General features: G+C 71.1%; 62 protein-coding genes (2 of these 62 only partly in view). 33 read left to right on the top strand and 29 right to left on the bottom strand.

From position 1 onward, the window contains the following. On the bottom strand, positions 1-396 hold the 5' end (the start) of the coding sequence (locus FHX82_RS30710) for an APC family permease (protein WP_145938732.1). The gene continues 858 nt to the left of window position 1, outside the view; only the first 396 of its 1254 coding nucleotides appear in the window; it begins with the start codon at positions 394-396; its stop codon lies beyond the left edge, outside the window. On the opposite strand from FHX82_RS30710, the gene FHX82_RS30705 reads away from it, so the two are divergent. Both FHX82_RS30705 and FHX82_RS30700 read left to right on the top strand, forming a co-directional pair. Then, positions 395-877 carry a hypothetical protein gene (locus FHX82_RS30705; protein ID WP_145938731.1) on the top strand — a complete coding sequence of 161 codons (483 nt, stop codon included), beginning with the start codon at positions 395-397 and terminating at the stop codon, positions 875-877. The two genes, FHX82_RS30710 and FHX82_RS30705, sit on opposite strands and share 2 nt — an antisense overlap. Before the next feature lie 17 nt (positions 878-894). Next, the gene (locus FHX82_RS30700; RefSeq protein WP_145938730.1) at positions 895-1341 is read left to right on the top strand and encodes an SRPBCC family protein; all 447 of its coding nucleotides are present in this window, start codon (positions 895-897) and stop codon (positions 1339-1341) included. On the opposite strand, the gene FHX82_RS30695 is transcribed toward FHX82_RS30700, so the two are convergent. Genes FHX82_RS30695 through FHX82_RS30685 form a run of 3 tightly spaced genes read right to left on the bottom strand, consistent with a single transcriptional unit; the run spans position 1342 to position 3441 of the window. After that, complete coding sequence (locus FHX82_RS30695) at positions 1342-1563, bottom strand: PIN domain-containing protein (protein WP_145938729.1); 222 nt, start codon at positions 1561-1563, stop codon at positions 1342-1344. It abuts the gene before it with no gap. Beyond that, positions 1560-1745, bottom strand: coding sequence for a hypothetical protein (locus FHX82_RS30690; protein WP_145938728.1), 186 nt, complete (start codon positions 1743-1745; stop codon positions 1560-1562). Before FHX82_RS30690 ends, FHX82_RS30695 begins: the two co-directional genes overlap by 4 nt. A 28-nt stretch (positions 1746-1773) precedes the next feature. Next, positions 1774-3441 (bottom strand): fumarate hydratase, encoded by a 1668-nt coding sequence (locus FHX82_RS30685; RefSeq protein WP_145938727.1) that lies wholly within the window; start codon positions 3439-3441, stop codon positions 1774-1776. 91 nt (positions 3442-3532) lie between these two features. Here FHX82_RS30685 and FHX82_RS30680 point away from each other — a divergent pair, with 91 nt between their 5' ends. Beyond that, complete coding sequence (locus tag FHX82_RS30680; RefSeq protein ID WP_229880961.1) at positions 3533-3991, top strand: SRPBCC family protein; 459 nt, start codon at positions 3533-3535, stop codon at positions 3989-3991. Between the two features lie 192 nt (positions 3992-4183). On the opposite strand, the gene FHX82_RS30675 is transcribed toward FHX82_RS30680, so the two are convergent. The 3 genes from FHX82_RS30675 to FHX82_RS30665 all read right to left on the bottom strand — a co-directional run bounded on the left by FHX82_RS30675 (position 4184) and on the right by FHX82_RS30665 (position 7355). Then, positions 4184-5227, bottom strand: coding sequence for a sigma-70 family RNA polymerase sigma factor (locus FHX82_RS30675; RefSeq protein WP_145938726.1), 1044 nt, complete (start codon positions 5225-5227; stop codon positions 4184-4186). Between the two features lie 224 nt (positions 5228-5451). Beyond that, positions 5452-5877: a D-aminoacyl-tRNA deacylase gene (gene dtd / locus FHX82_RS30670; RefSeq protein ID WP_145938725.1), complete on the bottom strand. Its 426-nt coding sequence runs from the start codon at positions 5875-5877 to the stop codon at positions 5452-5454. Then, the gene (locus FHX82_RS30665) at positions 5874-7355 is read right to left on the bottom strand and encodes a DUF7782 domain-containing protein (RefSeq protein WP_373308642.1); all 1482 of its coding nucleotides are present in this window, start codon (positions 7353-7355) and stop codon (positions 5874-5876) included. The genes dtd and FHX82_RS30665 overlap by 4 nt, the downstream gene beginning before the upstream one ends. Before the next feature lie 38 nt (positions 7356-7393). On the opposite strand from FHX82_RS30665, the gene FHX82_RS30660 reads away from it, so the two are divergent. Then, the gene (locus FHX82_RS30660) at positions 7394-8605 is read left to right on the top strand and encodes an amidohydrolase (RefSeq protein WP_229880964.1); all 1212 of its coding nucleotides are present in this window, start codon (positions 7394-7396) and stop codon (positions 8603-8605) included. 56 nt (positions 8606-8661) lie between these two features. Next, entirely contained in the window at positions 8662-9012 is a 351-nt protein-coding gene (locus tag FHX82_RS30655) for a DUF3099 domain-containing protein (protein WP_145938722.1), read from the top strand. Here the strand turns inward: FHX82_RS30655 and FHX82_RS30650 are convergent. Both FHX82_RS30650 and FHX82_RS30645 read right to left on the bottom strand, forming a co-directional pair. Then, complete coding sequence (locus FHX82_RS30650; protein ID WP_145938721.1) at positions 8999-9886, bottom strand: carbohydrate kinase family protein; 888 nt, start codon at positions 9884-9886, stop codon at positions 8999-9001. The two genes, FHX82_RS30655 and FHX82_RS30650, sit on opposite strands and share 14 nt — an antisense overlap. Then, entirely contained in the window at positions 9883-10785 is a 903-nt protein-coding gene (locus FHX82_RS30645) for a pseudouridine-5'-phosphate glycosidase (RefSeq protein WP_145938720.1), read from the bottom strand. Before FHX82_RS30645 ends, FHX82_RS30650 begins: the two co-directional genes overlap by 4 nt. A gap of 93 nt (positions 10786-10878) precedes the next feature. Here FHX82_RS30645 and FHX82_RS30640 point away from each other — a divergent pair, with 93 nt between their 5' ends. Next, positions 10879-11127 carry a DUF3039 domain-containing protein gene (locus tag FHX82_RS30640; protein ID WP_145938719.1) on the top strand — a complete coding sequence of 83 codons (249 nt, stop codon included), beginning with the start codon at positions 10879-10881 and terminating at the stop codon, positions 11125-11127. Between the two features lie 9 nt (positions 11128-11136). On the opposite strand, the gene FHX82_RS30635 is transcribed toward FHX82_RS30640, so the two are convergent. Then, entirely contained in the window at positions 11137-12132 is a 996-nt protein-coding gene (locus FHX82_RS30635) for a YihY/virulence factor BrkB family protein (RefSeq protein ID WP_145938718.1), read from the bottom strand. 206 nt (positions 12133-12338) lie between these two features. Between FHX82_RS30635 and FHX82_RS30630 the strand changes: the two genes are divergently transcribed. Further along, positions 12339-14102 (top strand): DEAD/DEAH box helicase, encoded by a 1764-nt coding sequence (locus FHX82_RS30630; protein WP_145938717.1) that lies wholly within the window; start codon positions 12339-12341, stop codon positions 14100-14102. Between the two features lie 168 nt (positions 14103-14270). Here FHX82_RS30630 and FHX82_RS30625 read toward each other — a convergent pair whose 3' ends face one another. Next, positions 14271-14450: a DUF7455 domain-containing protein gene (locus FHX82_RS30625; protein ID WP_091510190.1), complete on the bottom strand. Its 180-nt coding sequence runs from the start codon at positions 14448-14450 to the stop codon at positions 14271-14273. A 408-nt stretch (positions 14451-14858) separates the two neighbouring features. Between FHX82_RS30625 and FHX82_RS30620 the strand changes: the two genes are divergently transcribed. After that, entirely contained in the window at positions 14859-16199 is a 1341-nt protein-coding gene (locus tag FHX82_RS30620; protein WP_145936306.1) for a type I glutamate--ammonia ligase, read from the top strand. Continuing rightward, positions 16200-16961: a DUF6885 family protein gene (locus tag FHX82_RS30615; RefSeq protein WP_145936305.1), complete on the top strand. Its 762-nt coding sequence runs from the start codon at positions 16200-16202 to the stop codon at positions 16959-16961. On the opposite strand, the gene FHX82_RS30610 is transcribed toward FHX82_RS30615, so the two are convergent. From FHX82_RS30610 to ppgK, 3 genes are all read right to left on the bottom strand, one after another. Continuing rightward, positions 16924-18387, bottom strand: a complete 1464-nt coding sequence (locus FHX82_RS30610; RefSeq protein ID WP_145936304.1) for an amino acid permease — start codon at positions 18385-18387, stop codon at positions 16924-16926. The two genes, FHX82_RS30615 and FHX82_RS30610, sit on opposite strands and share 38 nt — an antisense overlap. A gap of 102 nt (positions 18388-18489) precedes the next feature. Further along, positions 18490-19881, bottom strand: a complete 1392-nt coding sequence (locus tag FHX82_RS30605) for an RNA polymerase sigma factor (protein ID WP_145936303.1) — start codon at positions 19879-19881, stop codon at positions 18490-18492. Between the two features lie 188 nt (positions 19882-20069). After that, positions 20070-20831 carry a polyphosphate--glucose phosphotransferase gene (ppgK, locus tag FHX82_RS30600; protein WP_145936302.1) on the bottom strand — a complete coding sequence of 254 codons (762 nt, stop codon included), beginning with the start codon at positions 20829-20831 and terminating at the stop codon, positions 20070-20072. A gap of 72 nt (positions 20832-20903) precedes the next feature. Here ppgK and FHX82_RS30595 point away from each other — a divergent pair, with 72 nt between their 5' ends. Further along, positions 20904-21722: an inositol monophosphatase family protein gene (locus FHX82_RS30595; RefSeq protein WP_229880966.1), complete on the top strand. Its 819-nt coding sequence runs from the start codon at positions 20904-20906 to the stop codon at positions 21720-21722. A 3-nt stretch (positions 21723-21725) separates the two neighbouring features. Here the strand turns inward: FHX82_RS30595 and cei are convergent, their stop codons facing one another. Continuing rightward, on the bottom strand, positions 21726-22403 hold the full coding sequence (gene cei / locus FHX82_RS30590) for an envelope integrity protein Cei (protein WP_145936317.1): 678 nt from the start codon (positions 22401-22403) through the stop codon (positions 21726-21728). Between the two features lie 395 nt (positions 22404-22798). Between cei and FHX82_RS30585 the strand changes: the two genes are divergently transcribed. Beyond that, positions 22799-23107, top strand: a complete 309-nt coding sequence (locus tag FHX82_RS30585) for a DUF4193 domain-containing protein (RefSeq protein ID WP_145936300.1) — start codon at positions 22799-22801, stop codon at positions 23105-23107. Between the two features lie 17 nt (positions 23108-23124). Here FHX82_RS30585 and FHX82_RS30580 read toward each other — a convergent pair whose 3' ends face one another. Continuing rightward, positions 23125-23622 carry a DUF3093 domain-containing protein gene (locus FHX82_RS30580; RefSeq protein WP_373308643.1) on the bottom strand — a complete coding sequence of 166 codons (498 nt, stop codon included), beginning with the start codon at positions 23620-23622 and terminating at the stop codon, positions 23125-23127. Between the two features lie 24 nt (positions 23623-23646). Between FHX82_RS30580 and dut the strand changes: the two genes are divergently transcribed. Next, positions 23647-24129: a dUTP diphosphatase gene (dut, locus tag FHX82_RS30575; protein ID WP_145936299.1), complete on the top strand. Its 483-nt coding sequence runs from the start codon at positions 23647-23649 to the stop codon at positions 24127-24129. Continuing rightward, positions 24129-24791, top strand: coding sequence for a DUF3710 domain-containing protein (locus FHX82_RS30570; RefSeq protein WP_145936298.1), 663 nt, complete (start codon positions 24129-24131; stop codon positions 24789-24791). The genes dut and FHX82_RS30570 overlap by 1 nt, the downstream gene beginning before the upstream one ends. On the opposite strand, the gene FHX82_RS30565 is transcribed toward FHX82_RS30570, so the two are convergent. Continuing rightward, positions 24779-25489: an alpha/beta fold hydrolase gene (locus tag FHX82_RS30565; RefSeq protein WP_145936297.1), complete on the bottom strand. Its 711-nt coding sequence runs from the start codon at positions 25487-25489 to the stop codon at positions 24779-24781. The genes FHX82_RS30570 and FHX82_RS30565 overlap by 13 nt on opposite strands. Before the next feature lie 114 nt (positions 25490-25603). Here FHX82_RS30565 and FHX82_RS30560 point away from each other — a divergent pair, with 114 nt between their 5' ends. After that, on the top strand, positions 25604-25981 hold the full coding sequence (locus FHX82_RS30560; RefSeq protein ID WP_145936296.1) for an OB-fold nucleic acid binding domain-containing protein: 378 nt from the start codon (positions 25604-25606) through the stop codon (positions 25979-25981). A gap of 15 nt (positions 25982-25996) precedes the next feature. Then, a complete protein-coding gene (locus tag FHX82_RS30555; RefSeq protein ID WP_145936295.1) occupies positions 25997-26716 on the top strand; it encodes a DUF3159 domain-containing protein in 720 nt (239 codons plus the stop codon). 42 nt (positions 26717-26758) lie between these two features. Here the strand turns inward: FHX82_RS30555 and FHX82_RS30550 are convergent, their stop codons facing one another. Together FHX82_RS30550 and FHX82_RS30545 are read right to left on the bottom strand one after the other, a co-directional pair. After that, positions 26759-27415, bottom strand: a complete 657-nt coding sequence (locus FHX82_RS30550) for a potassium channel family protein (RefSeq protein WP_145936294.1) — start codon at positions 27413-27415, stop codon at positions 26759-26761. Then, on the bottom strand, positions 27415-28080 hold the full coding sequence (locus tag FHX82_RS30545) for a potassium channel family protein (RefSeq protein ID WP_145936293.1): 666 nt from the start codon (positions 28078-28080) through the stop codon (positions 27415-27417). Before FHX82_RS30545 ends, FHX82_RS30550 begins: the two co-directional genes overlap by 1 nt. 158 nt (positions 28081-28238) lie before the next feature. On the opposite strand from FHX82_RS30545, the gene FHX82_RS30540 reads away from it, so the two are divergent. The 4 genes from FHX82_RS30540 to FHX82_RS30525 all read left to right on the top strand — a co-directional run bounded on the left by FHX82_RS30540 (position 28239) and on the right by FHX82_RS30525 (position 33136). Continuing rightward, on the top strand, positions 28239-30257 hold the full coding sequence (locus tag FHX82_RS30540; RefSeq protein WP_145936292.1) for an APC family permease: 2019 nt from the start codon (positions 28239-28241) through the stop codon (positions 30255-30257). Then, entirely contained in the window at positions 30254-31444 is a 1191-nt protein-coding gene (locus FHX82_RS30535; protein ID WP_145936291.1) for a class I SAM-dependent RNA methyltransferase, read from the top strand. The genes FHX82_RS30540 and FHX82_RS30535 overlap by 4 nt, the downstream gene beginning before the upstream one ends. A 105-nt stretch (positions 31445-31549) precedes the next feature. Continuing rightward, the gene (locus FHX82_RS30530) at positions 31550-32386 is read left to right on the top strand and encodes an alpha/beta fold hydrolase (protein WP_145936290.1); all 837 of its coding nucleotides are present in this window, start codon (positions 31550-31552) and stop codon (positions 32384-32386) included. Positions 32387-32437: 51 nt separating this feature from the next. Then, complete coding sequence (locus FHX82_RS30525) at positions 32438-33136, top strand: type 1 glutamine amidotransferase domain-containing protein (RefSeq protein WP_145936289.1); 699 nt, start codon at positions 32438-32440, stop codon at positions 33134-33136. 65 nt (positions 33137-33201) lie between these two features. Here FHX82_RS30525 and FHX82_RS30520 read toward each other — a convergent pair whose 3' ends face one another. Continuing rightward, entirely contained in the window at positions 33202-33498 is a 297-nt protein-coding gene (locus FHX82_RS30520; protein ID WP_145936288.1) for a muconolactone Delta-isomerase family protein, read from the bottom strand. 77 nt (positions 33499-33575) lie between these two features. On the opposite strand from FHX82_RS30520, the gene FHX82_RS30515 reads away from it, so the two are divergent. Continuing rightward, positions 33576-33902 (top strand): ArsR/SmtB family transcription factor, encoded by a 327-nt coding sequence (locus FHX82_RS30515; RefSeq protein ID WP_145936287.1) that lies wholly within the window; start codon positions 33576-33578, stop codon positions 33900-33902. 10 nt (positions 33903-33912) lie between these two features. Here FHX82_RS30515 and FHX82_RS30510 read toward each other — a convergent pair whose 3' ends face one another. After that, the gene (locus tag FHX82_RS30510) at positions 33913-34506 is read right to left on the bottom strand and encodes a TetR/AcrR family transcriptional regulator (RefSeq protein ID WP_145936286.1); all 594 of its coding nucleotides are present in this window, start codon (positions 34504-34506) and stop codon (positions 33913-33915) included. Positions 34507-34807: 301 nt separating this feature from the next. On the opposite strand from FHX82_RS30510, the gene FHX82_RS30505 reads away from it, so the two are divergent. Beyond that, a complete protein-coding gene (locus FHX82_RS30505; RefSeq protein WP_145936285.1) occupies positions 34808-35965 on the top strand; it encodes a DUF2786 domain-containing protein in 1158 nt (385 codons plus the stop codon). A gap of 148 nt (positions 35966-36113) precedes the next feature. After that, positions 36114-37247, top strand: coding sequence for an FAD-dependent oxidoreductase (locus tag FHX82_RS30500; protein ID WP_145936284.1), 1134 nt, complete (start codon positions 36114-36116; stop codon positions 37245-37247). A 594-nt stretch (positions 37248-37841) separates the two neighbouring features. Here the strand turns inward: FHX82_RS30500 and FHX82_RS30495 are convergent. Further along, on the bottom strand, positions 37842-39308 hold the full coding sequence (locus FHX82_RS30495; protein WP_145936283.1) for an aldehyde dehydrogenase family protein: 1467 nt from the start codon (positions 39306-39308) through the stop codon (positions 37842-37844). A gap of 249 nt (positions 39309-39557) precedes the next feature. On the opposite strand from FHX82_RS30495, the gene dxs reads away from it, so the two are divergent. Next, positions 39558-41456, top strand: a complete 1899-nt coding sequence (gene dxs / locus FHX82_RS30490) for a 1-deoxy-D-xylulose-5-phosphate synthase (protein WP_145936315.1) — start codon at positions 39558-39560, stop codon at positions 41454-41456. A gap of 44 nt (positions 41457-41500) precedes the next feature. Here the strand turns inward: dxs and FHX82_RS30485 are convergent, their stop codons facing one another. Continuing rightward, on the bottom strand, positions 41501-42364 hold the full coding sequence (locus FHX82_RS30485) for an aldo/keto reductase family oxidoreductase (protein ID WP_145936282.1): 864 nt from the start codon (positions 42362-42364) through the stop codon (positions 41501-41503). A gap of 124 nt (positions 42365-42488) precedes the next feature. Between FHX82_RS30485 and FHX82_RS30480 the strand changes: the two genes are divergently transcribed. Further along, positions 42489-42923, top strand: coding sequence for a winged helix-turn-helix transcriptional regulator (locus tag FHX82_RS30480; RefSeq protein ID WP_145936281.1), 435 nt, complete (start codon positions 42489-42491; stop codon positions 42921-42923). Positions 42924-42979: 56 nt separating this feature from the next. Here the strand turns inward: FHX82_RS30480 and FHX82_RS30475 are convergent, their stop codons facing one another. The 6 genes from FHX82_RS30475 to FHX82_RS30450 are packed head-to-tail and all read right to left on the bottom strand — an operon-like array spanning position 42980 to position 46617. After that, positions 42980-43249 (bottom strand): helix-turn-helix domain-containing protein, encoded by a 270-nt coding sequence (locus FHX82_RS30475; RefSeq protein ID WP_145936280.1) that lies wholly within the window; start codon positions 43247-43249, stop codon positions 42980-42982. A gap of 1 nt (position 43250) precedes the next feature. Then, positions 43251-44507, bottom strand: coding sequence for an NAD(P)/FAD-dependent oxidoreductase (locus tag FHX82_RS30470; protein ID WP_145936279.1), 1257 nt, complete (start codon positions 44505-44507; stop codon positions 43251-43253). After that, positions 44500-44727: a ferredoxin gene (locus FHX82_RS30465; protein ID WP_183176926.1), complete on the bottom strand. Its 228-nt coding sequence runs from the start codon at positions 44725-44727 to the stop codon at positions 44500-44502. Before FHX82_RS30465 ends, FHX82_RS30470 begins: the two co-directional genes overlap by 8 nt. Further along, the gene (locus FHX82_RS30460) at positions 44724-45311 is read right to left on the bottom strand and encodes a ferric reductase-like transmembrane domain-containing protein (protein ID WP_183176925.1); all 588 of its coding nucleotides are present in this window, start codon (positions 45309-45311) and stop codon (positions 44724-44726) included. Before FHX82_RS30460 ends, FHX82_RS30465 begins: the two co-directional genes overlap by 4 nt. A 12-nt stretch (positions 45312-45323) precedes the next feature. Beyond that, positions 45324-46097: a DUF4142 domain-containing protein gene (locus tag FHX82_RS30455; protein ID WP_183176924.1), complete on the bottom strand. Its 774-nt coding sequence runs from the start codon at positions 46095-46097 to the stop codon at positions 45324-45326. After that, the gene (locus tag FHX82_RS30450) at positions 46081-46617 is read right to left on the bottom strand and encodes a hypothetical protein (protein WP_145936278.1); all 537 of its coding nucleotides are present in this window, start codon (positions 46615-46617) and stop codon (positions 46081-46083) included. Before FHX82_RS30450 ends, FHX82_RS30455 begins: the two co-directional genes overlap by 17 nt. A gap of 247 nt (positions 46618-46864) precedes the next feature. Between FHX82_RS30450 and FHX82_RS30445 the strand changes: the two genes are divergently transcribed. From FHX82_RS30445 to FHX82_RS30405, 9 genes are all read left to right on the top strand, one after another. Beyond that, positions 46865-47413: a sigma-70 family RNA polymerase sigma factor gene (locus FHX82_RS30445; RefSeq protein ID WP_145936277.1), complete on the top strand. Its 549-nt coding sequence runs from the start codon at positions 46865-46867 to the stop codon at positions 47411-47413. A 6-nt stretch (positions 47414-47419) separates the two neighbouring features. Beyond that, on the top strand, positions 47420-48118 hold the full coding sequence (locus FHX82_RS30440; protein WP_145936276.1) for a zf-HC2 domain-containing protein: 699 nt from the start codon (positions 47420-47422) through the stop codon (positions 48116-48118). Between the two features lie 180 nt (positions 48119-48298). Next, positions 48299-49900 (top strand): DUF1996 domain-containing protein, encoded by a 1602-nt coding sequence (locus FHX82_RS30435; RefSeq protein WP_145936275.1) that lies wholly within the window; start codon positions 48299-48301, stop codon positions 49898-49900. Positions 49901-50009: 109 nt separating this feature from the next. Continuing rightward, on the top strand, positions 50010-50945 hold the full coding sequence (locus tag FHX82_RS30430; protein WP_183176923.1) for an SCO0930 family lipoprotein: 936 nt from the start codon (positions 50010-50012) through the stop codon (positions 50943-50945). Between the two features lie 19 nt (positions 50946-50964). Next, positions 50965-51519: a sigma-70 family RNA polymerase sigma factor gene (locus FHX82_RS30425; RefSeq protein WP_145936273.1), complete on the top strand. Its 555-nt coding sequence runs from the start codon at positions 50965-50967 to the stop codon at positions 51517-51519. Beyond that, positions 51516-52193, top strand: a complete 678-nt coding sequence (locus FHX82_RS30420; protein WP_145936272.1) for a zf-HC2 domain-containing protein — start codon at positions 51516-51518, stop codon at positions 52191-52193. Before FHX82_RS30425 ends, FHX82_RS30420 begins: the two co-directional genes overlap by 4 nt. A 45-nt stretch (positions 52194-52238) precedes the next feature. Continuing rightward, positions 52239-52916: a response regulator transcription factor gene (locus FHX82_RS30415; protein WP_183176922.1), complete on the top strand. Its 678-nt coding sequence runs from the start codon at positions 52239-52241 to the stop codon at positions 52914-52916. Next, positions 52913-54061: a sensor histidine kinase gene (locus tag FHX82_RS30410; RefSeq protein WP_229880969.1), complete on the top strand. Its 1149-nt coding sequence runs from the start codon at positions 52913-52915 to the stop codon at positions 54059-54061. The genes FHX82_RS30415 and FHX82_RS30410 overlap by 4 nt, the downstream gene beginning before the upstream one ends. 26 nt (positions 54062-54087) lie before the next feature. Then, on the top strand, positions 54088-54547 hold the 5' portion of the coding sequence (locus FHX82_RS30405; RefSeq protein ID WP_145936271.1) for an aldo/keto reductase. It continues 356 nt past the right edge of the window; 460 of the gene's 816 nt are visible here — the first part of the coding sequence; its start codon is at positions 54088-54090; its stop codon lies beyond the right edge, outside the window.

Genomic DNA, 54547 nt, shown 5'->3' with positions numbered 1-54547 from the left:
CTGCCACCCCACCGGTGCGACGTACGCGGCGACGGTCAGGGCCATCGCCGCGCAGCTCGCGGTCTTGCCGACCACGAAACCCCAGCCCGCCAGGTAACCCCAGAACTCGCCCAGCCGTTCGCGGCCGTACACGTACGTCCCGCCCGAGGACGGGTACACCGCGGCCAGCCGGGCCGAGGACGTCGCGTTGCAGTAGGCGACCACCGCGGCGATCGCGAGCCCGGCGAGCAGCCCCGTGCTCGCGGCCTGCGCGGCGGGCGTGAACACGGCGAACACACCCGCGCCGATCATCGAACCCAGGCCGAGGACCACCGCGTCACCCGTGCCCAGCCTGCGTGTCAGTTCCACGCGCACATCATGCAACCCCGCGGCGGGCTCGTTCCGTCCTACGGGCATGAGGTGGAACGGATTGCTCGCCGGAATCGGAATCGTCCTGGTCACCGCGACCGCGTGCGGACAGCGCCCGGAGACCGTCTCCCCCGGGGCCGCGCCTGCCCCACCCGCGTCGGTGACCCCGTCGCCCGCGCTGCCGGTGCAGCCGGGCAGCGCGCAGACCCCGCCCGCGGGGAGCGCCGTCGTGCCGCCCGCTCAGGTCGACGCGTCGAAGCTGCCCCAGGACTACTCCCATGAGGTGTACGTCACAGCGGACGGCAAGGCGCTGTACTTCCGCGCGGAGGAGGGCGGCTGCGGCCGGGCCACCGCCGAGGTGCAGCAGGAGAACGCGCAGCAGATCGTGGTCAACCTGCGGGAGACCCAGTCCACGATGCAGGGCAGGATGTGCACGATGGACATCCGCTACCCGCTGGTGTCGGTGCCGCTGAGCGAACCGCTGGGGCAGCGCAAGGTGATCCTCGTCAGTCTCAAACAGAACCGGTGAGTAACTAAGCTGCCCCTATGGGAAAGCGCCAGGTCTCGGGTACGCGCACGATCGCGGCCTCGCCCGAGGAGATCTTCGCCCTGCTGACCGACCCGTCGAAGCACGCGCTGCTCGACGGGTCCGGCACCGTCCGGGGCGCCCAGCCCGGCGGCCCGGAGAAGCTCGAACTCGGCTCGAAGTTCGGCATGGACATGAAGATGGGCGCGTCCTACAAGATCCTCAACACGGTGGTGGAGTACGAGGAGAACCGCCTGATCGCGTGGCGGCACTTCAACGGCCACCGCTGGCGCTGGCAGCTGGAACCGGTCGAGGGCGGCACGAGGGTCACCGAGACGTTCGACTGGTCGACCGCCCGGATCCCGCTCCTGATCAGCGTGAGCTTCTTCCCGAAGAAGAACAAGCAGGGCATCGACGCCACCCTCGACCGGCTGGCGGGCATGTTCGCGGTCAATACCAGCAGGTAGTCACTCGACGCCGGGCATGGCGACCGGCAACCCGGCCTTCCGGCCCGCCTCCGCCATCCGGCTGTCGTAGGTGACCAGCGCGGTCAGCTCGGACCCGAGCTGCTCCGCGCTGGCGACGTGGATGGCGTCGAGCGAGCGCACCAGGCCGGGCACGCGGGCCGCCGCGTCCCGGATGGTGTCGGTCACCTTGATCTCGTTGTGGTCGCGCAGCAGGTAGATCACCGCTCGTGCTCCCGCATCTTCAGCAGGATCGCGAGCGGGTCCACGTCCTCGGGGACGCTGATCCGCGTGTACTGGTCCAGGTCCTTCGTCGTCAGGTTCCGCTCGGCGGCCCGGATGGCTCCCTGTGCCACCAGTTCGTCGAACCGGCTCTGCTTCCGGGGCCCTTCAGGAGGAGCGGTCACCAAACGAGTGTGCGACGTTCAAGAACATTCACCTTCGGAAGCTGATCTGCAGCACCGGCTCCGAGGTCTCGGCGAAGAAGTCGTTGCCCTTGTCGTCGATCACGATGAACGCCGGGAAGTCCTCGACCTCGATCTTCCACACCGCCTCCATGCCCAGCTCCGGGTACTCCAGCACGTCGACCTGCTTGATGCAGTCCTGCGCGAGCCGGGCGGCGGGGCCGCCGATCGAGCCGAGGTAGAAGCCGCCGTACTGCTGGCACGCGGCGGTGACCTGCTTCGACCGGTTGCCCTTCGCCAGCATCACGAGCGAACCGCCCGCGGCCTGGAACTGCGCCACGTACGAGTCCATGCGCCCGGCCGTCGTCGGGCCGAACGAGCCGGACGCGTAACCCTCCGGGGTCTTCGCCGGGCCCGCGTAGTACACCGGGTGGTCCTTCAGGTACTGCGGCATGTCCTCGCCCGCTTCGAGCCGCTCCGCGATCTTCGCGTGGGCGATGTCCCTGGCGACCACCAGCGGCCCCGTCAGCGACAGCCGCGTCTTGACCGGCAGCTGCGCCAGCTGGGCGCGGATCTGGTCCATCGGCCGGTTCAGGTCGACCTGCACGACCTCGTCGGACAGGTCGTCCTCGGTGACCTCCGGCAGGAAGCGCGCCGGGTCGCGTTCGAGCTGCTCGATGAACACGCCGTCCGCCGTGATCTTCGCCTTCGCCTGGCGGTCGGCCGAGCAGGACACCGCCACGCCCACCGGGCAGGACGCGCCGTGCCGGGGCAGCCGGATGACACGCACGTCGTGGCAGAAGTACTTGCCGCCGAACTGGGCGCCGATGCCGAACTGCCGGGTCATCTCCAGCACCTGCTGTTCGAGGTCGCGGTCGCGGAACCCGTGGCCCAGCTCGGAACCCTCGGTCGGCAGGTCGTCGAGGTAGCGGGCCGAGGCGAGCTTCGCGACCTTGAGGTTGAACTCGGCCGACATGCCGCCCACGACGATCGCCAGGTGGTACGGCGGGCATGCCGCGGTGCCGAGGCTGCGCAGCTTCTCGTCCAGGAACTTCGCCAGGCGCTTGGGGTTCAGCACCGCCTTCGTCTCCTGGTAGAGGAAGGTCTTGTTCGCGCTGCCGCCGCCCTTGGCCATGAACAGGAACTCGTAGGAAGGGTCGCCCTGGCCATCTTTGTGGTACAGCTCGATCTGCGCCGGGAGGTTGGTCCCGGTGTTCTTCTCGTCCCAGAACGTGACCGGCGCCATCTGCGAGTACCGCAGGTTCAGCTCCTGGTACGCCTCGAACACGCCGCGCGCGAGCGCCCGCTCGTCGTCGCCGCCGGTGAGCACGCCTTCGCTGCGCTTGCCGATCACGATCGCGGTCCCGGTGTCCTGGCACATCGGCAGCACGCCGCCCGCGGAGATCGCGGCGTTGCGCAGCAGGTCCATCGCGACGAACCGGTCGTTGCCGCTGGCCTCGGGGTCGTCGACGATCGCGCGCAGCTGCGCCAGGTGCGACGAGCGCAGCAGGTGCTGGATGTCGGTGATGGCCGTGCGGGCCAGCTTGGTGAGCGCCTCGGGCGAGACTTCGAGGAACGTGCGCCCGCCCGCTTCGACGACCCGCACCCCGTCCGGCGTCACGAGCCGGTACTCGGTGTGGGTGTCCGGGGCGAGCGGCAGCACGTCGGTGTACTGGAACGGGGTGGTGGTGGCGGTCAACGCACGGCTCCCTTGCGCGGGCGGTTCGGGTGGCCTGGAACGTTACCGCGCGAAACCCGGCGCTGACCGTGTGGTGTGTTTGAATCGGCTGGTGACCGCAGACACACAGAAGGTCGTGGCCGCACGACGCGAAATCGCCGCGAGCGCCGAGCGGATCTTCGAGCTGATCGCCGACCCGGCGCGGCAACCGGGGTGGGACGGCAACGAGAACCTCGCCGAAGCGCCCGCGGGGCAGCGGGTGCGCGGCACGGGCGAGGTGTTCACGATGAGGATCACCCAGGGCGGCACGCGGCACAACCACGTGGTGGAGTTCGAAGAAGGCCGCCGCATCGCGTGGCGCCCGTCGGAACCGGGCCAGGAGCCGCCGGGACACCTGTGGCGCTGGGAGCTCGAACCGGCCGGGGACAGCCGCACCAGGGTGACGCACACCTACGACTGGTCCCGCCTGACCGACCAGAAGCGGCTCGTTCGCGCCCGCGCCACCACCGCCGACAAGCTCCGGGCCTCGCTCGACAAGCTCGCCGAGCTGGCGGAGTCAGTACAGGACTGAAAAAGTCGGAAGGCCGGGCCCACCCCGACGGACCCGACCTTCCGGGGAAAGCGAGCGGGCGCACGAGACGCCCCCCGCGAAGCTCACACCTGGAGAGACGTGCCGGCCCCGGGTGCGTTGCTTCGACCGTCTCGTGATCTAGCTCATATGTCAACGCTGCCGTTTGGGTAAACCGCAGGTTTCACAGGGTGATCAGCTGGCGTAGGCGCGCAGCCGTTCGGCCCGCTCACCCTGGCGCAGTTTCGCCATGACCTCGCGCTCGATCTGCCGCACGCGCTCACGGGAGAGTCCGAAGTGCTTGCCGATCTGGTCGAGCGTGCGCGGCTGGCCGTCGTCGAGGCCGTAGCGCAGCCGGATCACGGCCTGCTCGCGCTCGTCGAGCGTGGCGAGCACGCGGCGCAGGTCGTCCTGCAGCAGGCCCGAGATCACGGCGCTCTCGGCGTCGGTGGCCTCGGAGTCCTCGATGAAGTCGCCCAGCGGGGCGTCCTCCTCGGTGCCCACCGGCATGTCCAGGCTCACCGGGTCGCGCGCGTGGTCGAGCAGGTCGGCGACCTTCTCCGCCGCGATGCCGGACTCCGCCGCCAGCTCCTCGTTGGTCGCCTCGCGCCCCAGCTGCTGGTGCAGGTCACGCTTGATGCGGGCCAGCTTGTTCACCTGCTCGACGAGGTGCACCGGAAGGCGGATGGTGCGGCCCTGGTCGGCCATGCCGCGGGTGATCGCCTGCCGGATCCACCACGTCGCGTAGGTGGAGAACTTGAACCCCTTGGAGTAGTCGAACTTCTCGACCGCGCGGATCAGCCCCAGGTTCCCCTCCTGGATGAGGTCCAGCAGCGGCATCCCCCGGCCGGTGTAGCGCTTGGCCAGCGACACGACCAGCCGGAGGTTGGCCTCCAGCAGGTGGTTCTTGGCCTGGTGCCCGTCCCGGATGAGGGCGCGGAGCTCGGCGCGGCGCTCCGCGGACAGGTTCGGCTCGCTTTCGAGCATGTGCTGGGCGAAGACCCCCGCCTCGATGCGCTTGGCCAGCTCCACCTCGTCGGCGGCCGACAGCAGCGCTGTCTTGCCGATGCCGTTGAGGTACACGCGGACGAGGTCCGCGGCGGGGCCCTGTGCGTCGAGGTCGGCGTCGAGGTTCGGCGGAACGCGTACGCTGGAGTCGAAGGCCGGCTCGGAGGCAGGCTCGGGGACGACCCGCTCGCGGGTTCGCCGAGTCTTCCGTTCGAGGGTCTGTACTGACATGTTTGCCTCCCCGGTCACGGGCTGACACGTTGGTGCGTCACACCGGCTGTGCCTCGTGCGCCGAGCCTGTGGAACCCGGCGCGCGAGTCCGGCTTGTCGGCCGGATAACTGGGTCAACGCCTTCGGTGCCCAAAACGTTCCCGGCTGTTCGGAGAGAAGGACGCGCACGGCCCTCGTGCCGGTTGCTCCACCAAACCTGAGGTTTCCCTGAGAGTTCAGGTGGTCTAGACCTCTACGAGGACCGTGAACGGTCCGTCGTTCACGCTCCGCACGGCCATCTTCGCCCCGAAGACACCGGTACTGACACGAGCGCCGCGCCCGCGGAGTTCACCGACGACTCGCTCGAAAATTCCTCGCGCCGTGTCCGGACGGGCAGCGGCGATCCAGGATGGACGCCGTCCCTTGCGCGTGTCGCCGTAAAGCGTGAATTGGCTCACCACGAGCAGGGGGGCGCCCGTGTCGGCGCAGGACTGCTCGTTTTCGAGGATCCGCAGCTCGTGGAGCTTGCGTGCCATCGTGACGGTTGCGTCCGGACCGTCGTCGCGGTGCACGCCGAGTAGCACCAGCAACCCGGGCTCGTCGATCGCACCGACGACCTCACCGTCGACCGTGACGCTCGCCTCGGTGACCCTGGCCACCACCGCCCTCACGCTGGCTCCACCATCCCGTGCCGCACCAGCTCCCGGATCATCGGCAACGCGGCCTCTTCGAGGTCTTCGACCGAACCGCCGTGGGCGAACGACAGCAGCTCCAGCAGGTCCGACAGCGGCAGCGCGCCCTGACAGCCCGCCAGCAGGGCCGTCGCCAGCTCGTCGACCTCGTGCTGCCAGCCCGGCCCGTCGGTGCGGTGCAGGCGGCGGATGGTGGTCTCCCACCCCTCCTCGCCGGGGCCGGCCACGCTCTCCAGCAGCACCGTCGGCGGCACGCGGAACCGCGTGTCCAGCAGCTCGTCGCCGTGCTCACGCAGCCAGGTCACCCGGTCGAGCCACGCGCCCGCCTCGGGGCCCAGCGGGTCGTCGTAGGCCTGGCGCAGGTCCTCGCACACGACTGTCGGATGGTCGACCTCGGCGCGGCGCAGGGTCACGAACCCGAAGCCAACGCCCTGCACCTTGTGCTCGGCGAACCAGTCCAGCCAGGCGCCCGCCTTCGCGCGGCCCTCGGGCGAACGCGGGTCGATCCCCGCATCGCGGAGCCACGTGCCCACGTACAGTCCCGGGTCGGCCACGTCGCGTTGCACGAACCACGCGTCCGTGCCCCGCGGAAGCCACCGCGTCACTCGATCGGCCCAGTCCTCGCCCTCGACGTGCAACCACGAGGCGAGCAGCTGTCCCACCCCGCCGTCGCTGAGGAACGCCGGCAGCTGCCGCACGACGAGACCGGACGCGTCGTCCCCGGCCAGCCCCGAGTCGCGGTAGGTGTAGTCGACGCGCGGCGGCCCGACGACGAACGGCGGGTTGCACACGATCTGGTCGAACCGGCGCCGCGCCACCGGCGCGAACCACTCGCCGCGCAGCAGCTCCACGTCCAGCTCGTTGAGCCGGAAGGTCGCGTCGGCGAGCGCGAGCGCCCGCTCGGACAGGTCGGTCGCCGTCACCCGTCCGGCGTGCCTCGCCGCGTGCAGCGCCTGCACCCCGCAGCCGGTGCCGAGGTCCAGCAGGGTGCCGACGGGACGGCGGACCGTCGCGCGGATGAGGCTGAGCGACGCGTGCCCGACGCCGAGCACGTGTTCCGGCGGCACCTCGCCGCCCAGCAGCTCCGAGTCCAGGTCCGAGACGACCCACCACTCGCCCTGCTCGTCGCCGTGCGGGCGCACGTCGAGACCGGCTCGCAGCAGCTCGCCGTCGCCGCGGACCAGGCCCACCGCGAGGGCGTCTTCGAGCGGTACGGGCGCGAGAGCGGCCTCGGCCTCCTTCGCGGGCTCCGCGCTGCCGAGGAGGAACAGCCGGATGAGGGTGCCGAGGTCTCCGGCGTCGCGGCTCGCCCGGTACGCCAGCTCCGGCTCGTTGCGGCCGAGGGCGGCGTGCGCGGCGCCGCCGAGGACCGCGAGGACGCCGTCGGCGTCGTACTGGGTCCGCTGGAAGGCTTCGCGGAGGCGGGCACACAGGTCGTCGGAGAACTCGGGAGTCACGAGCGGAGATCTTCCCATGCATGTGCTCTCATGGCGGGATGACTGCCCTGGACGAGTTGCTGCCCGAGCTGCGGAAGCTGTACGTCGACCTGCACCGCCACCCCGAGCTCTCGTTCGAGGAGCACCGCACGGCCGCGGAGCTGGCGCGGCGGCTGGAAACGGCGGGCTACGAGGTGCACCGCGGCCTCGGCGGCACCGGGGTGGCGGGCGTGCTGCGGAACGGCGACGGGCCCGTGGTGATGCTGCGCGCGGACATCGACGCGCTGCCGGTGGAGGAGAAGACCGGGCTGGACTACGCGAGCGAGGTACCGGGCGTGATGCACGCGTGCGGGCACGACATGCACGCGACCTGGCTGACCGGCGCGGCGAACGTGCTCGCGGGCGACCGCGATGCCTGGCGGGGGACGCTCGTCGTGGTGTTCCAGCCGGGGGAGGAGCAGGGTGCCGGCGCGGCGGCGATGCTGCGCGACGGGCTGTTCGACGTGGCAGGGCGGCCGTCGGTGGTGCTGGGGCAGCACGTCGTGCCGGGGCCGGCGGGCTGGGTGCTGACGCGCCCCGGCGTGATCATGGCGGCCACCGACGCGCTAAGGATCGTCCTGCACGGGCGTGGCGGCCACGGTTCGCGCCCCGAGACGACGGTCGACCCGGCGGTCATGGCGGCGGCGGTGGTGCTGCGGCTGCAGACGATCGTGTCGCGGGAGATCTCGGCGACGGACTCCGCGGTGGTGACGGTCGGCCAGCTGCACGTGGGCACGGCGAACAACATCATCGCCGACGACGCGGTGCTGGAGGTCAACATCCGCACGTTCGACGGGCAGGTGCGGGACAGGGTGCTGGCGGCCGTCGAACGGATCGTGCGCGCCGAAGCCGAGGCGGCGGGCGCGCCGAAGCCGCCGGACATCGAGACCATCGCGAGCTTTCCCGTGACGGTCAACGACGACGCGGCGAACGAGCGGCTGACGTCGGTGTTCCGCCGGGTGGTCGGCGCGGAGCACGTGCTGGAGGCGCCACTGGTGACGGGCAGCGAGGACTTCAGCGAGTTCGGCCGGGCCGCGGGCGTGCCGTCGGTGTTCTGGCTGGTGGGCGGCCTGGACCCGGAAACGGTGCTGACGGCGATCACGGCGGGCCGTTTCGAGCAGGACGTGCCGTCGAACCACTCGTCACTGTTCGCACCCGTGCCGGACCCCACCGTGCGCGCCGGCGTGGAGACCCTGGTGGCGGCGGCGCTGGAGTACCTGGCGGACGCCTGATTTTCGTGCCGATCGGACACCTCCCCGGGTGTCGCACGGGCCTGGCGAGTGGGAGCATGGGGGTACAGGAGGTGGTCGTAGTGAACAGTCCGTCCCGCGGCTCGGGGGACGAGGCAGACCCGGTGCTCATCACCGAGGCCGCCCCCTCCTACGAGGAAGAAGTCGCCACCCGCAAGCGCAAGTACATGCTGATGATGGGGATGCGTTTTCCGTGCCTCGTCCTGGCCGGCGTCTTCTACCACACCTGGTGGCTCGCCCTGCTGTTCGTCGTGATCTCGGTCCCGCTGCCGTGGATCGCGGTGCTCATCGCCAACGACCGCCCGCCCCGCAAGGCGGAGGAGGTCAGCCGCTACCAGCGCGAGGCCCGGCAGCTGGAGCACCGCGAACACCGCGTCATCGACGGCTGAAGGCCTCCGGCTGCGCGCCCACCTGCGACACGGCCCGCCCGCCCAGTCGCGTCCCCGCCAGCAGAGCGTCCACTGTGGACTCGCCTTGCAGCCACGCGGAAAGCACGCCCGCGTTGAAAGCGTCGCCCGCGCCGGTGGAGTCCACGCACGCCGAGTCGTCCGCGGACACGCTCACCACTCCGTCCGCGTCCACCCAGCTCGCCCCGGACAGTCCCGACGTGACGGCCACCGCGCCGACCGTGCCCAGCAGCTCCGCCGCCGCGGCCGGTTCCGCCGAGCCCGTCAACGCGATCAGCTCGTCGGTGTTGGGCAGCAGCAGGTCGACGCCACGCACGTCGTCGAGGAACGCCTGGGGATCCGTCAGCAGCGCCGCCGCCTGCGGATCGACCGACGTGGTCAGGCCCGCCTCACGCGCGGCCGCGAGCGAGGCGAGGCCGCCGGGCCGGGACGACGGGTCGAGCAGTACGTAACCGGACAGGTGCAGGTGCGTCGCGTCGCCGAACGCCGCCGGGTCGACGTCCTCGGGGCAGAACCGCGCGTTGGCGCCGCGGTCGGGCAACATGCTCCGCTGCCCTTCCCGGTCGACGAGCACCACGATGCAGCAGGTCGCCACCTCGGGATCGACCGTGAACGCGCAGCGCACGCCTGCCGCCTCCAGTTCGGAGCGGATCAGCCTGCCGCCGGCGTCGTCGCCGACGCGTGCCATGAGCGTCGTGCCGGTGCCCGTCGCGGCGAGCCACAACGCCGTGTTCGCGCCGGAACCGCCGCCCGTCAGCCGGATCTTGGCCCGCGAGTCGCCGCCCCACACGATGTCCCGCTCGTGCCGCGCGATCACGTCCAGGCCGGCGTCGCCGACCACCACCACGACGTTCACGCGAGCTCCACGGCGATTTCCGCGGCCAGGCGGGCGTTCGACAGCACGAGTGCCTCGTTCGCGTCGAGGCTGACGCCCTCGCTCGCGGTGTGGAAGTGCTCCAGCAGCACGGGGGTGACGTCCTTGCCGTGCACTCCCTTGCCCCGCACCAGCTGCAGCCCCTCGGTCAGCAGCCGCTCGTGCAGCCGTTCGTCCATTTCGGACTCGGCCGGGATCGGGTTCGCCAGCAGTACCCCGGATCCCGAGTACCGCCGGTGCGCGGCGACGACCGCCGCGGCCTGCGCCGGGTCGTCGACCCGCCACGGCACGGGGAAGCCGGACGAGCGCAGGTAGAACGCGGGGAAGTCGTCGGTGCGGTAGCCCAGCACCGGCACGGAGTTCGTCTCCAGTACCTCCAGCGTGGCCGCGATGTCGAGCACCGACTTCACGCCCGAGCACACGACGAGCGTCGGCACGCGGGCCAGCACGCCGAGGTCCGCCGAGACGTCCCACGACTCCTGCGCGCCGAGGTGCACGCCGCCGAGACCGCCGGTGGCGAACACGCCGATCCCGGCCTGGTGCGCGAGCGCGGACGTGCTGGCGACGGTGGTCGCGCCGGAGCGGCCCAGCCCGATCGCCGGCCCGAGGTCCCGCAGCGACAGCTTGTCCAGCCCCGCGTCCGGCGCGCACACGCGCTCCAGCTCGGCGGGCGACAGGCCCACGGTCGGCGTGCCGTCCAGCACGGCGATGGTCGCCGGCACGGCGCCCACGGCGCGAACGGTCTCCTCCAGCCGCTTCGCGACGTCGAGGTTGCGGCCGGGCGGCAGGCCGTGGGACAGGATGGTGCTTTCGAGCGCGACGAGCGGCCTGCCGCTGTTGACGGCGTCGGCGACCTCGCCGGACAGGGAAATCTGGGTCACGGGCGTCCATCTTCAGCCACGCCGCCCGCGGCGCCGCCAGCGGGTTGTGGCAGGTCGCTTCGCGGACCGCCGGCGCTGCGGCATCATGGAGGCATGAGCACCACGACTCTGCCCGAGGTCGAGACCCGGCCGGAATCCACCGACAGCACCGACAGCGACGAGCCGAAGGTCTTCCACTACGTGCGCAAGAACAAGATCGCCGAGAGCGCGGTCATGGGCACGCACGTGGTGGCGCTGTGCGGCGAGGTCTTTCCGGTGACGCGTTCGCCGAAGCCCGGCTCCCCGGTGTGCCCGGCGTGCAAGGAGATCTTCGAGGGCCTGCGCCCCGGCCCGGAGGACTGACCCCGCGCCTCACTCCGTCCGCGGCTGCTCCACCGGGGCAGCCGCGGCGGTCGCGCCGTGCTCCTCGCGTTCCGCGTTCCGGCGCTCCAGCTCCAGCCGCCGCCACTTGCGGCGCTGCCGCCGGGTCGGCTTCGCCGGCCACAGCTCCTGGATCGCGCTGTTGAAGTACGCGCCGCTGACCACGGCCATCCCGATGAAGTATGTGAACAGCAGCCACGCGATGGGTGTCGCCAGCGCGCCGTAGGTGTAGCCGGTGTGGGTGATCCAGGTGAGGTAGATCCGCAGCCCGATGCTGGCCAGCAGGAAGATCACCATCGCGAGCGCCGCGCCGGGCAGCCCGCGGTGCCAGGGCAGCCGCCGCGGCAGGGCGAGCTTGTACAGCGTCGCCAGCGCGAGGATCAGGCCCACCGCCAGCACCGGGTAGTAGCCGATGCCGATCCACGTCGACAGCGTCGCGCGCCAGGAGTCGGGGAAGAAGTCGACCAGCACGTCCGGCCCGACGGCGATCACCGGCAGCCCGACCACCAGCAGGACGAGCCCGCACAGGTACAGCAGCAGCGCGAAGATCCGCTGCCACACCTCGTTGCGCACCCCGTACTGGTCGTGCGCGACGGTGATCGCGTCGACGAACGAGGACATCGCCGACGAACCGGCCCACAGCGAGATCACGAACCCGACGGAGACGATCTCGCCCTTGCCGATGGTGAGGATGTCGTCGACGGTCGGCTCGATGATCTGCTGGACCACGTTGCCGGTGAACACCCGCTCACAAAATGTGATGATCTTGTCGTGCACCGTGGTGACGAACCCCTGGCCGAACCAGTCGCCCATGAACCCGAGGCTGCCGAGCAGGCCGAGCAGCAATGGGGGCAGCGACAGGGTCTGCCAGAACGCCGCCTCCGCGGACTCCGAGAAGAGGTTGCCGTCCCAGGCCTTGGTGAAGGTCCGGCCGATCAGCCGCCGGGCGTTCTTGCGCGGCGGCCGGGGTTCGGGAGTCTCACTCATCGCGTGCTCAAGCATGGTCCATCCGGGCGCTTTTGGCGCGCCAACGGTGTGGCGTGTTCCACTCGGCCGTGCCGATGACGGCCCGCCGCGACGGCGACCGGTAGTCTCTTCCGAGCGCCCTCACTCCGCACCGGCGTCGCGGCCGGCCCGTTTCGTGGGGGTTTTCGCATGTGGCATCCGGGATCGGCGAGAGGAGGGGGACATCCTTGTCGGACACGGTCCAGCGTAACGGGGCGACGGAGATCTTCGTCGCGCCCGAGCCCGAGCAGGACGTGACGCCTCGCCCGCTGCGCGCCTGGCAGCGGCGCGCCCTGACCAAGTACCTCACCACCAAACCCCAGGACTTCCTCGCCGTCGCGACCCCGGGCGCGGGCAAGACGGTGTTCGGCCTGCGCATCGCGGCCGAGCTGCTCAGCGACCGCACGATCGAGCGCGTCACCATCGTCACGCCCACCGAGCACCTGAAGCACCAGTGGGCCATCTCGGCGGCCGCCGCGGGCATCGCGATCGACTCCAACTACCGCAACGGCCAGGGCGCCACCTCCGGCGACTACCAGGGCGTCGCGCTCACGTACGCGCAGGTCGCGGCCCATCCGACGCTGCACAGGGTGCGCACGGAGAACTACAAGACGCTGGTCATCCTCGACGAGATCCACCACGGTGGTGACGCGAAGTCGTGGGGCGACGCGATCCGGGAGGCGTTCACCCCGGCCGTGCGGCGCCTGGCGCTGACCGGTACCCCGTTCCGCAGCGACGACTCGCCCATCCCGTTCGTCACCTACGAGCCCGACGCCGAGGGCGCGCTGCGCAGCAAGCCGGACCACTCGTACGGCTACGCGGACGCGCTCGCGGACGGCGTCGTGCGGCCCGTGGTGTTCCTCGCGTACTCGGGTGAGGCGTCGTGGCGCACGAACGCGGGCGAGGAGTTCACGGCCCGGCTGGGCGAGCCGCTGACGGCGGAGCAGACGGCGCGGGCGTGGCGTACGGCGCTGGACCCGGGTGGCGAGTGGATCCCGGCGGTGTTGCAGGCGGCCGACACGCGGTTGCAGCAGCTGCGCAGCGGCGGCATCCCGGACGCGGGTGGCCTGGTGATCGCCACCGACCAGGAGTCGGCGCGGGCGTACGCGCGGATCCTGGCGCGCCTGACGGGGGAGAACCCGGTGGTCGTGCTGTCGGACGACCCGAAGGCGACAAAACGGATCAGCGAGTTCTCCGAGTCCGACGACCGGTGGCTGGTGGCCGTCCGGATGGTGTCCGAGGGCGTCGACGTGCCGCGGCTGGCTGTTGGGGTGTACGCGACGAGTGCTTCGACGCCGCTGTTCTTCGCGCAGGCGATCGGCCGGTTCGTGCGGGCCAGGCGCAAGGGCGAGACGGCGAGCGTGTTCCTGCCCAGCGTGCCGGTGCTGCTGGAGCTGGCGAGCCAGCTGGAGGCGCAGCGCGACCACGTGCTCGGCAAGCCGCACCGGGAGAAGGACGGTTGGGACGACGAGCTGCTCGCCCAGGCCAACCGCACCGAGGACGAGCCGGGCGAGGAGGAGAAGGCGTTCACGTCGCTGGGCGCCTCGGCCGAACTGGACCAGGTGATCTTCGACGGCAACTCGTTCGGCACGGCGGTGTTCTCCGGCAGCGAGGAGGAGCAGGAGTACCTGGGCCTGCCGGGGCTGCTGGAGCCGGACCAGGTGCGGGCGCTGCTGCGCAAGCGGCAGGAGGAGCAGCTGGCCGACGCGAAGCGGCGCAAGCCGGAGAAGGCGGCCGAGGCTCCCCAGGCGGCCCGGCCGCGTTCGGTGCAGGAGCGCATCGCGACGCTGCGCAAGGAGCTGAACACGCTGGTGGGCATGTACCACCACCGCACGAACAAGCCGCACGGCGCGATCCACAACGAGCTGCGCCGCGTCTGCGGCGGCCCCCCGACCGCCATGGCCACGGTGGAACAACTGGAGGAGCGGATCGTCACGCTGCGCTCCTGGTGAAAGCGAACCGCCACCGGAGGCGAGCTCGCCTACGCACGCAACCACGCGCGGGGGTCCGGGGGCTTGCCCCCGGGGCGGGGTCTGGGGGCTCCGCCCCCAGAAGACACGCGGAACAAGAAGAGGCGAGCGCCCTCCGCGAGCGCTCGCCTCCCGGCTTGTGGAGCTCCCTTAGCGCTGGATCTCCGCCGCCATCTCCTTGAGCTTGCCCTCGTATTCACGTGCGTGGTGGCCGCAGAAGAGCAGCTCGCCACCGGAGGAAAGGATCGCTCGTACCTGTGCTGCGGCACCGCACCGGTCACAACGGTCGGCGGCGGTCAATTCGGGGCGGGTGAGCGTCGGCGATGTCATGAGGGTCTCCCTCCGTCCCGGCACCGGTTGCCCGGTGCCATCGATCCAGCACGTCCACTTCGGCCCTGATGCCAGTAGCTCGGTCGCCGCCGGCTCCTCCGTGTTCGTAGCTTCCACTCTTGCAGACGCTGAGCCTGCCGCAAGTGTTCCCGGCTGTGTGGGACTCGCGTCACCGTGATTTACCCCGGATGTAGTAGAACCAATCCCGCCATCCAGGACGCCGAAACCTCCTGGAAACGTCTCTACCAGCACTTTTGCCGTGATCAACAGGTCGCGAAACGATCACGGGAGCCCGCACAATCCCCGTCGAGGGTGGGTTTCGGCTCCCGCCTGTTCGTTCAGGGCGAAACTCTCCGCACCCTCCGCAGACCCATTCGGGTGATCCCCACAGCGTGAGAGACTTAACTCATGACGAAGGCAGCCTCCGCCGCGGCGAAGGACCTGGCAGCCGCCGGAGTCACCGGGGCGCAGCTCGCCTGGGCGGACAACAACGGCATCCCCCGGTCACGGATCGTGCCGATCCGGAACCTCGCCGACGCGGCCGTCCGCGGGGTCGGTGCCACCGCGTTGTTCGCCGTCTTCGACACCCACGACGCGATCACCTACGCCCATCCCGGCCTGTCGACGCCGTCGGGCGACATCCGGCTCGTGCCGGTGCTCGAACGCCTGCGCCGCCTCGCCGGACAGCGTGCGCTGGCGTGGGCGCCGGTGCGGCAGGTCGCCGCCGACGGGTCGCCGTGGCCGTACTGCCAGCGCAGCCTCCTGGAACGCCACGTGGCCGCGGCCGCCAAGGACGGTTACGAGCTGCGCGCGGGCTACGAGCTGGAGTTCGCGGTCGCGCCCGCCGGCAGCCCGGACATCGCGTCCGCGCCGGGCCACCGCGGTCCCGCCTACAGCCCGCACGCCCTCGTGGAGCTGGACCCGTTCATCGGCGCGCTGTTGCGCGACTTCGACGACAACGGGCTGGCGGTCAACCAGCTGCACGCCGAGTACGGCCTTGCCCAGCTTGAACTGTCCCTCGTCGCCACCGACCCGGTCTCCGCCGCGGACGACCAGCTCCTCGCGCGCCAGACCATCCACGCCGCCGCGCATGCCCACGGGTTGCGCGTCAGCTTCGCGCCGATCGTCAGCCCGGCCGCCGCCGGCAACGGCTGGCACCTGCACACCTCCTTGTGGCGCAGGGGACGCAACCTCCTCGCGGGCGTGCCGGACGCCGAAGGCAGCGGCTACCTCGCCGGGCTGCTGCGGGACCTGCCCGCGCTGACCGCCGTCACCGCGCCGAGTGTGCCGTCGACGATGCGGCTGCGTCCCGGCTACTTCGCGAGCGCGTACGCGTTCTGGGGTGTGGAGAACCGTGAGGCGCCACTGCGGTTCGTGCCGGGCACCGAGCTGCTGGGTGCGGGCCACGCGAACGTCGAGCTGAAGCCGTCCGACGCCTCGGCGAACCCGTACCTCGCGTTGTCGGTCGTCCTCGCCGCGGGGCTCGCGGGCGTCCGGGAGAAGCTGACCCTGCCCGAGCCGATCGCCGAAGACCCCGGGACCTGGCCGGAGGAACGCCGTGCCGGAGTGGCGCGCCTGCCGAGCACTCCGGCGGAACAGGACGCGGCGCTGGCGGCCTCGACGCGGGTTTCCGAGGCGCTCGGCGACGAGATCCTGGGCGCGTTCCGGGCCTGCCGCGCCTCGGACGCGGCCTGGGCGGCCGACCGCGGCACCGAGGAGATCGTCGCCGCGCACCTGTGGCGGTACTGAGTGCGCTGGTTTCCCGGAGCGCAGGAGCTGGTGGCGCAGGCTCGCGCCGAAATGCCGCAGAAGAACGACCTGTGTGGCGCCTTCGTGACCCTGGTCGCCCTGCGCGCCCACGGAGTTCCCGTGCGGGACCAGGACGAGGCCGCGGTCGCCGCGGAGGTCCGGCTCTCGCCGGATCGGGAGCCCACCTGGCCGCCGGGGGAGAAGAGCCGGGACGACTACCGGGTTTCCCTGCCCCTGGCCGCCGATCCCGCGGCCGCGGGTACGACGCCGACCGGTGTGGCGAAGGCGGTGGAAGCGCTTTCTCAGGGACGGCTTCGAGCCGTACCGGCGAGCGGGAACTGGGCCGCCGCCGCCGTGGGCGCGTTGCTCGAAAGCCTGCACGGGCTGGACCGCGTCGCCGTGGTGGCCAATGTGGACACTGCCGAGTTCGGTGCACACGACACCCCACGACGTGCCTTCGACGACTACCTCGAAGGCGGCCTGCCGCCGTTCTGGGTTTCCCGTTGGCACGTCGGGCATTTCGTGCTGCTCGGCGGCACCCGGAACGGACCGGGTGGCACCGTGGTGTCCGTTGTGGACACTTACCCGTCACTGGGGGACCAGGGAGTGCACCTGCAGCTACTCGACCGGCTCGTGCCGGCCCTGCGCCGCGAGCGGCTCGCCACGCCCGGCGGCCTCCTGCTGGTCGTGCGTGACGGCGAGCGGGCGGCCGCCGAGGGGCTGGTCAGGAGCGCGGGGTTGACGACGGAGCTGTGGGCGTAGCCAGCCGCGAGTGCCGCCTGCCGTAGCCGAAGTAAATCAGCAGCCCGAGCGCGAGCCACACGGCGAACCGGATCCAGGTCATCACGTCCAGGTTCAGCATGAGGTAGAAGCACGCGACCGCGGCGATGATCGGCAGCACGGGCGAGAACGGCACGGTGAACGGCCGGTTCAGGTCCGGGCGGCGCTTGCGCAGCACCGGCACCGCGACCGCCACGATGATCATCGCCGACAGCGCGCCGATGCTCACCATGTCCGACAGTTCCGTGATCGGCACGAACGCCGCGAGCACGGCGATGAGCACCGCGCCGCCGATCGTCATCAGGTGCGGTGTGCCCCAGCGCGGGTGCGCGGTGCCGAGCGCCTTGGGCAGCAGCCCGTCGCGCCCCATCGCGAAGCCGATCCGCCCGATCGTCACCAGTTCGACCATCATCACCGACGTCAGGCCGGTGACCGCGCCCAGCGAGATGAGCGCGCTGACCCAGTGCTGGCCCACCGAGTCGAACGCGGCCGCGAGCGGGGCGCCGGTGTCGATGTCGGTGAACGGCACCATGCCGGTCAGCACGATCGAGACGCCGATGTAGAGCAGGGCGCACACGCCGAGCGCGCCGAGGATGCCGACGCGGAGGTCCTTGCGCGGGTTGCGGGTCTCCTCGCCGAGGTTCGCCAGCGCCTCGAAACCGGTGTAGGCGAAGAACACGATGGCCGCGGCGCTCACCACGCCGGCGAGGCCGTAGACCGACTGCGACAGGCCGAGCCCGGCTTGCACCACCGGCTGGTGCAGCACACTGCTTTCGCCGGAGGCGGGCTGTGCGGGCGGGATGAACGGGGTGAGGTTGGCGCTTCTGACGAAGAACACACCCACGGCCAGGATCAGCACGCACACCGCGACCTTGACGATGACGAGCACGTTGGTGGCCCACGCGGACTCGCGGATGCCGAGCACCGCGACCACCGTCAGCACAGCGATGATCACTACCGCCCCGACGTTGACGGTGGCGTCCTCGCCGAACCACTGCGACGGCAGGCCCAGCAGGTTCGCCAGGTAGCCCGACCAGCCGCGCGACACGACGGCGGCGCCGAGCGCGAACTCCAGCAGCAGGTCCCAGCCGATGATCCAGGCGAACACCTCGCCCAGCGTCGCGAAGGCGTAGGTGTAAGCGCTTCCCGCGGTCGGCACGCTGGAGGCCAGCTCGGCGTAGCACAGCGCCGCGAGCCCGGCCACGACGGCGCCGATCACGAACGACAGCGTGACGGCGGGCCCCGCGTGGGTCTTGGCCTCCACGCCGGCGAGGGTGAAGATCCCGGTGCCGATGATGATCCCGACACCGAACCCGACGAGGTCGCGGCCGCGCAGGCGCCGCTTGAGCTCACCGGAGTCCTGTCTGGCCAGGATGTCGTCGACGTTCAGGGTGCGCGTGATGCCCATTCCCGAAACGTTAGAAGATCACGGAGGTGATCGCAGGGCACGGCGGAACAGACGAGAGGGCCGCCACAGCGAACCGTGGCGGCCCTCCCGGAAACGTGGCACTCAGTCCAGGTAATCGCGCAGCACCTGGGAGCGCGACGGGTGGCGCAGCTTGGACATCGTCTTCGACTCGATCTGGCGGATCCGCTCGCGGGTCACGCCGTAGACCTGGCCGATCTCGTCCAGCGTGCGCGGCTGGCCGTCGGTGAGGCCGAAGCGCAGCCGCACCACGCCCGCCTCGCGCTCGGACAGCGTCTGCAGCACCGACTGCAGCTGGTCCTGCAGCAGGGTGAACGACACCGCGTCGACCGCGACGACCGCTTCGCTGTCCTCGATGAAGTCGCCCAGCTGCGAGTCGCCCTCGTCGCCGATCGTCTGGTCCAGCGAGATGGGCTCCCGGGCGTACTGCTGGATCTCCAGCACCTTCTCCGGCGAGATGTCCATCTCCTTGGCCAGCTCCTCCGGAGTGGGCTCGCGCCCGAGGTCCTGGAGCAGCTCGCGCTGGATCCGGCCCAGCTTGTTGATCACCTCGACCATGTGCACCGGAATGCGGATGGTGCGGGCCTGGTCGGCCATGGCGCGGGTGATGGCCTGGCGGATCCACCACGTGGCGTACGTGGAGAACTTGTAGCCCTTGGTGTAGTCGAACTTCTCGACCGCGCGGATCAGGCCGAGGTTGCCCTCCTGGATGAGGTCCAGGAACGCCATGCCGCGGCCGGTGTAGCGCTTGGCCAGCGACACGACCAGCCGGAGGTTGGCCTCCAGCAGGTGGTTCTTGGCCCGCTCGCCGTCCCGGATGATCCACTTCAGGTCACGGCGCATCTGGGTGGCGAGCTTCTCGCCCTCCTCCTCGGCGATGCGGACGCGCTCGGCGGCGTAGAGCCCGGCCTCGATGCGCTTGGCGAGCTCCACCTCCTCCTCGGCGTTCAGCAGCGCGACCTTGCCGATCTGCTTGAGGTACGCCCGCACGGAGTCGGCGGAGGCCGTGAGCTCCGCGTCCTTGCGCGCCTGGCGCAGGGCCTCGGACTCCTCCTCGTCCCACACGAAGTCGGGGTCGTTGGACGACTTGGGGCCGCCGCTCTTGGCGGGGCGTTCGACGCGCGCCGTGGGCGCCTCGTCGGCCTCCTCGTCCTCGGAGTCGTCGTCCTCCTCGCTGACGGTGGCGTCGACGACGTCCACCTCGACCTCTTCCAGATCGGCGAGGTCGGCCTCGAGGTCGACGTCCTCCAGGTCCTCGTCGCCGCCGGGACCGTCGGGCTCGCCCGCGTCCTCGCCCTTGGTGGCGGCCTTGCGCGTGCGGGTCTTGGCGGGGCCCTTCTTCGCGGCGGTCTTGCGGGCGGCCGGCTTCTTGGCGTCGGTGCCGCTCTGCTCGGTGGCGGCGGCCTCGGCGCCTGCGTCGGGTTCCGCGCTCGTTGTCTTCGTGCCGCTTCGGGTAGCGGTTTTTGCGGCTGCCACGTACGCCCTTTCGCAGCGGTCAATCACGGCGGGCGGACTGTCAGGGCCCGGCCGCCTCAGATTCGGGGAACGTACCCGCGGCCTGCGGTTTTGTCCTCCGCGACCGTGGGCCGTGTTCCATTGTAACGACGCCGGGCGCGCCCGTTGCGGCCGATCATCGTTCCGTCCGGTTTTTCCGGACCGAACGCCTAGTGCTCGATGCCCTCGACGGCGGCGGCCGCCGCACCCACGATCCCCGCGTTGTTCTGCAGAGATGCCACCACCACCTTGGTGCGGATGTCGAGCAGTGGAACCCACTTCTCGGATTTCTTGCTGACTCCGCCGCCCACGATGAACAAATCCGGCCAGATGAGGTTTTCGAGCACGGTCAGGTAACGGTTCACGCGCTTGGCCCACTGGTGGTAGGTCAGCCCCTCGTTGTCCTTCACCGAGGCCGCCGCCTTCTTCTCCGCGTCGTGCCCGTCGACCTCCAGGTGGCCGAACTCGGTGTTCGGCACGAGCTTGCCGTCCTGGAAGACCGCGCTGCCGATGCCGGTGCCGAAGGTGAGCAGGGTGGTGACGCCGTGACGGGCGGCCGGGTCGCCGAAGCGGATCTCGGCCATCCCGGCCGCGTCGGCGTCGTTGAGCATCGCGATGTCGTCGACCTTGCGGTCCAGCACGTCGGCGAACAGGGCGTCCGCGTCGGTGCCGATCCACTGCGGGTCGATGTTCGCGGCGGTCTGGGAGACGCCCTTCTTGATCACCGCGGGGAGCGTGATGCCCACCGGACCGTCCCAGGCGAAGTGGCGCACCACCTTCGCCACCACCTCGGCCACGGCCTCCGGCGTCGCCGGGCGCGGGGTGTCGATCCGGAGGCGGTCGCCGATGAGCGCGCCCTTTTCCAGGTCGACAAGGGCGCCCTTGATACCGCTGCCGCCGATGTCGATTCCGAAACCGCGGGTCGCCGTCATTGGCGCCGTCCCTTCCTTCTCGATTCAGAAGCCTGTCCGGGGAACTTTAACCGGGTGTGGTCACATGGTGGTGTGGGAGCCTTCGAGTTCGAACCGGAAGACCTCGGGAACACCGCCGTCGGTGTGGCGCGCGAGGCGGCCGACCTGGTGCGCCGTGCCCGTGAAGCCATGTTGACAGGCGAAACCGTGCAGGTCGACACCAAGTCCACTGACACCGATGTCGTGACCGCGGTGGACCGCGCCTCAGAGCGCCTGATCCGGGAACGGCTGGCCGAGCTGCGGCCGGCGGACGCCGTCCTCGGCGAGGAGGAAGGCGGTGGCGCGGGGGACGGGGTGACGTGGGTCGTCGACCCGATCGACGGCACCGTGAACTTCCTCTACGGCCTGCCCGGGTTCGCCGTGTCCGTCGCCGCACAGGTCGGCGGCGTGTCGGTGGCCGGTGCGGTCGTGGAGCCCGTCAGCGGGCGCTGCTGGACGGCCGTTCGCGGCCACGGCGCGTGGCTGGACGGGCGGCGGCTGCACGTGTCGTCCCCGGCGCGGCTGGACCTGACGCTGGTCGGTACCGGCTTCGCCTACGACGTGGCGCGCCGCGCGCGGCAGGCGGAAGTCGTCTCCCGGCTGGTGCCGCGGGTCCGCGACATCCGGCGGGCCGGGGCGGCGTCGCTGGACCTGTGCGCGGTGGCGGCGGGCTGGCTGGACGCGTACGTCGAGCACGGCCTGAGCCCCTGGGACTGGGCCGCGGGCGCGCTCGTGGCGCGGGAGGCGGGTGCGCTGGTCACGCTGCCGGGTGAGGACGAGGAGCTGGGCAAGGAGGTCACGTACGCGGCGTCACCGGCTATCGCCGCCGAGCTGCGAGCCGTGCTGCTGGAGTGCGGGATCGCCGACGCCTGAGGCTCAGCAGGTGACGTCGCGGGCGCTCGCCAGTAGGTCGTGGTCGAGCACCGGGCCGGTGGCGGCCGACTGCTCGTTGCCGCCGTCGGGGTGGTCGGCCGACCAGGCCCGCAGCTGCTGCAGCACCTGCCGGGCCTGCGCCGTCGGCCGCACGTCGCCGAAGTTGCTGCCGATCGACACGTCCACCGAGGCGTCCGCCCGGGTGTCCCTGATCAGCTCGACGCACGGCAGGACGAGGCTCAGCGTGCGGGCGGCGGAGCGGCCGTTGTCGCCGAACCGCAGCTGCCCGTGGCACTTGAGCTCCTGGTTCGGGTACGCCGGGTCGACGTCCGGCGGGGCGATCTGGGTGAAACCGAGCTCGCGCAAGCTCTCCGTGGTGATCGCGCCCTGCCCGCGGGCCTGGCTGGCGTTGAGCACCCGGACCGCGACCTTGTCCGGGGGCAGCGGGGTGGTGTCGTCGAGCGAGCCGTGGCCGAGTGCGGTGTAGGTCACCCCGCCGACCGGCGCCGGTGCCGGTTCGCAGTGCAGCAGGGCGTCGATGTCCGTGCGGCTGGTGACGGCGCGCACCCACACCACCAGCGCCACGAGGCCCATCACCCCGATGAAGATGAGCAGGGGAGCCGGGCGGCGTTTGCGGTAGCCCGGTTTCCTGCGGTTGCCGAACCCCATCCCCGACGCCACCTGCGCCATCCCCTCCCCGAGAAGCCCGTCGATCCGCACCTGTCAGGACTTCGTTCCCGATCAGCGTAAGCGTTACAGTGCACCACCGCCGACACCTCCGTTCGAGTGGGTCGGCCTGTCGCCCCACCTGGGCTCGCGCGCGATGCTCTTCCCCCTGTTGGGTGACGTCAAGAGACCTTCGTCTAACACGTTGCCGGTCCGGGTACCTGGTGAGCTACCCTCTGCGGGCTCCGGCCGTAGTCAAGGGTCCCCCAACACCTGCCGACAGAGAGACCCGCCTCACTACGGCGCCGGGCACAAACAGGGGCGCTGGAACGTTGTCCAGCGGCACGAAGGGCTCACGACGCGCATCGTGGGCCCGAATATCGACAAGCTGATCGCAGGGGTGAGGGACAATGGCGACCGACTACGACGCTCCGCGCCGCAGCGAAGCCGACGAGCTGGCCGAAGACTCGTTGGAGGAGCTGAAGGCCCGGCGCAACGAAAACCAGTCCGGCGTCGTGGACGTGGACGAGGACGCGACCGCGGAGAACTTCGAGCTGCCCGGCGCGGACCTTTCGGGGCTCTCCGGTGAGGACCTGACCGTCAAGGTGGTGCCGAAGCAGGCCGACGAGTTCACCTGCTCGGTGTGCTTCCTGGTGCACCACCGCAGCCGGCTGGCCGAGGAGCACGACGGGCAGCTGATCTGCCGCGACTGCGCCTGATCCGGTGCGCGGCCGGGCTAGTGCGAACGCAGTAGCTCGGCCACGACCTCGGGCTTACGAGTACTGAAAACCCAGTAGGGCGTGGGGTCGTCCGGGTCGGTCAGGTGTACCCGGACGATCGGGCCGACCCAGCCGCGGTGCACGACGAAGGCGGCGGGGTCGAGCTCCGGCCCCAGCGCCTTGCGCTTGTGTTCCCGGTCGATCACGTCGACCTCGCCGACGTACCGCAGCGGCAGGTGCGCCTTGCCGACGCGCAGCTCGTCCCCGGCGATCTCCACCTTCGCGCGGCCCATCGTCAGCAGCCACGCCGCCATCAGCGGCACCAGCACCAGGTAGGGCAGCCACGCCAGTACCCCGGGGTGACCCATGTGGATCTCCGCGGCCAGCAGCACGGCCGCCAGCAGTGGCAGCGGCCAGCCCCACCACGGCACGTAGAGCCGTTCGCCGTACCGCTTCCCGTCCTTCTCGCCGGTCCGGTCCACCCGGGCACCGGCCGCGCCTGCGCTCTCACCCACGCCCTCAGGGTAGTCTCGCCGCCCGTGTCCACCGTGCAGGTCCTGCTCACCCGGCTCGATCCGGATGTCCCGTTGCCCAGCTACGCCCGTCCTGGCGATGCGGGCGCCGATCTCGTGACCACCGAGGACGTCGTGCTGCCGCCCGGCGAACGGGTGGTGGTCGGCACCGGGATCGCGATCGCGCTGCCCGAGGGGTACGCGGGGTTCGTGCATCCCCGGTCGGGGCTGGCCGCGCGTGTCGGGCTGTCCGTCGTCAACGCACCGGGCACGATCGACGCGGGCTACCGGGGCGAGATCCGGGTGTGCCTGGTCAACCACGATCCGCGGGAGCCGGTCAAGCTGTCCCGGGGCGACCGGATCGCGCAGCTCGTGGTGCAGCGGGTGGAGACCGCCGAGTTCGTGGAGGTCGCCGAGCTGGCCGCGTCCGAACGCGGGGCCGGTGGTTACGGATCGACGGGTGGCCATGCCACGCTGGACGGCGGGACTGGGGAAGGAGCGAGGGAGTAGTGGGCATTTTCGGGCGCAAGCGGCGATCTTCGGAGCAGGAGGAGCGGCGGGGCCGGCACGCCGCCGCCGAGCCGGAGGAGCTCGAGGACGACTACGAGGAGCCGCAGCCGATCGTCACGGACGGCCCGTTCGACGTGGCCGACGCCCCCGAGGACGAGGTGCCCCGGATCGACCTGGGCTCGGTGCGCGTGCCGGTGCCCGACGGGGCGCAGGTCCAGGTGGAGATGGACCCGGCGGCGGGCGGGGTGCGGGCGGTGCACGTGGTCACGCCGCAGGGACAGATCACGGTGAGCGCCTACGCGGCCCCGCGTTCGGGCGGGCTGTGGGAGGAGGTCGCCACCGAGCTGGGTGAGCAGCTGCGCAAGGACGGCGCGCGGATCACCTCCGGGCAGGGCGAGTGGGGGCTGGAGCTGTCGGCCGTGCTGGGCGACGTGGCGCTGCGGTTCGTGGGCGTCGACGGGCCGCGCTGGATGCTGCGTGGCGTGATCGCCGGCCCGCAGTCGCTGGCCGCCGAGGCGCCGGGCGTGCTGCGGGACATCGTGCGGGACACGATCGTCGTGCGGGGCGACGCGCCGATGCCGGTGCGGTCCCCGCTGCCCATCACGCTGCCCGACGCGGTGGCGCAGCACATCGCTGAGCAGCAGCAGGCTCAAGAGGCATGAGAGACGCGCCAGGCTTCGACCGCGGCCCTGCCGAGGGACTCGCGGTCGGAGCCCAGCGCGGTCAGCGTGGTTTCGCGCAGCACGGCGCGGGGCAGCGCCGCGGCCCATTCCCGTGCCACTGCCATCGGGTGCACCGGATCGTCGGTGCACGCGGCGATTCCGACCGGGATGTCCAGTCCACGTAGTTCGTCCACTGTGGGCGCGGGGCGGTCCGCGGCGACGCGCAGTCCCGCCGCCAGACCGGTTCCGTGCCGCCGCCACGCCCTCGTCAGCTCCTCCGCGAGCCAGGGCGCCACGCCCGCGACGGACAGCGACAGCGCTTTCTCCAGCCCTTCCCGCTCCACGAGGTCCGCTGAGACCTTCGCGGCCAGCGAGGCGGGGGCGCCGGCGGGCTCGCCGTGCCACGCGGGCAGCGCCAGCAGCAGCCCGGCGCAGCGGTCCGGGTTGCGCACGGCCCATTCCGCGGCGAGGTGCGCGCCGAACGAGATGCCGCCGACGATCAGCGGCGTCTCGGCGGCGAGCGAGTCGAGCAGGGTGAGGAAACCCACGGCGAGCTGATCACCCGAAGGTGGTCGCGGAGTGACCGCTTCGATCCCCGCAGCACGCGCTGGACCTGCGAAAACAGTGGCGACGAAGATCTCGTCGGAACCCGTCCCCGGGAGCAGGACGGCACGGGTTTCCGGGATAGCGGACGTCACGTTGCGATCTTGCGGCAAACCGGCTTCCCTTGCCTGGAACGAAGACGACAACGTTACCGTTTAGCAGGTACGGGCCGTACAAGTCGGGGGCCCCGAGCAACAGGAGCACCGCCTATGTCCGCCAAAGACGGCGGCTATTTCAGCCGGTTGGTCAAGAAGCTGACCACTGACGTCGACGAGCTCGACGCCGACGACCTCTCCGAGAAGTCCGAGGCGGTCGGGGCGCAGCGCGCCTGCGACTGCCGCTCGGGCGACGAGGTCACCGTGCTGGGCAGACTGCGCAGCGTGGAGCTCTGCCCGGAGGACAAGGCCGCCACTCTTCGGGCTGAGTTGTTCGACGGTACGGACGGCGTGACGCTAGTCTGGCTCGGACGGCGCCGGATCCCGGGCATCGAGCCCGGACGGACGATCAAGGTGCGCGGCCGCATGGCCGAGCGCGACGGTCAGAAGGTGCTGTACAACCCGTTCTACGAGCTGCAGACGACCTCCTGAGTTGGTAACCACACTGTGACTGAACCCGCCGGCACCGACGAGCACAAGACCGAGGACAAGCCGGAACCCACCCTGCTGGAACAGATGGGCGGGGTGTCCGGCCTTCTCTACTCGTCGGTGCCGATCGCGGTGTTCGTGCTGGTCAACGCCTTCTTCGGGCTGCAGGCCGGCATCTGGAGCGCGGTCGGCAGCGCGGTGGCGATCACCGTGCTCCGGCTCGTCCGCCGCGAGCCGCTGCAGCCGGCCATCTCCGGCCTGTTCGGCGTCGCGATCGCCGCGTTCATCGCCTACCGCACGGGGTCGGCGAAGGGCTTCTTCCTGTTCGGCATCTGGGCGAGCCTCGTCTACGGTGCCGCGTTCCTGCTGTCCATCGTCGTGCGCTGGCCACTCGTCGGGGTGATCTGGAACGTCGTGAACGGCACCGGCACGGACTGGCGCCGCGACAAGCCCTCCCGGTTCGGCTACGACCTCGCCACGCTCGCGCTCGCGGTGGTGTTCGGCGCGCGGTTCGTGGTGCAGCGCTGGCTGTACGACAGCGACCACACGGGCTGGCTGGCGTTCGCGAAGATCGCGATGGGCTACCCGCTGTACGCGCTGGCGCTGCTGGTGGTCGTCTGGGCGGTGCGCCGCTCCGACAAGCGCGTCAAGGCGCTGCAGGAGGCCCGGGAGACCGAGAAGGCCGACACCGAGGCCGCCCTGCGCCTGAAGTACAGCCAGCGCCCCAACGAGGCTTAGCGACCGGTTCCGGAAGCGGCTCGCGTGCCGGTGCGGCCGGGCTCAGTAGCCCAGCGCCGCCCGGACGTCGCCTTCCACCTCGGCGTTCGCGACGAACAGGAGTTCGTCGCCGGGCTCCAGCGGGTCCTCCGGCTGCGGCACGATCACCCGCTCGCCACGCAGGATCGTCACCAGCGCGGCGTCCCGGGGCAGCGCGATCTCGCTCACCGGGCGGCCCGCCAGCGGCGTCTCCGCCGGCAGCGTCAGCTCCACGAGGTTCGCCTGGCCCTGCCGGAACGTCATCAGCCGCACCATGTCGCCGACGCTGACGGCCTCCTCGACCAGCGCCGCGAGCATCCGCGGCGTCGACACGGCGACGTCGACGCCCCAGGCCTCCGTGAAGAGCCACTCGTTCGCGGGGTTGTTCACGCGCGCCACGACGCGCCGCACCGCGAACTCGGTCTTCGCCAGCAGCGCGACCACCACGTTGACCTTGTCGTCCCCCGTCGCGGCGATCACCACGTCGCACTGGTCCACGCCGGACTCCTCCAGCGTCGAGACCTCGCACGCGTCGCCCAGCACCCAGTCGGCCTGCTCGACGGTCTCCGGCTCGAACTGCTGGGACTGCCGCTCGATCAGCATGACCTGGTGGCCGCCGTCGATGAGCTCGTGGGCGATCGAGCGCCCCACGGCACCCGCCCCGGCGATCGCGACCCGCATCAGCTCTCCTCCTCAGGAGCGCGCCCCGCGACGCTGCTCACGTCGCTCACCGTGCCCGACCGCGCCGCCACGTAGACGAGGTCGTCGGCCTGCAGCACGGTCTTGGAGTCCGGCAGCACCGGGGTGCCGAACCGCATGATGAACGCCACCCGCGCGCCGGTCGACTCCTGCAGCTCGTGCACCGGCCGGCCGACCCAGCCCTCGTGCAGCGGGAGCTGCAGGATCGCCACGTTGCCCGTGGGGTCCCGCCACGCGGACGCCACGCCGTCCGGCAGGAGCGTGCGCAGGAAGCGGTCGGTGGTCCACGGGACCGTCGCGACGGTCGGGATGCCGAGCCGCTCGTAGACCGCGGCGCGCTTGGGGTCGTAGATGCGCGCCACGACGTGCTGCACGCCGAACGTCTCCCGCGCCACCCTGGCCGAGATGATGTTCGAGTTGTCGCCGCTGGAGACCGCGGCGAAAGCGCCCGCCCGCTCGATGCCCGCGTCGATCAGGACCTGGCGGTCGAAGCCCATCCCCGTGATCTGCCTGCCGTGGAAGTCGCTGCCCAGCCGCCGGAACGCGTCCTGGGACTTGTCGATCACCGCGACCTCGTGCCCCAGGCGCTCCAGCGCCGCGGCCAGGGACGCGCCCACCCGGCCGCATCCCATGATCACCACGTGCACCCGCTTGCCTCCTGTGCGTCACCCGGACAGCGGTTACCCGCTGCACGCCAGCGAGAACCTACCTTGTCCGGCCGCGCACCACAGCGCACCCGGTGTGAACCGTGACCCAGTCCTGCCCTCACCGAACATCCTGGGCGGGACGGCCCTACTCTTTCCTTGTGCCGAAGTTCGCGACCGTGGCCAAACGGCTGCTCCTTGGTCGTCCGTTCCGCAGTGACCGGCTATCCCACACACTGCTCCCGAAGCGCATCGCGCTGCCCATTTTCGCCTCGGACGCGCTGTCCAGCGTGGCGTACGCGCCCGAGGAGATCTTCCTGACCCTGAGCGTCGCCGGGCTGTCCGCGTACGCCCTCGCGCCGTGGATCGGCGTGGCCGTCGCGCTGGTCATGCTCGTCGTGGTCGCCTCCTACCGGCAGAACGTGCACGCCTATCCCAGCGGCGGCGGTGACTACGAGGTGGCCACCACGAACCTGGGCGGCAAGTTCGGGCTCACCGTGGCCAGCGCACTGCTCGTCGACTACGTGCTGACGGTCGCAGTGTCCACTTCGTCCGGTGTCGCGAACATCGGCTCGGCGATCCCGTTCATCGCCCAGCACAAGGTGCTGTTCGCGGTGCTGATCGTCGCGGTGCTGACCGCGCTGAACCTCCGCGGTGTGCGGGAATCGGGCAAAGCGTTCGCGATTCCCACATACGGGTTCATCGGGGGCATTCTGGTCATGGTGGTGTGGGGCCTCGTCGAGGCCGCCACCGGCACGCAGATGCACGCGGAGAGCTCCGGGTTCCAGCTGCACGAGGAGTCGTCGCTGGCCGGGTTCGCGTTCGTGTTCCTGATCCTGCGCTCGTTCTCCTCCGGCGCCGCGGCGCTGACCGGGGTCGAGGCGATCAGCAACGGCGTGCCCGCCTTCCGCAAGCCCAAGTCGAAGAACGCGGCCACGACGCTGCTGATGATGGGCCTGCTCGCGGTGGCCATGCTGATCGGCATCATCGCGCTCGCGATCATCACCGGCGTCAAGTTCGCCGACGACCCGGAGCGCCAGCTCATCGGCGCGCCCGCGGGCTACCAGCAGAAGACCATCGTGACGCAGATCGCCGAGGCGGTCTTCCAGAGCTTCCCGCCGGGCTTCTACTACATCTCGTTCGTCACCGGCATCATCCTGCTGCTGGCGGCGAACACCGCGTTCAACGGTTTTCCGGTGCTGGGCTCGATCCTCGCGCAGGACCGCTTCCTGCCTCGGCAGCTGCACACGCGCGGCGACCGGCTGGCGTTCTCCAACGGCATCCTGTTCCTGGCCGCGTTCGCGCTGGTGCTGATCATCGCGTTCGACGCCGAGGTCACCCGGCTGATCCAGCTGTACATCGTGGGTGTGTTCGTGTCGTTCACCGTCAGCCAGGCGGGCATGATCCGGCACTGGAACCGGTTGCTGGCGCGGGAGACGGACCCGAACACGCGGCGGCGGATGCGCCGTTCTCAGACGGTCAACGCGGTGGGCCTGACCTGCACCGGCACGGTGCTGGTGATCGTGCTGATCACCAAGTTCCTGCTCGGCGCGTGGATCGCGATCGCCGCGATGGTGGCGATCTTCCTGCTGATGACCGCGATTCGCAGGCACTACGACAGGGTGGCGGCGGAACTGTCCGAAGTGGACGGCTACCAGCCGAGTGTGCTGCCCTCGCGCAACCACGCGGTGGTACTGGTGTCGAAGCTGCACCTGCCGACGCTGCGGGCGTTGTCGTACGCCAAGGCGTTCCGCCCCGACGTGCTCGAAGCCGTCACGGTGAACGTCGACGACGAGGAGACGCGCCGGCTCACCGCGGAGTGGGAGAAACGCGGGTTCAAGGTGCCGCTGAAGGTGCTCGAGTCGCCGTACCGGGAGATCACCAAGCCCGTCGTCGAGTACGTGAAGCGGGTGCGCGGGGACAACCCGCGCAACGTGGTCACCGTGTTCATCCCCGAGTACGTCGTCGGGCACTGGTGGGAGCAGCTGCTGCACAACCAGAGTGCGTTGCGGCTCAAGGGAAGGCTGCTGTTCCAGCAGGGCGTGATCGTGGCGAGCGTGCCGTGGCAGCTGGCCTCGTCGGAGGCCGCGGTGCGCCGCCTCAAGCGGGCTCGTCCCGCCGCCGGCGACGTGCGCCGCGGGCTGTACACGACGGCCGAACGCCGGGACCGCGTCCAGTGAACTGGGTGGGCCGGACGCTCGAAGCGGAGGTCGGGCCGGTCGCCCACGGCGGGCACTGCGTCGCGCGTGTCGAAGGGCGCGTGGTGTTCGTGCGGCACGCGCTGCCCGGTGAGGTCGTGCTCGCCGAGGTCACCGAGGACAAGGGCGGGTCGTTCTGTCGCGCGGACGCCGTCCGGGTGTTGCAGGCGTCGCCGGAACGGGTGGAACCGCCGTGCCCGCTGGCCGCGCCGGGCCTGTGCGGCGGCTGCGACTGGCAGCACGCGAAGCCGGAGTTCCAGCGGGAGCTGAAGGCGCGGGTGGTCGCCGAGCAGCTGTCGCGACTCGCGGGCATCGACCGGCCGGTCGAGGTGGAAGCGCTTCCCGGCGGCCCGCTGGACTGGCGCAGCCGCGTGCGACTGGTCGCGGGGCGGGACGGCCGCGCGGGCCTGCGGGCGCACCACAGTCACCGGGTCGTGGCGCTCGACGACTGCCCGATCGCGGTGCCCGGTGCGCTCGACGGTGTGCTGTCGCGGCGGTGGCGGCCGGGAACGGAGCTCGAAGTCACCCGCGACGGTGACGGGCAGACGCACGTGCGTGAGCAGAGCGTCGTGCGTGGCAAGCGCCGGGCGCGGCAGCTGAGCGGCGGAGTCGCCGTGCAGCACGCGGCCGGGCGGGACTGGAAGCTCGACGCGCACGGGTTCTGGCAGGTGCATCCCGCGGCGGCGGACACGTTCGCCGCGGTCGTCGCCGACTGGGCGAAGGCGACGGCCGGCGCGCTGGTGTGGGACCTGTACGCCGGTGTCGGGTTGTTCGCGTCGGTGCTGGCGGCGCAGGTCGGCCCGGAGGGCGAGGTCGTGGCTGTCGAGTCGGGGCGGCGGGCCGTCACCGACGGCGAGGCGGCGCTCGCCGACCTGCCGCAGGTGCGGTGGCGGTCCGGCCGGGTGGAGGACGTGCTGCGGGACCTCGGCGGACGGCCGGAGGTCGTCGTGCTGGACCCGCCGCGATCGGGTGCCGGGCGTGCGGTCGTGGAGTCCATTGTGGACCGGGGGCCGGCGAGAGTCCTGTATGTCGCGTGCGATCCCGCCGCCCTGGCGCGGGATCTCGCCACGTTCGTCGCCTCGGGTTACCGGCTCGCGGAGCTACGGGCGTTCGACGCGTTCCCGATGACTCACCACGTGGAGTGCGTGGCGCTGCTGGAAGCCGTCTGAGACAGCGGTCCGCAAGGGCCCTGTTCGAGCAGGCTTGACTCTAGTAGACCAGTCGTATAGAAATGACCCAGCGAGAGCGCACCCGCTCCGGAAGGGAAGAAGACCGTGGGACGCATCAAGGTCGGCACCGAGAACAGCGCGGACATCGAGCTGCACTACGAGGACAAGGGCTCAGGTCAGCCGGTCGTGCTGATCCACGGCTACCCCTTGGACGGCAACTCGTGGGAGGCCCAGACGGTGGCGCTCCTGGACGCCGGGTACCGGGTCATCGCCTACGACCGGCGTGGTTTCGGCAAATCCAGCCAGCCCGCCACGGGTTACGACTACGACACCTTCGCCGCCGACCTGCACACCGTGCTGGAGACCCTCGACCTGAACGAGACGGTTCTGGTCGGTTTCTCGATGGGCACCGGAGAGGTCGCCCGCTACCTCGCCACGTACGGCTCCGCGCGGGTCGCGAAGGCCGTGTTCCTCGCCTCTCTCGAACCGTTCCTGGAGATCACCGAGGACAACCCCGACGGCGCGGCACCCCGCTCCTTCTTCCAGGGTGTCTCCGACGCCGTCAAGAAGGACCGCTACGACTTCTTCACCAAGTTCTACGACGACTTCTTCAACCTCGACGAGAACCTCGGCACCCGCGTGAGTGAGGGTGCGGTCCGCAACGCGTGGAACGTCGCCGCGGGCTCGGGCGCCATCGCCTCGGCCGCCGCTCCGCTCACCTGGCCCACCGACTTCCGCGCCGACATTCCCCGCATCGACGTCCCCGCGCTGATCGTGCACGGCACCGCCGACCGGACCCTGCCCATCGACGCCACCGGACGGCGCTTCGCCAAGGCCCTGCCCGCGGCCCGGTACGTCGAGATCGACGGCGCGCCGCACGGGCTGATCGCGACCCATGCCGCCGAAGTGAACGAAGCCCTGCTGGCCTTCCTCGGGCAGTGACACCCCTTTTTACCCTGTTAAAGACGACTGGTCTACTTTTAGGAGAATAGCATGAAGGTCCTCATCGTTCTGACCTCGCACGACGAGCTCGGGAACACCGGCCGCAAGACCGGCTTCTGGCTGGAGGAACTGGCCGCGCCCTACTACCGCTTCCACGACGCCGGCTGGGAAATCACCCTCGCCTCGCCGAAGGGCGGCCGGCCGCCGCTGGACCCCAAGAGCAACGAGCCGGACTTCCAGACTGAGCAGACCCGCCGCTTCGAGGCGGACGCGGAGGCGACCGCGGCCCTCGCGGCCACCGCGCGCCTGGACACAGTGCGGGCCGAGGACTTCGACACCGTCTTCTACCCCGGCGGCCACGGACCGCTGTGGGACCTGGCCGAGGACGCCGACTCCGCGCGGCTGATCGAGACCACCCTGCGTTCGGGCAAACCCCTCGCGCTGGTCTGCCACGCCCCCGGCGTGCTGCGCCACACCGTCAACGAGGACGGCACCCCACTCGTCCAGGGCAGGAACGTCACCGGGTTCGCCAACTCGGAGGAAGACGGCGTCGCCCTCACCGACATCGTCCCCTTCCTCGTCGAAGACGAGCTCAAGCGACTCGGCGGCAGCTACTCCAAGACCGGCGACTGGCAGCCGTACGTCGTCGAGGACGGTTTGCTGATCACCGGGCAGAACCCGGCCTCCTCGGGCCCGGCGGCCGACGCCCTCATCCGGCTGGCCGCCGAACGGAGTGACGTCCTAGCCTGACGCACGACTGCCCGGGCCGGACCGGCCACCGTGCCGGTCCGGCCCGAACGTCTGCCCGCTTCCGGTCACGTCCAGGCGCCGGGATCCTGCCGCACCATCGCGTGCGTGGCCAGCGCGGTCACGTCTATCTCCGCGTACGGCCGGATCGGCAGGCTCGTCAGCGCGTCCTCCAGTGCGTCCGCGTCCAGAGTGGACCAGATGCCGACGTTGGCGCGCGTGCCGGGCACTCGCCAGATGTTCCGCAGCACACCCTCGGCGTGCAGCTCGCGCCCCCGGGCCTGTTCCCGTGCGATCAGGTCGGCCCTCTCTTCGCTGGGCAGGTCGTAGGCACGGCTGACGTCGATGCGCACCAGAAAGTCCATTGTGGTCTCCTCGGGTTCGGTCAGCCGACCATACATCGATGTTCGTCGAACATCAAAGGAAGCGGTAGGATCGCGGTATGCCCAACCGGCCGCAGCACCCCGACCTCCGGGACGTCCGGCTCGTCCGGGTGCTTTCGGCGCTCGGAGATCCCGCCCGCCTGCTGATCATGAAGATCCTGGCCGACGGCGGGGAGCACCAGCGCGGTGAGTTCGAGGTGGACGTGGGGCCTTCCACGCTGAGCCACCACATGAAGACGCTGCGCGAGGCGGGGCTGACCCACCACCGGATGGAGGGCACCCGCTGCTTCGTGTCGCTGCGGGAGGACACCCGCCGGCGTTTTTCCGCGGTCTTGGACGGTGTCCTGCGGATCATCACCGCCGAGGAGAACGAGGGCACCCTCTGAGTTTCCAGGATCAGAGCCCGAGGAGCTGGCCGGTGGCGGTGGTGGCGGTGTCGAGCGGGGCGAGGCTGCGGTGGATCTTGGCCATGACGCTGGCGCCGAGCCACATGTCGTAGAGCGCCTGCGCGGTGCCGCGGGGCTCGCCGTCGATCGTGATCGACCCGTCCGCCAGGCCCTCGGCGATCGTGCGCTCCAGGCGGTCGACGATCGCGTCGGTGCCCTCCTTCAACGCCAGCCGCATCGATTCCGACAGGTCGGCGACCTCGGCGCCGAGCTTCACGGCAAGGCACTTGCCCTGGCAGTCGTCGAGGCTCTGCGTTTCCCGCCACTGCTGCCAGTAGGCCGCCAGCCGCTCGGCGGCCGACCGGCCGGGCTGCCTGAGGACGCGGTCCATGTCGGCGATGTACTCGTCGAAGTAGGCCTTCAGGAGCGCTTCGCCGAAGGCGTCCTTGGAGGCGAAGTAGTGGTAGAAGGACCCCTTCGGCACCCCCGCCTCCGCGAGCACCTCGTTGATGCCGACCGCGGAGTAGCCCTTGCGCGCCATGATCCGCTGAGCGACATCGAGAATGCTGCGGCGGGTGTCGACGGTGCGGGCGGTGCGGGCCATGAGGAAAGTCTAGCAAGCGAATAGACTGGTCGTCTCAGGACGTTTTCAAAACTGTCGGTGGGTCCGGGCATGATGCCTCCCATGAACATCCTCAGCGTGTTTGCCCGCGTACTCAGGGTGGTCCTCGGCGTGGTCCTGCCCTGGCCGCGGATGCGGTCGTGGCATGGTGGCCTCGGTTCGCGGCGGAGGTGGGTGGCCGGGCGAGGTTCGCCACCGGACTCCATGGGTCGTCGCGGCCGGGTGCGTGCCGGTGCGCGAGCCTCACCCTGTGGTCGTTCGCGTCGGCGGAAGGCGGTAGTGGATGCGTGAGCTGGAGGAGGTCACCACGCTGCTGCTGCACGCGGCGACGGTGCCCCCGGCCCGGAAGTCCGTGGTGCGGCTGCTGACGACCTCCGGCGAGGAGCGTCTCGTCGCCACGGCGGCCGACCTCGTGCTGGTGGAGGTGGTTGCCCGGCTGCTGCGGCGCGGGTGGCAGCCGTACGACGTGCACCGCATCACGCTCCGGCGCGCGGACGCCCGTGCGGCGGCGCTGGCGGGGGAGGCGGTGGCGGAGGAGGTCTCCCGCCGTCCGGCCGCGACGCTCGATCCGCGCTGGCGTGAGCAGCTCGCGCGCGTCGGTGCCGAGCCGTGGTGGCAGGGCGACCGGCCGCGGTTGACGCAGTGGGCCGAGCGGCACGGCCGGACCTTCACGCAGGCGCTGTCGGACGCGGTCGGGGCGCTGGCGGTGCTCGCGACGTTGCCCGCGCTGCCGGAGTTGCCTCTGCCCGCGGGGTCCCGGGAGGGCGTGGACGAGAAGATGCTGGCGCGGGTGCGGGCGTTGCTGGCGAAGGCGGAGTCGACGCCGTACCCGGAGGAGGCCGAGGCGCTGTCGGCGAAGGCGCAGGAGCTGATGAGCCGGTACTCGTTCGAGCAGGCGCTCGTTCAGCCGCGGGCCACCGGCGCGGCGCGGCGGTTCTGGCTGGACGAGCCGTACCTCGCGGCGAAGGCGTCACTGGTGACGGCGGTGGCGACGGCCAACCGGTGTCGCGCGGTGTCGTACGAGAAGCTGGGTTTCCTCGCGGTGGTGGGGCACGAGGTGGACCTGGACATCGTCGAGCTGCTGGCGACGTCGCTGCTGGTCCAGGCCACCGAGGCGATGCTCGCGGCGGGCAGCCGGGTCGGCAGCGGCGGCCGCTCGCGCACCCGCTCGTTCCGGCACGCGTTCCTCCTGTCGTACGCCACGCGCATCGGCGAACGCCTGCGGGAGGCGGACACCACGGCCACGGCGGAGGTGGCCGACTCCCGGCTGCTCCCGGTCCTGGCGCGGCGCGGCGAGGAGGTGGAGGCGCTGTTCGTCTCGCTCTTTCCCACGGTGGCGCGCAGGACGCACACGGTCAGCAACGGAGAGGGCTGGCACGCCGGCCGAGCCGCCGCGGACCAGGCGAAGCTGACCCTGGAACGGAGGCGCCTCTCGGTGTGAGAACTCCATAACGGACTGTCTCTTGTGGACGGTGACTCGCCGGTCCTGACAGGGGCTGACAGTCCGGTGCCAGTGTCGTGTGCGCGTCGTGCCAGTGGGCGGGGTCAACCTGGGCTTGCTGGACGAAACGAACTCCCAAGGAGCATTCATGCGCACTCCCGTCACGATCATCGGCGCCGGGCTCGGTGGTCTCACCCTGGCCCGCGTGTTGTCCCTGCACGGGTTCCCGGTCACGGTCCACGAGGCGGAGCCGTCGCCGGGCGCGCGGTCGCAGGGCGGGATGCTCGACATCCACGACTACAACGGGCAACTGGCCGTCGAGGCGGCGGGGCTGATGGACGAGTTCCGTTCCCTCGTCCTGGAGGGCCGCCAGGCGATGCGGGTCCTGCAGCCGGACGGGACGGTCGTGCTCGACAAGGCCGACGACGGCACGGGCGGCCGCCCCGAGGTGCAGCGCGGTGACCTGCGGCGGATGCTGCTGGACGCGCTGCCCGCCGGCACCGTCCGGTGGGGCCACAAGGTCAGCGGCGTCCGCGCGCTCGGCGAGGGGCGCCACGAGGTGAGCTTCGCCGACGGCGGTACCGTGGTCACGGACCTGCTGGTGGGCGCGGACGGCGCGTGGTCACGGGTCCGGCCGGTGGTCACCGACGCCGTCCCCGAGTACGCCGGGACCGCGTCGATCGAGGTCTACCTGTTCGACGCCGACACCCGGCACCCGGTCCAGGCGAAGGTGGTCGGCGGGGGAACGCTGATGGTTCTCGCGTCGGGCAAGCACATCGGCGCGCACCGGGAAAGCGGCGGCACTTTGCACACCTATGTGGAGCTCACCAAGCCGCTGGAGTGGTACGAGAGCATCGACTTCGCCGATCCCGCCGCGGCGGCCGAGCGGATCGCGGGGGAGTTCGAGGGCTGGGCGCCGGAGCTCACCGCGTTGATCACCGACGGCGACACCGGGCCGGTCCTGCGCCCGCACTACGCGCTGCCGACCCAGCTGCGCTGGGACCGGGTGCCGGGGGTGACGCTGATCGGCGACGCCGCACACCTGTCGCCGCCGGACGGTGAAGGCGCCAACCTGGCCATGCTGGACGGCGCCGACCTCGGCAAGGCCCTCGCCGCGCATCCCGGCGACGTCGAGGCCGCCCTCGCCGAGCACGAGCAGTCGATGTTCACCCGCAAGGAAACCCCCGTCGACGAGGACTTCCTCCTGGAAAGCCTGTTCGGCGACAACGTGCCGGAGGGCGTGCTCGACCTGCTCGCCACCAGGAACGAACGAACCGCCTGAGCCCGGGCGGGGGCGCCGCCCAGCGGTGCCCCCGCTCCGCGTCTCGGCGGCTGTCTCGGATCAGCGGCCCGGTCTGGCGCCACGTGCCGCAACCGGTCCACGGCGACAAGTTCCGATCAGCCCAAGGACCAGGCGCTACGTGGCCCCGGACCGGCGTGGCGACCGCTCGGATCAGCCGCAGACAGACCGCTGCGGGCCGCCCACCGGCCCTCGGGGACTGTCTCGGATCAGTGGCTCCGGACTGGACACCACGTTCCGCCGACCGGTCCTCGGCGGCTGTCTCGGATCAGCCGGGGACCGGCCACTACGTGCCCCCGGCGATCCGTGGCGGCTGCTCGGCTCAGCCGCGATGGACCGGCGCCGCGAGCCGCCGATCGGTCCTCGGCGGCTGACTCGGATCAGCCGGGGATCGGGCGCCACGTGCCCCGGCTCCGGTCCTCGCGGCTGCTCGGCTCAGCCGCCATGGACCGGTGCCGCGAGCCGCCGATCGGTTCTCGGCGACCGCTTGGATCAGCCAGGGACTCGGCGCCACGTGCCCCCGCTCCGGTCCTCGCGACTGCTCGGATCAGCCACAGACAGACCGCCGCTCACCGCTCATCCCCGGAACCAGCCCGACGGGCGTGGGCGCAGGTTCTGGTAGATGTGCTTCGCCTCCTGGTACTCGCCCAGGCCGGTCTGGCCCAGCTCCCGGCCGAAGCCCGACTGCTTGAAGCCGCCCCACTCGGCCTGCGGGAGGTACGGGTGGTAGTCGTTGATCCACACCGTGCCGTGCCGCAGGCGGTTCGCGACCCGTTGCGCGCGCGAGGCGTCCGAAGTGAACACCGCACCTGCCAGGCCGTAGTGCGTGTCGTTGGCGATGCGGACCGCGTCGTTCTCGTCGGTGAAGGTCTCGACCGTCAGGACCGGCCCGAACGACTCCTCCGTGACGGCGAAACCGCCCTGCCGGACGTCGTCGAGGACGGTCGGCAGGTAGTAGAACCCGCCCGCGAGCCTCGGGTCCTCGGCGCGGCGGCCGCCGGTCCGCAGCACCGCGCCCTCCGCGACCGCGCGCTCCACGTACTGCTCCACCTTCGCCAGGTGCGCCGCCGAGATCAACGGGCCCGTCTCCGCGTCCGGGTCGAACGGCCCGCCCAGGCGGATCCGCTCCGCCCGCCGCACCACCTCGTCCACCAGCCGGTCGTGCAGCTCCTCCTGCACGATCAGCCGCGCGCCCGCCGAGCACACCTGGCCCGAGTGCAGGAACACCGCCGTCAGCGCGTAGTCCACCGCCGTCTCGAAGTCCGCGTCCGCGAAAACCACGTTCGGGTTCTTGCCGCCCAGCTCCAGCGCCACCTTCTTGACCGTCGCCGCCGCGCTCGCCGCGATCCGGCGGCCCGTCGCCGGCCCGCCGGTGAACGACACCAGGTCCACGTCCACGTGCTCGGCCAGCGGCGCCCCCACCGCGGGTCCGGCCCCCAGCACCAGGTTCGCCACCCCCGCGGGCAATCCCGCTTCGGTCAGCGTGCGCATCAGCAGGATCGCCGTGTGCGGGGTCAGCTCGCTGGGCTTGAGCACGAAGGTGTTGCCCGCCGCCAGCGCGGGCGCCACCTTCCAGGCCGTCTGCAGCAGCGGGTAGTTCCACGGCGTGATCAGCCCGCACACCCCGACCGGCTCGTACACGATCCGGCTCAGGACGTCGCTCCCGGCGTCCACCACGCGCCCCGCCCGCTGCCCGGCCAGCTTGCCGAAGTACCGGAAGCACGCGGCGACGTCCGCCAGGTCGTACTCGCTCTCCACCAGGCGTTTCCCGGTGTCGAGCGACTCCGCGCGGGCGTAGGCGTCCCGGTCCCGCTCGACGAGATCCGCCACGCGCAGCAACAGGTCCCCACGCGTGGCGGCCGGTGTGGACGGCCACCCTCCCGCGTCGAAGGCCCGGCGCGCGGCGGCGATGGCGGCCTCGGTGTCCTCCCGGGTGCCTTCGTCGACGGTCCCGGTCAGCGAGCCGTCGGCGGGACAACGGATCTCGCGCGACCCGCCGGCGTGAGCCGCGACCCACTCGCCGTCGATGAAGAAGTCCGGCATCGGCCCTCCCGTTCGCGTCTTGACCGGTTCGGAAGCCTACGTGTGCCGGACGGCTGGCGGTTCCCGCCGTCCGCTCACCGACCGTGAGCACCCGGGGCGAGTAGGGTGCACGACCAAGTGAGAGTTGACTCACGGACGGACCAGCCTCGTCGCAGGTGAGGACGTCAGGCGGGGCGCGGCGCGCGGCAGGGGTTTCCTTCCTCCGTAGACTGGGCGGACGGTCGCAGGATCGATCAGGTGAGGTGGAAAGTGACGTTGCTGGAGTCTGTGCACGGACCGGCCGACCTCAAGCGCATGGGGCAGGGCCAGTTGGAGCAGCTGGCGGGCGAGATCCGCGACTTCCTCATCGACCGGGTGCGGCGCTCAGGCGGTCATCTGGGGCCGAACCTGGGCGTGGTCGAGCTGACGATGGCGCTGCACCGGGTGTTCGACTCGCCCCGGGACGCGATCGTGTTCGACGTCGGCCACCAGAGCTACGTGCACAAGATCGTCACCGGCAGGCAGGCCGGGTTCGACCTGCTCCGGCAGACCGGCGGCGTCGCGGGCTACCCGATCCGCTCCGAGAGCGAGCACGACTTCGTCGAGAACAGCCACGCCTCCACCGCATTGTCCTATGTGGACGGTTTGTCCAAGGCGTTCGAACTGGCCGGTGGCGGACGGCACACCGTCGCCGTGGTCGGTGACGGTGCGCTGACCGGCGGCATGTGCTGGGAGGCGCTGAACAACATCGCCGCCGAGCCCGGCAGGCCCGTCGTCATCGTGGTCAACGACAACGGCCGCTCCTACTCGCCGACGATCGGCGGTTTCGCCGAGCACCTGGCGTCGCTGCGCCTGCAGCCGGGCTATGAGCGGATGCTCGACGGCGGCAAGGAGCTGCTGCTGCACACGCCGGTGGTGGGCCGCCCGATCTACGCCGCGCTGCACGCCGCGAAGGCCGGCATCAAGGACGCGCTCAGCCCGCAGATGATGTTCTCCGACCTGGGCCTGAAGTACCTGGGGCCGGTGGACGGGCACGACCTCGTGGCGCTGGAGAAGGCGTTGCAGGCGGCGAAGGCGTTCGGCGGCCCGGTCGTCGTGCACGCGGTCACCGAGAAGGGGCACGGCTACCCGCCCGCGGTGAACCACGAGGCCGACCAGATGCACCAGACCGACCCGATCGACCCGGAGACCGGACTGCCGAAGCCGAAGGGGCGCAGCTGGACGTCGGTGTTCGCCGACGAGCTGCTGAAGATCGGCGGCGAGCGCGAGGACGTGGTGGCGATCACCGCGGCGATGCTGCGTTCCACCGGGCTGGACAAGTTCGCCGAGAGCTATCCCGACCGCTGGTACGACGTCGGGATCGCCGAGCAGCACGCGGTCACGTCCGCGGCGGGGCTCGCGATGGGCGGGCTGCACCCCGTGGTGGCGGTGTACTCGACGTTCCTCAACCGCGCGTTCGACCAGCTGCTGATGGACGTGGCGCTGCACCGGCAGCCGGTCACGCTGGTGCTCGACCGCGCCGGGATCACCGGTCCGGACGGGCCGAGCCACCACGGCATGTGGGACCTGTCGCTGCTGGGCATGGTGCCCGGCATCCGGGTCGCCGCGCCGCGGGACGCGCAGACGCTGCGCGAGGAGCTGCGCGAGGCGGTCGCGGTGTCCGACGGGCCGACCGCGCTGCGGTTCTCGAAGGGCAGCGTCGTGGAGTCGGTGCCCGCCGTCGAGCGGCGGGGCACGGTCGACGTGCTGCGCAAGCCCGAGGACGGCGCCGACGTGCTGCTGGTGGCCGTCGGGGCGTTCGCGCCGCTGGGGCTGCGGGCGGCGGAGCGGCTGGCCGACCAGGGCATCGGCGTGACGGTCGTGGACCCGCGGTGGGTCGTGCCGGTGCCGCAGGAGCTGGTGGGGCTGGCGAAGGCGCACCGGCTCGTGGTGACGGTCGAGGACAGCGGCCGGCACGGTGGTTTCGGCTCCGCGCTGGCGGCCGTCCTGCGTGACGCGGAGTGCGACGTGCCGTTGCGGGACCTGGCGGTGCCGCAGCAGTTCCACGAGCACGGTTCGCGCGAGGAGGTGCTCGCGCGGGTGGGCCTGACGGCGCAGGACGTGGCGCGCCGGGTGACCGAGTGGGCGGCGAACCTGGTGCCGGACCCGCAGCCGGAACCGGCGGAGTAGAGCCGACGGGGCGCCCTCGCGACGAGGGCGCCCCGTTTTCATGCTCAGCTTCCGATGCCGTCCAGTTCCTTCAAATCCTCCTCGGAAAGGGAAAGTCCCGCGCCGGCGATGTTCTCGCGCAGGTGCGCTCTCGACGACGTGCCGGGGATGAGCAGGATGTTCGGCGAGCGCCGCAACAGCCAGGCCAGCGCGACGGACATCGGCGCCGCCTCCAGCCGGGTGGCGACCGCCGAGAGCGTCTCGGACTGCAGCGGCGAGAAGCCGCCCAGCGGGAAGAACGGCACGAAGGCGATGTCCTCGGCGGCGAGCCGGTCGATGAGGTCGTCGTCGTGGCGGTACGCGAGGTTGTACCCGTTCTGCACGCACACGATCGACGTCATGCCCTGCGCCTCGGTGACCTGCTCGGCCGTCACGTTGCTGACCCCGAGGTGCCGGATCAGGCCCTCCTGCTGGAGTTCGATGAGCGTCCCGAGGGCCTCGGCGAGCGAACCGGGCTGGGGACCGGTGGCATCACCCATCCGCAGGTTGACGAGGTCGAGCGTCTCCACGCCGAGTGTCCGCAGGTTCTCCTCGACCTGCTTGCGCAGATCTCCGGGCCGCCGCGCGGTGGGCCAGCCGCCTCGCGCGTCCCGGTTCGCCCCGACCTTGGTGGCGATGAACAACGACTCCGGATAGGGGTGCAGCGCCTCGCGGATCAGTTCGTTCGTCACCCGCGGCCCGTAGGCGCCGCTGGTGTCGATGTGGGTGATGCCGGCCTCGACCGCCTCGCGCAGCACGGCCAGGGCGCCGTCGTGGTTGGCGGGCGGTCCCATGACCCCGGGACCGGCCAGTTGCATGGCGCCGTAGCCGAACCGGGTGACGGTCGAGTCGCCCAGCAGCCAGGTGCCGCCGGGAAGTGTCGCGGACAATGTGGTGCCTTTCGTTCTTCGCCGGGGCTGGCGCCGCCGGCCTTCGGGGACCAGTATTGGAGCGGAACTTCCCGCTGGGAAGTAGGCACCTTGAAGTGCGTAACCCACCTATAGGAGAGCAGGAATGGCGACGACGAAGGCGGTCCAGCGGGCGCAGGCGAAGGTGGAGTACGACGCGTTCCTGGCGGTGTGCCCCAGCCGTCAGCTGCTCGACCGGATCTCGGACAAGTGGGTCGTGCTGATCCTGTGCGCACTGGCCGGTGACACGGCCGCGGAGCCCGGCGCGGGGGACGGCCCGAAGGCGATGCGGTACTCCGAACTGTCCCGCCGGCTGGCCGGCGTGAGCCAGAAGATGCTGACCCAGACCCTGCGATCGCTCGAACGCGACGGCCTGCTCACCCGCACGGTCACTCCCACCGTGCCCGTCACCGTCTCCTACGAGCTGACCGATCTCGGCCTGTCCCTGCACCAGGTGACACGCGGTCTCCGGCACTGGGCACAGGCGAACATGGGGCAGGTGCTCGCCAACCGCGAGCAGCACGACGCCCGGACCCCCTGACGCGAAAAGAGCGGGCAGGCCCGGAAAGGACCTGCCCGCTCCAACTGAGAAAGCGCTTACTCGACCACGGCGATGTCCCCGTCGTCGAAGTGGATCGTCTGCCGCAGCCTGCCGCCGAGGGCCAGCGCGTACCGCGAAAGCGCTTCCCGCTCGGCGATCGACCCGCGTTCGATCTCGTAGACGTGGCTCTGCGAAACTCCCATCTTCTCGGCGAGGTGGTGCTGGGTCAGGCCGCGGCCGCGGCGGATCTCCGCGAGCCGGTGGCCGCGCACGGCATCGAGAACGTCCTCGGGCGCGGGCAGTGGCCCGGTGTCGGTGTCGGCCACCTCAGACTCCCTGGCCCACGGTCAGCCACTCCTCCTCGGAGAACACGGCCTCGCTCAGCTCCATGCCCTCCGGCTCGGCGACCGGCGTGTACTCCGGCACCGGCAGGCGCCGTTCGAGCTCCGCGGTCCAGTGCAGCATCGCGCGCGGCTTGTCCCAGCTCGCCGCGCCGACCAGCTGGCCGCCGCGCACGAACCCGGTCACACCGTCGTCGAGCTGCACCGTGTCCTCGCCGAGCGCGGGCATCCCGGCCATCTGCAGCCGGTGCTCGTAGATGCTCGACCAGGCGCGCGGCAGCGGGGTGAACGGCTTGGCCAACCGCCGTCCCGCCATCAGGTTCTCCGCCGCGGCCCGCGCGGACTCCACCGCGTTGATCCAGTGCTCGACGCGCCGGGGCGTCTCGTCGAACCGCAGGTTCGGCCAGCGCGCGACGTCCCCGGCCACCACGACGTCCTCGGCGCCCTCGGCGAACAGCGTCGCGTCGCACAGCACGCCGTCGGAGATGTCGAGCCCCGAACCACGCAGCCAGTCCACCGCGGGCACACTGCCGATCGACAGCACCACGCAGCTGGCCACGACGAGCTGGTTGTTGGTCAGGTGCAGCCCGAACGCGTCCTTGGTGCTGATCCAGTGCCGCACCTCGGAGTTCATCGCCAGTCCCGCGCGGTGCTTCTCGTGCGTCTCGGCCACGGCCTGCGCGACGCGCGGGCCGAACCGGTACAGCGGCGCCTTCGCGTGCCCGACGAGCGTGACGTCCCGGCCGAGCGTGCGCATGCTGGCCGCGAACTCGCAGCCGATCAGCCCGCTGCCGATCACCACGGCGGGCTTGCTGCTGGCGGTCAGCGCGCGGCGCAGCGAGATCGCGTCCTCGACCGTGCGCAGCACCCGCACCCGCGGGTCGTGCCGCGGCGCGCCGGGCAGGTGCCGGGGCACCACGCCGGTCGCGATGATCAGCCCGTCGTACCAGAGCTCCTCCTTGCCGGGCAGGTGCACGACGCGCTGGCTGGTGTCCAGGTGCGTCGCGCGGGTGCCGAGCCGCCAGTGCGCGTCCAGCTCGATGTAGGGCTTGAGATCCGCGTCGATCGGCCGGATCTGCCCGGTCACCAGCTGCTTGGACACCATCGGCCGGTGGTACGGCCGCCGCCGCTCGTCGCCGACGATGATGACCTCGCCGTCGAACCCCAGCTCGCGCAGCCGTTCGGCCGCGCGCAGGCCGGCGACCCCGCCGCCGACGATGACGATTCTGTCTCCATCACTCATCTTGCATCCCTCTCAGGACGATGGCCTGCATCGGGCAACAGCGGGCCGCCGCGGCGGCCTGCTCGAAGTCCTCCTCCTGGAGCTGGCGCCGGTAGCGCAGCCTGCCGTCCCGGTCGAGCTGGAACAGGGCGGGCGCCTCCCACACGCAGATCCCGAAGACCTCGCACCGGTCGTTGTCCACGCTGATCCGCGGTCCGCGGAAGCGGTCGAGCGTCTTCAAATGAGCTCCTCGACGAGTCCGACGCGCTCGAGCGCGCGCGAGGGCAGGAACCGCAGGACCGACAGCGTGAGCGTCGGGACCAGCAGCGTGATGCCGGCGAGCCACAGCACCGCCAGGTGGCCGTTGGCGATCGCCCCGAAGAACGAGTGGATCGCCAGCAGCGGGATCGCCAGGTACGCCAGGCGGTGCAGCCACAGCCAGCGGCGGTAGGCGATGAACCGGTGCGTGCTCGCGGTGATCGCGATGGCGATCATCAGCTCCAGCCCGATGATCCCGAGCGCGTGCCGGGCGAGGCCGCCGGGCAGGAACGGGACGGTCAGCTGCACCACCGAGAACGCGCCGACGGACAGGAAGTAGAACGCCGCGGCATGCACGACGCCGAACGCGAGCGTGAGCGTCGCCAGCACCATGTGGCTGCCGCGCAACGCTTTGCGGCCGGTGATGTTGCGGACCCACCCGGTGGCGGTGAGCACGCCCCAGCACAGCGTGAGGCACATGAACACGTACGCGATCCGCGCCGACAGCTGCGCGACGCTGCGCAGCCCGGCGTCGGTGGTCGCCTGGGCCAGAACGGCTGTCGTCATCTCGTCCGCTCCTCAGGCCGCCGGCTGTTTCGCACGCTCAGCAGAGCGGTTGGCTGCATGGTCGTCTCCTGATCGATGTCTTCTTCTCGCGGAGCTGCGGATGAACCACAGCAGGAGCAGCGTCGCTCCGCACACCAGCAGGCCGAGCACCACGCTGGTGAGGACGTCCATGGACCCGAGGTTCAGCGCCGTCGCCGCGGACGTCGAAGCCGTGGAGCCGAGTGCCGGTTGCGGCAGCGCGTCGTAGTCGACGAGCCCGGTGCTCTCCAGGAGCGTGATGTGCCGCAGCACCACCTGGTTCGCGGTCGCGGCGAACGCGCGGATCTCGTCGTTTCGGGTGCCCGCACGGACGCCGGCGATCACCGAGAAGATGACGCCGTGCGCGGCACGCAGCCGGTTGGCGAACACCCGCTCGAACTGCGACGACGACGTGGCGCCGCGCATTTCGGCGAGCCAGCTCTGCTGGTCGGCGGTCGGCTGGTCGGGCAGGGTCAGCCGGTACTTCGCGGCGAGGTCGCGCACCGCGACGTCGAGCCTGCCGTGGTCGACCATGAGCGTCTCGCCGACTTGGCGCACGTGCGGCGTTTCCGCGCGCACGCGGGCCATGTCGCCCGCGGGCATCTCCCACAGACCCGCCTGGCGCACCCGGTTCAGGAGGTCCTTCTCCGGATCGGTGAGCGTCACGGTCTGTGCCGAGGCGATCGCGGGTGCCGCCATCTGGCTCAGCACCAGTACGACCAGCAATACCAGCAGGCGGCGGAGTTTCCGGTCAGAGTCCGAACGCATCGGACCGCCCGGGATCGGCCGCAGTCTGGACTTTTCCGCCCTGCGGCGTGACGGGGAACCACACGCCACCCATGCCCTGGCCCGCGGTCTCGCCGGGCATCTGGTCCTTGGTGTAGCGGTAGAGCGGCCACCCGTTCAACGTCGCCTGGTCGGTGCCGTCGTCCCTGGTCAAGGTGCCGACCAGAGACTGGTCCAGACCTGTGATGTGCTGCGTGGCGCTGGCGGGGACCGGCTTCCACTGCTGCGCGCACGTGCCGGTGCACGTGGACTTCGAGGGGTTGGTGGTGTCGCGGTCGTAGCGGTAGACGACGTAGCCACCGCCGTCGACGACGACGGGACCGAGGTCGAACGCGCGCACGGCGGTGAGGGCGGGACCGGTGTCGGTGGTGCCCATGGTCGCCATGCCGTTCTGACCTGCGGCGGAGGAGTACGAGCTGGGCACGTCACAGCCCGTGGTGACCGCGAACACGGCCAGTCCGGCCGCGGCGAGCGGTATCGCCGATCGGGGTTTTCTGTGCATCACTGAGCGGAACTTCCTTCCCTGTCGGGGGCCAGGGCGTGCGCCGACGCAGGTGAAACACCTGCGTACGGGCGCGTTGGATCCACTATGGACGAATGAGTCCACAGTGGAGTGAAAGCGCTGTCGGGGGTCAGCGCTGCGGGGCCTTCGCCGGGGGATACGGCGGGTGGGCGGAAGCGGTTCAAAAGAACATGAACGAATTTTTTGGTACTGGACTACTGCCCGGTTCACCGTAAAGATGTCGCCCGTGGGACGCCACAGCCGATCTTTGAGAGCCGTCGTCGAGCCGGAGCCCGACCACGGCCCCGACGACCTTGCCGCCGCTCTGTACCAGGAGTTCGGACGGCCGCTGCTGGCGTTCGTCCTGACCCTGACCGCGGGCGACCGCCAGTGGGCCGAGGACGTCGTGCAGGAGACGCTGATCCGCGCCTGGCGCAACGCCGACAAGCTCGACCGCGAGCCGGAGATGCTGCGCGCGTGGCTGTACACCGTCGCGCGCCGCATCGTCATCGACGGCTGGCGCAGCAGGCAGGCGCGCCCGCAGGAGGTCGAGGAGGCGGACGCCGACACCATCGGCGTGCCCGACGAGTCGGACCGGACGCTCGCGGCGATGGTCGTCTACGACGCACTGCGCAGCCTCACCCCGGAACAGCGGGAAGCCGTGCTGCAGACGTACATCCGTGACCGAACCGTGAACGAGGTCGCGGCCGCCCTCGGCATTCCCCCCGGTACGGTCAAGTCCCGGATCTACCACGCGGTACGCGCGCTGCGGCGGGCCTTACGAGATCGGGGGTGACGCGCGGTGGGAGGGGTAGCGCACACCGACATCGCCGCCTACGTCCTCGGGGTCCTCGACGAAACCGAGAGCGCGGTCTTCGAGGCCCACCTGCTCGACTGCCCGCACTGCCAGCTCGACCTGCTGGAGTTCTCCGACCTGCCGGAAATCCTCGCCGAGGTCGCCAAGTACTGGCCTGATCCGCCGATCCCGCAGCCGCGCCCGCTGGGCGGGATGTTCGACGAGCTCGCCCGGCAGCGCCGGCGCCGCCGCCTCCTGACCCGGATCGCCACGGTGGCCGCGGTGCTGCTGATTCTCGCCGGCCCGCTCATCACCATCGCGCTGCTGCCCTCCGGCTCCGCTCCCACGGCGGCCCCGGCGCCCGTCGCGGCGAGCACGCCGGTGTCGAGCGCGCCGGGCACCGCCAGCATGTTCGCGGGCGGGGAGACCGGGAAGTCGTTGCAGGCGCAGGTGATCGTGCAGCCGACCGCGTGGGGTTCCAACGTCGACCTCGTGCTCGGTGGCGCCACCGGGCCGAAGACCTGTCTCCTGGTCGCCGTGCCGTGGGCCGGGGCCGAGCAGATCGTCTCCAGCTGGACCGTGCCGGGCGCGGGCGCACCCGACCCGCTGCGCATCTCGGGCGGCACCGGACTCGCCCCGGCGGAGATCGCCCGCTTCGAGATCCGCACTCCGGACGGCGAGCTGCTCGCCACCATCCCTCGCTGACCAGGGATTATCACGCCGGAATAACGGCCAGGTCGCGTTTTGAACTACCTGAGCCTCGCGTCCGTATACCTCTGTGACGGGCCTCGGGGGCCTTCTCCGTCACCAACCATTTCCACTGTTGCCCTGGGAGCTGCCCCTGCGCGCGCCCCGGGGTGAAGACCCGAACGAGGTGAGTTGTTCATGGCCCGCACCGAAGGCCGACATCGCGTCAGCCGCCGGACGAAGATCGCGACCGGAGTCGTCGGTCTCGCCCTCGCGGCGAGCGGCGTCGTCGTCGCGACCACGGCAGGCGAACCCGGCACCGCCAGTGCCGACGCGGTCGACAAGGCGTTCTTCGTCGACATCAACACCGTGGCGGCGAACGTCAAGACCCCCAAACCCCAGCGAGGCGCGTCCACCGGCACGTTCACGGTGAACTGCGGAAAGAACGAGAACGGGCACTTCAACCCCGACAACTTCATCGCGCAGCCCGGCATCCACAACGGAGCCCAGCACCTGCACGACTACGTCGGCAACCTCACCACCAACGCCGACTCGAACAACAAGAGCCTGCTGGCCGGTGGCACCACCTGCAAGAACGGCGACCAGTCCGCGTACTTCTGGCCGGTCGTGCGCATCGACACCGGGGACGAGGAGGAGACCACCGAGTCCCAGGCCGCGGCCGCCGACACGAGCGCGGAGGCCCAGAGCGACCAGGACGCGGAGGACGCGGCGACCCCGCGCACCGACTGCCCGGACGTGGCCAGCCAGCTCGACACCGTGCCCGACCAGGCGATGGCCACCGTCGACACCGAGCTGGGCAACCTCGACCAGCAGGCGGCCGCGGCCGACCAGCAGCTCGCGACTGCGCCGGACGAGGCCGCCGAGCAGCAGGTGCTCCAGCCGCTCAAGGCACAGCGCCAGGCCAGCATCGACAAGATCAAGCAGGCCACCGGGCAGCAGCTCGGCCAGGGCCAGGACCTCGCCACCTGCGGCGTGAAGGACGCCACCAGCGCCGGCATCGACAACGGCGACCAGAACAGCGACAACGCCGCCACCCTCGCCGCGGCGGACAACCAGCGCAAGCGCGGCTGGGGCGGCAAGCACGGTGGCGGCGGCAAGCCCACCACCACGACGACGACCGCGCCGACCTCGTCGAGCGCGGCGGCCAGCAGCAGTGCGGCGGCCACCAGCAGCAGTAGCGCGGCGGCCAGCAGCAGCGCGAGCGAGCTGCCCGGCCCCGAGGGCGACAACAACGAGGTCGCCGGCAACGACGGCGTGATCCAGCGCCCCGCCACGGTTTCGCTCACCTTCCGCGGCAGCCCGGTGACCAGGGTCAGGGCGATGCCGAGGTTCCTGCGCGTGCTCACCGGTGACGCCAAGGAGGACGCCAACGGCCCGACCAACGCGCGGGCAGCGTGGACGTGCACCGGCATGGAGGACCGGATCCTCGACAAGTACCCGGTCTGCCCCGAGGGCAGCAAGGTCGAGCGGATCCACGACTTCCCGAGCTGCTGGGACGGCAAGAACATCGACAGCGCCAACCATCGCACGCACATCGTGTTCCCCGACGCGAACGGGCGCTGCCAGAAGGGGTTCGTGGCGGTGCCGCAGCTGCGGGTCACGCTGACCTACGACATCCCGCACGACGTCCAGGTCGCCGGACAGTACAAAGTGGACTCCTTCCCCGAGGAGCACCACAACCCGCTGTCCGACCACGACGACTTCGCCAACGTGATGTCGCAGCGGATCATGTGGCGCGTCGTGAACTGCATCAACACCGGGCGCACCTGCAACGAGTGACACGGGGAAGTCCGGCGCGGTCCGGGAAACAGCCGGAAAACGGCTGAACCGGACCGCGCCGGGAACCGTGTGCTGAGTGGAAAACCCGCCCAGCTAAGGAGAATCACCCATGTCCGCGCGCCTCGTCCTCTCGGTCACGGCCGTCGCCGGCCTCGGCCTCCTCGGTGCCTGCAGCGCCACCACCGGCGCGAGCCCGGCCCCCACGCCCGCCCCGACCCCGGTCGCCGTGCAGCGCCAGGCGGTGGCGGTGCAGGCCAAGCTGGTCGCCGCCGACGTGGCCGGACTCGGGCAGGTGCTCACCGACCAGGACGGGCACACGCTCTACCGGTTCGAAAAGGACACGGCGAACCCGCCGGCGTCCACCTGCGAAGGGACCTGCGCCACCGCGTGGCCGCCGGTGCTGGCCACCGGCACGGTCGACGTCGAAGGCGTCGACCCGAAGCTCGTCGGCACGCTGACCCGCGGCGACGGCAGCACCCAGGTCACGGTCAACGGCTGGCCGGTCTACCGCTACGCCAAGGACACCGCGGCGGGCCAGGCGAACGGCCAGGACGTCGGCGACACCTGGCACGCGGTCACCCCGACCGGCGGCAAGGCCACCACGCAGGAACAGCAGACCGCGATCAACACCACGAACATCCCCGGGCTGGACACGGTGCTCACCGACCAGAACGGCAGAACGCTCTACCTCTACACCAAGGACAGCAAGAAACCGTCGAAGTCCACCTGCGACGGTGCGTGCGCGACCGCGTGGCCGCCACTGCTCGCACAAGGTGACGTGCAGGTCAACGGCGTCGACCCGAAGCTCGTCGGCAAGGTCACCCGCGGCGACGGCACCGTGCAGGTGACCATCGGCGGCTGGCCGGTCTACCGCTACGCCAAGGACACCGCGGCGGGGCAGGCGAACGGGCACGCCGTGAACGGCGTCTGGTTCGAGCTCGAGCAGAACGGCTGCAAGGTCGCCGACGGCAAGAAACCACTGACCACCACCGGCTCGCCCTCGAGTACCGCGCCCGCCGCGGACCCGGGCGGCTCGAGCTACTGAGACAACGAGGAGTGACCGGATGCCGGCTCTGTGGGCCCGCAAACGAGCGGCGGTCGCCGACGAGGCACTGATCCGATCGCTCTACGAGGAGCACGGGCGGGCGCTGCTCGCCTACGCGACCCGGCTGACGAACGACCGGGCCGCCGCCGAGGACGTCGTCCAGGAGACCCTGGTGCGCGCGTGGCGGCACCCCGACTCGCTCGTCAACGGCAAGGGTTCGGTGCGCGGCTGGCTGCTGACGGTGACCCGCAACATCATCACCGACCGCTACCGCGCCAAGTCCGCCCGGCCCGCCGAGGTGGCCGAAACCCCGGTCACCACGGCCGTACAGGCCGACCACGCCGACTCGGTCGTGAACTCCATGGTCGTGCTCGACGCTCTGGAGCGGTTGTCGCCGGAGCACCGGGACGTGCTGACCGAGATCTACTTCCGCGGCCGCAGCGTCGCCGAAGCGGCGGAGACCCTCGGGGTGCCGCCGGGAACGGTCAAATCCAGGTCTTACTACGCGCTCAGGGCGATGCGGCAGACTTTCGGCGGTAGCCGTCAGGTCGCGATACCGGAGGTCACCGGATGACGAGTCCGGAGCACGAGTCCCGTGCACTGGGCGCCTACGTGCTCGGCGCACTGGACGGGCAGGAGAGGCGTGCGATGGAGCAGCACCTGGCTTCGTGCCGGCGCTGCCAGGCGGAACTGGCGGAACTGCGGATGACCCGGGCCGCGCTGGACGGACTGCCGCCCGAGGCGGTGCTGGACGGCCCGCCCGACGGCGGGGACCTGCTGCTGCAGCGCGCGCTGCACCGGATCCGGCGGGAGAGCGGGGCGCAGGTGCGCCGGCGGCGGACGGTCGCGGGAGTCGCCGCGGTCGCGGTCGCCGTGGCGCTCGCGGGCGGCGGGGTCGCCGTCGGCCGCGTCACCGCGGGTTCCGCGCAGGCCGCGCCCGCGGGCACGAAGACGGCGTCGGCCACCGACACCGGGACGGGTGCGACGATGACGGTCTCCGTGCAGCCCGCCGCGGGGTGGGTCCGGCTCGACGCCTCCGTCGCCGGAATCCCGCGGGGGCAGAAGTGCCGCCTGTTCGTGGTCGGCCGCGACGGCACCCGCGAAGAGGCGGGCAGCTGGCTGGTGTCGGAGTCAGGGGAGCACGACGGCACGAAGCTGTCCGGCGCCGCGCTCGTCGCCCCCGCCGACGTGGCGAGCGTCGAGGTGGAGAACTTCGCGGGGCAGCGCTACGTCACGGTCGGCCTGTGAGGACCGCACAGACATCTCTCAGGTATCTGTGGCACGGTGGTTGACGTGCGAGTTCTGGTAGTCGAGGACGAAGAGCCGCTCGCGGACGCGATCGCCCGCGGGCTGCGCCGCGAGGGCATGGCCGTCGACGTCGCGCTCAACGGCGACGACGGGCACGAGAAGGCAAGCATCACCCGCTACGACGTGGTGCTGCTCGACCGCGACCTGCCCGGCATGTCCGGCGACGAGCTGTGCAAGGAGATCGTCGCCTCCGGCGAGCTGACCAGGGTCCTCATGCTCACCGCCAGCGGCACGGTGTCCGACCGGGTCGAGGGCCTGTCCCTCGGCGCCGACGACTACCTGGCCAAGCCGTTCGCCTTCCCCGAGCTGGTCGCGCGCGTGCGCGCGCTGGGCCGCCGGGCCACGCCCGCCGCGCCCCCGCTGCTCACGGCGGGTGACGTGGAGCTCGACCCGGCGCGCCGCACCGTGCGCCGCTCGGGCGGCCCGGTCGAGCTGACCCGCAAGGAGTTCGGCGTGCTCGAGGTGCTGATGGCGGCCAAGGGTGCCGTGGTCAGCAGCGAGGAGCTGCTGGAGCGGGTGTGGGACGAGAACGCCGACCCGTTCACCACCACCGTGCGCGTGACGGTGATGACCCTGCGCAAGAAGCTGGGGGAGCCTGGCATCATCGAGACCGTGGTGGGATCGGGATACCGGGTGCCGGACGCCGGTTCGACGAAGGGGTGAGCCCGCGCGGCGCCCTGCCGCCGGTGAACAGCCTGCGGGCGCGCATCACGCTGCTCGCGACGGGGCTGGCCGCCGGCGTGAGCCTTGTGCTGCTCTGGCTCGCGTGGACGCTGGTCGGCGACGCCGTCGCGGCCGTGCCCGAGCTGCCGCCGGGCACCGCGGTGCGGGTCGACGGCGTGGACGTGGACGCGTCGGCGCTGGCCGCGCACATGCGTGACCACGCGCGCGACAAGGTGCTGTTGTTCGGTTCCATCGCGTTCCTGTGCGTCGTCGCGGCCACCGCGATCCTCGCCTGGACCTTCACCTCGCGCGTGCTGCGGCCGCTGCGGGAGATCACCGGCACCGCGCAGCGGCTGTCCATCGAGTCCCTCGGCGAGCGCATCGGCGAGGTCGACTCGAAGGGCGAGCTGGCCGAGCTGGCGCACACGTTCGACGCGATGCTCGACCGGCTGCAGGCGGCGTTCGAGGCGCAGCGGCACTTCGTCGCCAACGCCAGCCACGAGCTGCGCACCCCGCTGTCGGTCATCCGCACCGAGCTGGACGTCACGTTGTCCGACCCGGACGCGGACACCGCCGAGCTGCGCCGCATGGCCAACGTCGTGCGCGACGCCACCGAGCGGGCCGGGCAGCTGGTCAACTCCCTGCTGCTGCTGGCGAGGACCGACGGCGCGGGGCTCGCGGTCGACGAGCCGACGGACCTGGTGACGCTGGTGTCCAGCGCGTGGCGCGCGGTGCGCGGCGAGGCCGACCAGCGGGGCATCCAGGCGAAGTTCGCGACCGCGCCCGCGCCGGTGCACGGCGATCCGGCGCTGCTGGAACGGATCGCGGGCAACCTGCTGGAGAACGCGGTGCGGCACAACGTCGAACACGGCTGGCTGGAGGTCACCACCGAGGCGGGGGAGCGCTGGTCCACGCTGCGCGTGCGGTCCTCGGGCGGCCTGGTGGACCGGGCCACGGTGGCCGAGCTGTTCGAACCCTTCCGCCGGGCGGGGGTCGCGCGCACGGCGCGCACGGGCGCGGGGCTCGGGTTGTCGATCGTGCGGGCGGCGGTCGAAGCACACGGCGGCCGCGTCTCGGCGGAACCCGTGGTGGGCGGCGGTCTGTCGGTCACGGTGCGGCTGCCCTCGGGCGACGCCCGGCCCTGACCGCCGCGCGGAGTTATCGTGCAGGCATGGTTCCTGCCAAGCGGTTGAACAACGGCGTCGAGATGCCCAGCCTCGGTTTCGGGGTGTACAAGATCCCGGACGACGAGGTCGAACAGGTGGTGCGCACCGCGATCGAGGCCGGATACCGCAGCATCGACACCGCGACCCTGTACCGCAACGAGCGGGGTGTCGGGGCCGCCGTGCGGTCGTGCGGGCTGCCGCGCGAGGAGCTGTTCGTCACCACCAAGCTGTGGAACACCGAGCACGGCTACGACCGGGCGCTGAAGGCGTTCGAGGGAAGCCTGGCGCAGCTGGGCCTGGACTACGTGGACCTGTACCTCATCCACTGGCCGCAGCCGAGCCGGGACCTGTACGTCGAGACGTGGCGCGCGCTGGAGAAGATCCTGGCGGACGGCCGCGCCCGCGCGATCGGCGTGTCGAACTTCCAGGTCCCGCACCTGCAACGGCTGCTCGACGAGACGGACG

The organism is Amycolatopsis bartoniae (genome assembly GCF_014191255.1).
GTDB lineage: Bacteria > Actinomycetota > Actinomycetes > Mycobacteriales > Pseudonocardiaceae > Amycolatopsis_E > Amycolatopsis_E bartoniae.
This window is presented reverse-complemented; position numbering and strand designations above follow the sequence as displayed.

Excerpts from the sequence above, each read along its gene's own strand:
- FHX82_RS30660 (WP_229880964.1), top strand. The coding sequence starts at position 7,394 with ATGACTGCCCTGGACGAGTTGCTGCCCGAGCTGCGGAAGCTGTACGTC.
- FHX82_RS30505 (WP_145936285.1), top strand. The coding sequence starts at position 34,808 with ATGCGTGAGCTGGAGGAGGTCACCACGCTGCTGCTGCACGCGGCGACG.
- FHX82_RS30640 (WP_145938719.1), top strand. The coding sequence starts at position 10,879 with ATGAGCACCACGACTCTGCCCGAGGTCGAGACCCGGCCGGAATCCACC.
- FHX82_RS30500 (WP_145936284.1), top strand. The coding sequence starts at position 36,114 with ATGCGCACTCCCGTCACGATCATCGGCGCCGGGCTCGGTGGTCTCACC.
- FHX82_RS30515 (WP_145936287.1), top strand. The coding sequence starts at position 33,576 with ATGCCCAACCGGCCGCAGCACCCCGACCTCCGGGACGTCCGGCTCGTC.
- FHX82_RS30620 (WP_145936306.1), top strand. The coding sequence starts at position 14,859 with ATGACGAAGGCAGCCTCCGCCGCGGCGAAGGACCTGGCAGCCGCCGGA.
- FHX82_RS30655 (WP_145938722.1), top strand. The coding sequence starts at position 8,662 with ATGGGGGTACAGGAGGTGGTCGTAGTGAACAGTCCGTCCCGCGGCTCG.
- FHX82_RS30560 (WP_145936296.1), top strand. The coding sequence starts at position 25,604 with ATGTCCGCCAAAGACGGCGGCTATTTCAGCCGGTTGGTCAAGAAGCTG.
- FHX82_RS30610 (WP_145936304.1), bottom strand. The coding sequence starts at position 18,387 with ATGGGCATCACGCGCACCCTGAACGTCGACGACATCCTGGCCAGACAG.
- FHX82_RS30700 (WP_145938730.1), top strand. The coding sequence starts at position 895 with ATGGGAAAGCGCCAGGTCTCGGGTACGCGCACGATCGCGGCCTCGCCC.
- FHX82_RS30455 (WP_183176924.1), bottom strand. The coding sequence starts at position 46,097 with ATGCGTTCGGACTCTGACCGGAAACTCCGCCGCCTGCTGGTATTGCTG.
- FHX82_RS30450 (WP_145936278.1), bottom strand. The coding sequence starts at position 46,617 with ATGCACAGAAAACCCCGATCGGCGATACCGCTCGCCGCGGCCGGACTG.
- FHX82_RS30470 (WP_145936279.1), bottom strand. The coding sequence starts at position 44,507 with ATGAGTGATGGAGACAGAATCGTCATCGTCGGCGGCGGGGTCGCCGGC.
- FHX82_RS30480 (WP_145936281.1), top strand. The coding sequence starts at position 42,489 with ATGGCGACGACGAAGGCGGTCCAGCGGGCGCAGGCGAAGGTGGAGTAC.
- FHX82_RS30425 (WP_145936273.1), top strand. The coding sequence starts at position 50,965 with ATGCCGGCTCTGTGGGCCCGCAAACGAGCGGCGGTCGCCGACGAGGCA.
- FHX82_RS30705 (WP_145938731.1), top strand. The coding sequence starts at position 395 with ATGAGGTGGAACGGATTGCTCGCCGGAATCGGAATCGTCCTGGTCACC.
- FHX82_RS30625 (WP_091510190.1), bottom strand. The coding sequence starts at position 14,450 with ATGACATCGCCGACGCTCACCCGCCCCGAATTGACCGCCGCCGACCGT.
- FHX82_RS30430 (WP_183176923.1), top strand. The coding sequence starts at position 50,010 with ATGTCCGCGCGCCTCGTCCTCTCGGTCACGGCCGTCGCCGGCCTCGGC.
- ppgK (WP_145936302.1), bottom strand. The coding sequence starts at position 20,831 with ATGACGGCGACCCGCGGTTTCGGAATCGACATCGGCGGCAGCGGTATC.
- FHX82_RS30675 (WP_145938726.1), bottom strand. The coding sequence starts at position 5,227 with ATGTCAGTACAGACCCTCGAACGGAAGACTCGGCGAACCCGCGAGCGG.
- FHX82_RS30510 (WP_145936286.1), bottom strand. The coding sequence starts at position 34,506 with ATGGCCCGCACCGCCCGCACCGTCGACACCCGCCGCAGCATTCTCGAT.
- FHX82_RS30460 (WP_183176925.1), bottom strand. The coding sequence starts at position 45,311 with ATGACGACAGCCGTTCTGGCCCAGGCGACCACCGACGCCGGGCTGCGC.
- FHX82_RS30495 (WP_145936283.1), bottom strand. The coding sequence starts at position 39,308 with ATGCCGGACTTCTTCATCGACGGCGAGTGGGTCGCGGCTCACGCCGGC.
- FHX82_RS30520 (WP_145936288.1), bottom strand. The coding sequence starts at position 33,498 with ATGGACTTTCTGGTGCGCATCGACGTCAGCCGTGCCTACGACCTGCCC.
- FHX82_RS30550 (WP_145936294.1), bottom strand. The coding sequence starts at position 27,415 with ATGCGGGTCGCGATCGCCGGGGCGGGTGCCGTGGGGCGCTCGATCGCC.
- FHX82_RS30420 (WP_145936272.1), top strand. The coding sequence starts at position 51,516 with ATGACGAGTCCGGAGCACGAGTCCCGTGCACTGGGCGCCTACGTGCTC.
- FHX82_RS30435 (WP_145936275.1), top strand. The coding sequence starts at position 48,299 with ATGGCCCGCACCGAAGGCCGACATCGCGTCAGCCGCCGGACGAAGATC.
- FHX82_RS30585 (WP_145936300.1), top strand. The coding sequence starts at position 22,799 with ATGGCGACCGACTACGACGCTCCGCGCCGCAGCGAAGCCGACGAGCTG.
- FHX82_RS30635 (WP_145938718.1), bottom strand. The coding sequence starts at position 12,132 with ATGAGTGAGACTCCCGAACCCCGGCCGCCGCGCAAGAACGCCCGGCGG.
- FHX82_RS30525 (WP_145936289.1), top strand. The coding sequence starts at position 32,438 with ATGAAGGTCCTCATCGTTCTGACCTCGCACGACGAGCTCGGGAACACC.